The organism is Enterobacter cloacae complex sp. XAL002 (assembly GCF_049236805.1).
In the GTDB taxonomy this organism is placed as follows: domain Bacteria; phylum Pseudomonadota; class Gammaproteobacteria; order Enterobacterales; family Enterobacteriaceae; genus Enterobacter; species Enterobacter intestinihominis.
The window spans coordinates 1-57,671 of sequence record NZ_JBMKJN010000019.1 but is presented as its reverse complement, the minus strand read 5'-3'; the positions used below and the strand labels follow the sequence as shown (position 1 = coordinate 57,671).

Here is a 57,671-nt window from a genome sequence, read left to right as displayed (position 1 = left end):
CCAAAAAAAACCCCGGCATTGCCGGGGTATGATTCAGCGTTATTTTAGATGTTAACGCCGTGCTGGGAGGCAAGAGCCGCCAGGCCACCGGCAAAGCCCTGACCGACAGCTTTAAACTTCCACTCAGCGCCATGACGATACAGTTCACCGAAGACCATAGCGGTTTCGGTTGAGGCATCTTCAGACAGATCGAAACGGGCAATTTCCGTGCCGTTGTCGTTGTTGTAAACGCGCATGAAGCTGTTGCTCACCATGCCGAAGTTTTGTTTACGCGCTTCTGCATCATAGATGGTAACGGCAAACACCAGTTTTTTGATATCTGCTGAGACTTTGGTCAGATCGATTTTGACCTGCTCATCGTCGCCGTCGCCTTCACCGGTACGGTTGTCGCCCTGGTGCTCTACCGCGCCATCAGGGCTGGTTTTGTTATTGAAGAAAATGAAATGCGCATCTGACAACACTTTACCGTCTTCGCCTACTGCGAACACGGAAGCGTCCAGGTCAAAACCCTGACCATCGGTTACACGGGCATCCCAGCCTAGGCCAACCATAGCAACATTCATGGTTGGTGCTTCTTTGGTCAGAGATACATTGCCGCCTTTTACGAGAGAAACTGCCATTTTTAGCTCCTGCAAACAGTTGAATGAGGGCTGCATTAACAGCCCCGGGTAGAAAAGTTACTTTTTGATCAGGACGCGTTAATGCCGTACTGAGCACATACAGATGCCAGACCACCAGCATAACCCTGACCTACTGCGCGGAATTTCCACTCACCATTGTGGCGATACAGCTCGCCGAACAGCATGGCAGTCTCAGTGGACGCATCTTCGGTCAGATCGTAGCGAGCAACTTCAGTCTGGTTATCGTCATTAACCAGACGAATAAACGCACCGGATACCTGACCAAAGCTCTGGCGACGAGCCTGAGCATCGTGGATGGTCACAACGAAGATGATCTTGTCAACTTCAGACGGGACGGCGTCCAGTTTAATTTTCAGCGATTCATCATCACCATCGCCCTCACCGGTGCGGTTATCGCCGGTGTGCGTTACGGAACCGTCGGATGACGTCAGGTTGTTATAGAAGATGAAATCTGAATCGCCGCGCACTTTGCCGTTTGAGGCCAGCAGGAATGCTGAAGCATCCAGGTCAAAGTCCTGACCGTCTGTTGAACGCGCATCCCAGCCAAGGCCCACCAGGACGTTTTTCATTGACGGAGCTGCTTTACTTAGGGAGACGTTCCCGCCTTTGGAAAGAGAAACACTCATAAAATAACCTCTTCGATTAGTAATTGTTCAGGTTAACACTTAAGGGGATTAACTCCCCTTTTCCTCAGATTCAGGTTTGCCCGGGAACATGACGCTTGCGAGAATGCCCAGCGCCAGTACACCCAGTACAACATACAGGCTGGTTGTTGCCGCGATGCTGTAACCATGATGCCAGATGTGATCGGTCGCATTCAGGCCGAGTTTTGCCGCGATGAAGAACAGCAGCACGATAACGGCCTTCTCCAGATGAACCAGGTACTGTTTCAGTGCCTCAAGGACAAAGTACAGAGTACGCAGGCCCAGGATAGCAAACATCATGGCACTATAGACGATAAGCGGTTCACGACTGACGGCAATGATTGCCGGTACCGAGTCAAACGCGAACATTACGTCCGAGAGTTCAACCACAGCCACACACAGGAACAGCGGGGTCGCATACAGCGCCGCTTTTTTACCACGGCCAATGGTGACATCGCTGTTTTCTGGTTTCGCCAGTTCAGCATCCACTTCCTTCTGGTTAAGCAGGAAGGCATGCCCTCTGAGCTTCGGCCAGATAGGGAAGAAGCGTTTAACCATGCGGTAAGCCAGATGCTGGGAGTAATCCTCAATTTCATCATCGTCATCACCGCTTTTAAGCATCATGACCGCTGTCCAGGCAACGATAATAGCGAAGACAACTTCAACATACGGCCCCAGACTCAGCAGGCTCGTACCGATGGCGACAAAGATGCCCCTGAAGACAATGGCACCAATGATCCCCCAGTAGAGAACACGGTGGCGATAACGATCCGGAACGGCGAACCAGGAGAAGATGGCCATCATGACGAACAGGTTATCGACCGACAGCACTTTCTCCAGCGCATAACCCGTGACAAACAGACTGGCAACCTCAGCACCGTGGTGGATATAGAGGAAACCGGCAAATGCCATCGCAACCACAACCCAGAATACGGACCAGAGCGCCGCACTCTTCAGCGAAATAGGCTTGTCATCACGGTGCATAAACAGGTCAATAAAGATGGCACCGACTGAAAGCGCAATAAAAACAATGACCGTTTCAGTCGGGAAGCCGATGTGTGTGGAAACCATATTTTACCCTTAGGGATGTGGATCAGAGGCCAAATTCAGCCGGGTCGAAGCCCAACGCGATAGCGATCTCGCGGGAGGCCAGTTTCTCGTCCTGATCGAAGTTACCGTCACTTTTCGCAACGGCAATACCAACACGTAAGGCCAGCTGAGCGGCCTCAGGCTGATCTTTCAGCGCCAGGATGTATTTCATGGTTTCGCCCTTGCCGATTTCAACATCGAAATCGAAGCTTGAAACCAGTTTATTGAAGAACTCAATCACCTCATTGGTATCGAAGACCTTCAGCTCTTCTGAAGAGCGCAGAAAGCCCATCATTTTCTGCTTTTCTTCCGAACTTACGCCGTCACTCGATACGGCAATACGGGCACATACAGCAACGGTGCCCTGCATGAATTTTTTGTTTTTGAAACGGCCAACCTGGCGGGTCAGTTCGTCACGGCCTGAGTTAATGGCACCTTTAACTTTGTCGAAAAAGCTCATACCTGTTTCCTTTGTTGCTGTGTTATTTAGAACCGGCGCTCCAGCGAAATCCCCAGCCAAATGCCCGGTCCATTTCGTCCTGGCCTTTGAAGTACTGGTTAATTCGCTCGACTTTAATTGCGCCGTTTTCGTTTACGAGTCTGGCAATGGCGCACAATGTGCGACGGTTTTCACCTTCGGTCAGGCGGGTCTCAATGGGCGGTTGATCCGGCACATGAATGGTGACCACACCATCAGTCTTGTCCCAGCTGGGAACACCTTCATAAATAAAGGCGTAAATCAGCACTTCGCGGATATGCTTCCATTCACGTCCATTGATATGCAGCCACTCGCCGTCTGATACATCACCCGTCCGGTCATCGCCCTTGAGCTGAACATACGGTTCATCGCGATAATCACCGAATGCATTACCGAGCGCCTGAATGACCGATTTATACCCGTCCTGAAGCTCAACAAAGGCCCCCAGATCCAGGTCGATTCCTTTGGAGCCGAACATGCCTGCAAAGCCTGATTTGCCGCTGCCCCGGTGCCAGTTCAGGTTGATCCGGATTTCACCGAAGTTATCCCGTTTGGTCAGGCTGATTGCAGGCTTCTCTTTTGTCAGCGATACCTTGCTCAGGCTGATTTTTGTCTCAACTGGCGGAGGGGTTACAACCGGAGGAGTCGGGGCTGCGGGAGCCGGTTCGTCGGCAATATTTACGCCGAAATGCTCTGCCAGCGGTTTAAGTCCACCGTTGAACCCCTGCGCAACGAAGCGGAATTTCCAGTCATTATTACGACGGTAAAATTCACCCAGAATTAAGGCTGCTTCCTGACGGCCGCTCAGTTCGACACTGCCGCTAACCAGGCCGGTAGCCCCTTGCTCCACGTCGATGGAAAGATTACGAAGACCGGACACCGTCTGCCCACCGTCACAGGTCACGGTGAACGCAATTTTCTGGACATCAGGTTTCAGCCGGTTGAGCGCGACAGTAAAGGTTGAGTACTGGCCTTCACTGACCAGGCTGACGGTACCATCATCGTTACGTGGCTGACCATAAAACACCATGTCCGCATCACCCTGCACCTTCCCGTCGGCATACAGGCGAAACGCCGAAGCATCCACCTGGCCGCCCGAGGTGATCCGGACCCGCAACTCCTGGGCTGGAACGGGGGCATTGCCCCCCGGCGTCAGGTTCATTAGCGAATAACCGCTGAAACGATATCGGAGTGCATATCGTCAATTGTGCGGCCGCGACAGGCATGGCCAAGGGCGGTAAAGTCCCAGTTGCCGTTATTACGGCGCAGCGAAGAAATAACGATCCCGGTATGTGAGCCCTGCTCAGTCAGCTTGTAGCGAGCCAGCTCTTTGCCGGTTTGATCGACAACGCGGCAGAACGCGTTTTCGACGTCATTGAACGACTGACCACGGAAGCTGTTTACCGTAAACGCCAGGTATTCAACGTTTGCAGGCAGTCGGGAGAGGTTGACATTAATCACCTCATCGTCACCGTCACCTTCACCGGTCAGGTTATCGCCACTGTGCACAACAGCGCCGCAGGTGGATTCCAGTTTGCGGAACCAGATGGTGTCAATTGTTTTACCGGTGCTGTCCATTAATACGCAGCCAGCATCGAGATCGATTGAGTCGTTGCCTCCAAACAATCCTCCAAGAAGACCTTTTTTCTTAACCGGATCCCAACCGAGACCGAAATGAAGCTGGCTTAATGCAGATGATTCTTTGCTGAGTGATACCGTCTGGTTCTTAACTAATGAAACCATGTTTTATTCCTTAAAATGGTAATGACCGAGACAATCAAAGGTATATTTAGTAACTGACGAAGAAAATCATATCATGATGAAGTTCTCTGACAAGGGAAATTTTGGTAGTTTTCTGTAAAAACACAAAAAGAAATCCTTTTCAGGGTGTTAATTTTCTAAGTTTAATTTAAATATCAATGTGTTATCAGGAATCCAAAAAACCTGACGCACTCCATAACCACAGGAGTTATTAATCATATTATGATTGACATGTAGCTTAGACACTCATAGACTCACTTCTCAATCATAAATTTGCATGGCGTTCCGGATAATTAAAAAAAATGAACAAGAAAATTTGGTTTATGGAAGGTTTATCCTCCCAGCGAGATATTATTCAGGGGGTAAAATCATTTGCAAAAAAAAATAATTTTGCCATTACCGTTTTTGCCTCCCACCGTAACGAAAGAAATGAAATCCTTTCCGTTGCCGACTATTCTTTGACTGAACCTGAAGATCCTCAAAAACGTCTTCAGTTTATCCAGGAAACCATTCAGTCCTACGGCATCCACCATATTCATACTGGCCGTAACAGCCAGTGGTTTGAAGAACACCGTTCAGCCATTGAATCGACCGGTGCCACCCTTACTACCGGTGCAACGGGCGTCGACTGGTTAACTCTGGCTGACGAAAAAGTTACTTTTGCTCAGTTTATGGAGCAAAAGGGTCTCCCGGTCGTACCATCCTGGCGGGTGAATACGCTGGCAGAATTAAAAACACACCTCGCGGCCCCGCCGTTCACTGACAGCCCGGTATGCGTGAAGCCGGTGACGGGTATCTATGGCATGGGATTCTGGCGCTTTGATGACAGTGCTTCGCCTATGGCCGTCTTTAATCATCCCGAACATCGTCTGGTCAGTCCGCAACAGTATATTGCAGCAGCATCAGCTGCTGAGTCGTTTAAACCCCTTGTTTTGATGCCGTACCTGCCAGGCCCGGAATTTTCCGTCGATATCCTCGCGGATAAGGGCGAAATACTCGCAGCCGTGGGACGCCGTAAGGAAGGGGTTATCCAGTATCTGGTAAACGAAGGAAGCGCCTGGGAACTGGCGTGTGACTGCGCCAGGGTTATGAAGGCCGACGGGCTGGTGAATGTTCAGACGCGAAACGATGTGAATGGCAACCCGGTGCTGCTTGAAACCAACATGCGTCCGTCAGGGGGGGTGGGTTATACCCTTCACAGCGGGGTGAACCTTCCTGGGTTATTTGCTGCCTTTAAGCTCGGTCTGATGTCTGAAGATATGGTGCGCCAGAGCGCTAAAAACACCTTTTCTCCGGTTGCGGTGAGATCCATTACGGATGTAATTGCATACCCGGAATCACTCTCTAACCTTCTGAATTAAGGCGTATTTATGTCTGATATCCTCGAAGATATGATTTATCGCCGTACCCTCTCATGCGGTACGATTCAGGTAACCCGCGACCAGGGTGAAGTTTCGCTCGATGACCTGTTTGACATCGCTGAAAGACGTAACCCGAAACGCGCCTTTCTGTTTGTCAGCAAAGTACTCGGCAGGCACATTCCCGTGCCACCCTCAGTCATGCGGCAGGCCTACAGACAGCTTGCCAGCCAGTTCCCCTCGACACTGACAGGACCCGTACTGTTTATCGGTATGGCTGAAACCGCCGTTGGGCTTGGGGCCGGTGTATTTGATGAAGTGCGCCACCAGCATCCTGAATCTGTCTATCTGACCTCTACCCGTCACCCGGTTGATGGCACGTTGCTTTGCGAGTTCAAGGAAGAACACAGCCACGCCACCGATCATCTGATCTATCTGCCAGATGATGAAGAGAAAAGACGTCGTGTTACCAACGCACGAACGCTGGTTTTGATTGATGACGAGGCAACCACCGGTAATACCTTTATTAACCTGCTTTCAGCCCTGCGTAATACCGGCAAGCTTCAACATATTGAACAGGTTATAGCCGTTACGCTTACCGACTGGAGTGGCAAAGCCTTGTCCGAGCGCAGCACCTTACCAGTCACTTCGGTTTCTCTTGTAAGCGGTAAGTGGGGATGGACCCCATTACCTGATGCACCTGTCCCGGACATGCCGAAAGTCAACGTAACTTCACGAGGAGAATGGGACATCCAGGGAAAACAGTCCTGGGGCCGACTGGGGATGCTCGCACCTGCGGCCGATCTCGGCCATGAGGTCTCCGTCCACAAGGGGGAACGTATTCTGGTTCTCGGGACCGGGGAATTCGTCTGGGAGCCGTTCCTGCTTGCTGAACGGCTCGAAGCTGCCGGAGCACAGGCATTTTATGGATCGACCACCCGCTCCCCTATCGCCGTTGGTTATGCCATTGAGTCCGCCATTTCCTTTACGGATAACTACGGGCTGGGCATCCCCAATTTTGTCTATAACGTCGCCCACCAGCAGTTTGACCGCATTCTTGTGTGTACTGAGACACCCGCAGAAAGTATTGACACGCAGCTTCTTAAAGCGCTGGCTGAGGTTGCGGCCGTCGTGGAGATTGTTACCTATGAATAAACCCGTTGTTCTGAGCGACCTTGACGACACGCTCTTTCAGACCCGTCGTAAAATGGTGGACGAGCTGGCCCTGGAGCCATTCCGTACCGGTGCCGTTGATCGCACCCTGAATCCACGAAGCTTTATGACGGAAGAACAGTCCATGTTGGTGGACTGGCTCCTGGAGCAGGCTGAACTCATACCCGTTACCGCACGGGGAACTGAAGAAATCAGCCGCGTACGGATCCCTTTCCACTCCTGGGCAATCACCACTCACGGGGCCGTCATTCTCACGCCAGAAGGCAAACCCGACGAGGAGTGGAAGGCCCATATGCTCGGCCAGCTGGCTCCCTATCAGGAAAAGCTGACATCGATGCAGCGTCTGATCACTGAAATGATGGACGCAAAAGGGATCAATGCCTGGGCAAGGCTGAACTTCGAATACGGTGAAACGGCGGTTTATATGGTGATGAAGCACCGCGACAGCACCCGCCTTGACGAGCTCAATGCCATTGCAGATGAGATAGAAACGGTGTTTCCGACCGAGGGCTTCTACATCCACCGCAACAGTAATAACGTGGCCTGGCTTCCCACCGCGGTTGAGAAAGGGCTGGCAGTCAGATGGCTTCTTGAAAAACTTCGGGCTGAACGCGGAGTCTTCCCCGTAATTGGTCTGGGCGACAGCCTGAGCGATCATCGTTTTATGAAACTGTGCAGCTGGTTTGGCATCCCGCGTCAGAGTCAGTTTGCAGATGCCATTTCACAGCGAATTTTTGGAGAAAATTAAAATGCAGCCACATGACACATTTACCGGCTCATACCAGCCCGGTGACGTGGAATTTCTGCTAAAGCCGGTAGTCATTGAGATGACGCCGGTTGAGCAAAAAGAAGAGCTGATTCAGTCAGGGAAGAAACATTATTCGGACATGCTCAGTCAGGAGCCAGCGCCAACACAATGGCATCTTGATTTGTTTCACCGGGCGCTGGATCGGGGCGCAGAGAGACTTGCAAAAGAAGTCACACAGCTCGCTATTGCTCTGGCCGAACGCTTCGGTGATGAGCCCATTGTACTGGCCAGTCTCGTCAGAGCTGGCGTGCCGCTCGGCGTTATGCTGCACCAGGCCCTGCGTGACATGGGGAAAACCTCATGGCATTACGGTATCAGCATTATCCGGGATCGTGGAATTGACGGTGCAGCCCTCGACGTCATTGAAGAGCGCCATGGTACCAGCGGTATTGTCTTTGTTGACGGATGGACAGGTAAAGGCGCAATTACCGGAGAGCTTGTACGCGCACTGAAAGATCGCCCGGGCTATCCTGAGCAGCCGCGACTGGTTGTCCTGGCCGATCCCTGTGGCTGCTCCTGGCTTGCAGCCAGTGATGATGACTGGCTCATTCCTTTTGGCATCATGGGTGCGCCGGTATCAGGCCTGATCTCCCGGTCAGTATGGTCCTCTGAAGGATTACATGGGTGCATGGTTTGCGAGCATCTCAGTGAATTCGAATGCAGCCGGATGCTTGTCGATACCGTCGCCCATTTCCGTAAGAAGTTAACCCCGTCATCCCTCGCTACCCTGAGCTGGAATATGGAGTCAGCCCGGGTCTTATGGCAGACAAGTCGCGACGTTATCGCGTTCCTGGCCGATGAATTTAAAGTGGACAGCGTCAATCGTATTAAACCCGGTATTGCTGAAGCAACCCGGGCTGTATTACGTCGGGTACCGGACCATGTATTTGTGCGTTCTATTGACGACCCGGACGTTGCCTTGCTTGTAGGGCTTGCTCGTGAAAAGGGAATAGTTGTTACAGAAATGGGGGGAACCCTCGGCCAGTATCGGGCTGTAACCATTATCAAGAAGGTACTCTGATGAAAAATCGTCTTTCTCCCTGGAATCTGGGAGCCACGCTATACATGCCTGCAACACGGGAAGATATTGCTGATGCCGTCCTGCACGGGAAAATCCCGGGTTTGCGCTCTCTGGTGATTTGCCTGGAGGATGCTGTCAGTGAAGCAGACATCCCCATCGCCCTCAAAAATCTGGAGCACCTGCTGCACGAGCTCAGTAACAGCATGCGTAGCCTGGGTAAAAATGACTGGCCTCTGGTGTTCATTCGCCCTCGGCATGCCGAAATGGGCAGATGGTTAAAAGCGCATTATGATCTTTCCGCTGTCGATGGGTTTGTGTTGCCGAAATTTACCCTCAGTTCGTTAGCTGAATGGTGGGATATCATGGGCGGGACTCACCTGTGCATGATGCCAACGCTGGAAACAGAAGACGTCTTTGACGTGGTTCAGATGCGCGAGCTGGCCACTCGCCTGGTGGAACATCCCTGCCACGACCGCATTATTGCGCTTCGAATCGGCGGCAACGATCTTATGAACGTTGTGTCGCTTCGCCGCCCCCGGGACCTGACGCTGTATGACAGCCCGATGGGCTACGTCATCAAAATGCTCGTTTCAGTCTTCGGCCCGCGTGATTTTGCCCTGACCGCGCCCGTATGTGAGCATATTGACGATCATGCCGTTATGGCCAGAGAGCTGGCTCTTGATATGGCACATGGGCTTGTTGGGAAAACGGCCATTCACCCGGGTCAGATAGAGGTCATTCAAAACGCGCTGATGGTCACTCAGGGTGAGTATTCTGACGCTCTGCGGATCCTGAACTCTACCCAGGCCGTGTTTAAGTCGCAGGGAGCAATGTGTGAACCCGCCACACATCGCCGCTGGGCGGCTGGCATTCTGGACAGAGCTCGTTTTTATGGGTTACAGAACGAGCAAAGCGCTGATGGAATCAGATTACTTACCGTGACCCAGCATCATTAAGGAAATCATAATGGGGTTCAGGTTCAGAAAGTCGATCAACATTATTCCTGGCGTTCGCCTCAACCTGAGTAACGGTGCACCGAGCCTGAGTGTCGGGCCGAGAGGTGCTTCCGTTTCTTTTGGTAGCCGGGGGACCTATGCCAATCTGGGCTTGCCCGGTACCGGGCTGAGTTACCGTACCCGGCTTGACCGGGCCGCGCGTTCCGGAGGTGGAAACCGGACGGCAACCGACCCGGGGCTCAGACAGGCGCTTGAGCAGGAAGCCGCTGAACTCATGTCAGCGGTAACCGCAATCCGTAATATTCACGAGCTGACGCCGGATCCAAAAACAGGCATCAGCTGGGCAGAGCTGGAAGCAGTATACCTGCATAACAGAACGTCGCCTTTTCAGGTTCCGGCACCGGTGCGTCCAGAAAAGCCAGACTACCTTGCATTGCCGGAAAAGCCTGCCGAGAGCGAAGGCATTAGTTTTCTGGGTAAATGGTTTGAATCGGAATCAGCTAAAGCTGAGCGCCACGCCGAAAATCTTCGCCGGTGGCAGCAGGAGCTGATTGATGTGGAGCGTGAGAATACCCTTCGACAGCACCGGTACCAGCAACAACGGACGGCCTGGGCCGAACAGTATGCAAACTGGAAGTTTGAAGCAGAAGAACATGAAAAACGGCTCGCCACGGCTCAGGCAGATGCCCGGCAGCAGTTCCGGACAGACGCCGCGTTTTTCGAATCATACCTGGCGGGTGTGCTGGCAGAAACTGAATGGCCGCGTGAAACGATTGTTGCATTTGAAGTAAAGCCGGAGCTATCAGCAGTCCTGCTGGACGTTGATTTAGCTGAGATTGAAGATTTCCCTGATAAGATTTACGGCGTTAATGCCCGGGGCACGGAGCTGACGGAAAAAGCCATGACGCAAAAAGCCGTACGCGAAAACTATGCCCGCCACGTCCATGGCTGCTTGTTCCGCCTGGTCGGTATCGTTTTACATACGCTACCTTTCGACAACGTGATTGTGTCAGGCTTTACGCAACGGGTCAGTAAGCGGACCGGCTATCTGGAGGATGAGTATATCCTGTCCTGCAAATGCACTCGCAGCCAGATGTCGTCAGTAAATTTTGCAGGCATAGAACACATTGATCCGGTTGAAGCGTTAGGCGATCACCCGGTTATTCGAAAGATGAGCAGTACCTTCATTTTTCAGCCTATTGAACCACTAACCCTTTAAGCAGGCTAAATCTTACGATGCAATTAAATACCAGACAGGCCCGGATTTTTAAGCTTGCCAACTTACTGGGCACCGGCAAGCCCGTTTCCGCTGCCGACATTATAACCAGTCTGGAATGCTCAGAGCCGACATTAACCCGGGCCCTCAAAGAGCTACGCGAGTCATATTCTGCGGAGATCAAATACAGCAAGGCAGGTCATTCCTACCATCTCGTTAATCCGGGCCAGCTGGATAAAAAGACCCTTCGCCGGATGAATGAAGCGCTCGCACAGAATGCTGAACTGAAAACCGGTGAGTCTACAGGGAAGGTCGTACTCGATAAGGATAAAAAAACAGCCGTGTCCTTATCGCTACGCATGCGGATCTTAAGAAAAATTGACCGTCTGGCTGCGCTGAGTGGCTCGACCCGAAGTGAAGCGGTAGAGAAGCTGGCTCTGCACTCCGTTGACGAACTGATAAAAGAATACAGCGCTAAAAAGTCCTGACGCTAAATCTCAGACCGGGGTGAAAACCCCGGTTTTGTCATATTTTACCTCTGTATTGGCGTGACGTAGTTTTGATCTATTCTCCTCCCGCAATGCCAGCAGCGCCTTACTGACTACAAAACCTGGTGTCTTGACATCCTCTTGTGCTACACATCAATCTTTGGGCGTTTTACACTCCATTCATGCAGATCTGTGATGTATGATGAATTTCATACATAAGACAGTTTATTTGTCCGAGTTTTTTCAGAAATCTTATATTCCAGTCCGGTCTGAATTATTTTTCTGTTGATAAGAGGCCATTCACATGTCGGTAATTCTATGGTGGTTAACTTATTTCTTTAATGCCGCTTCTGAGTATTTAATCTCCACCCGACAGATGTCGTGCCGTTTTATCAAATCAACAAACCCTGGCCTCTTCCTGAAACTACTCTCCTCTTCCGATCTCTTAAGAAGGAATTACATTTGAGACGCTTACCCGTATATCTGCTACTCGACACGTCCGGCTCTATGCACGGAGAGCCTATCGAAGCGGTTAAAAATGGCGTTCAGACGCTGCTTACCACGCTGAAACAGGATCCGTATGCACTCGAAACGGCTCACGTGTCAGTGATCACCTTTGATTCTTCAGCCCGACAGGCAGTCCCCCTGACAGACCTCCTGAGTTTCCAGATGCCAGCACTAACAGCCAGCGGCACCACGTCTCTTGGCGAAGCGCTTTCCCTCACGGCCAGCTCCATTGCCAAAGAAGTACAGAAAACGACGGCTGACACTAAAGGTGACTGGCGTCCCCTTGTATTCCTGATGACGGATGGAAGTCCGAATGATGACTGGCGTAAAGGCCTGAATGACTTTAAAGCGGCCAGAACCGGCGTTGTTGTGGCATGTGCAGCCGGGCATGATGCCGATACCAGCGTCCTCAAAGAAATCACTGAAATCGTGGTTCAGCTCGATACAGCTGACAGTTCGACGATTAAAGCTTTCTTTAAATGGGTCAGTGCGAGCATTTCGGTAGGCAGTCAGAAAGTGGAGTCCAGCAAAAAAGAAGTGATCGGTCTTGAAGACCTGCCACCGCCGCCGCCAGAAGTAAATGTGGTCTTATAATTTTATTGATTAAGGGGATATCATGTCTGTCAGTCTGAGCAAAGGCCAGGGCGTAAGCCTGAAAAAAAATGAATACGATCTCTCGTCCGTTACTATCGGCCTCGGTTGGGATATTAATGAGGAAAAGAAAGGTTTTCTCGGCGGGATCTTTGGTAAAAAAGAAGAAGAATACGACCTTGATGTGATCGCTTTCCTGTGTAATTCAGCCGGAAAGGTGACCGATCTCGGCAATGTGGAAAATGGTAAACCAACGCTTGTGAATGGCGATATCATCTTTTTCAACAGCCTTCGCCATAAGTCAGGCAATATCTGGCTGACGGGCGATAACCGAACCGGAGCCGGTGACGGTGACGATGAGCAAATTATTGTGCGCCTGAATTCCCTTGACGCTCAGTACGAGAAAATTGTGTTCATCGTTCAGATCTACAATGGTGAAAAGCTCCAGCAGCACTTTGGTAAAGTTCAGAATGCCTTCATCCGGGCAGTAGATGCCCGTAATATTGAAATGGCACGATTCGATCTTTCTGGCGGACCCGCCTTCGCCAGCCAGCGCTCCATGGTCTTTGCCGAGCTGATACGCGAGGCTACAGGCTGGAAACTCAGGGCAATTGGTGAGCCTTCAGAATCAGATTCGTTTGTCTCGCACCTGAGGAATTACATGTGATGCGCCGCCTGCCTGTTTACCTTGTTATCGACACATCCGGCTCGATGCGCGGTGAGTCAATCCATTCCGTTAACGTTGGAATTCAGGCGATGCTTAGCGCTCTTCGCCAGGATCCCTACGCCCTCGAAAGCGTTCATATCTCCATTATCACCTATGACAATGAGGCGCGTGAGTTCATTCCTCTCACGCCGCTGGAAGACTTCCAGTTTTCTGACATCGTTGTGCCAAGCGCAGGCGGGACGTTCACCGGTGCTGCCCTTGAATGTCTGATGCAGTGTGTTGAACGGGATGTACGTCGCTCAGATGGTGATACCAAAGGAGACTGGCGTCCTCTGGTATTCCTGATGACTGATGGAACCCCTTCTGATGCCCTGGCGTACGGTGAAGCGGTAAAAGCGATTCGCGGCCGGGGATTCGGATCCATCATTGCCTGCGCCGTTGGTCCTAAAGCAGGCCATGAGCACTTAAAACAGCTCACCGATAAGGTTGTGTCTCTGGAGACGCTAGATTCAACCGCGTTTGCAGGTTTCTTTAAATGGGTATCGGCCAGCGTGTCTTCCGGCAGCACAAGCGCGGGGATTAATAACGGAACTGATACCCTTCCCCCTCCTCCACCAGAAATCCAGCTGGTGCTCTGACAGACAGAAAGGTGCTGTTTCCGGGCAGCACCTTTCTGTACAGCAACGTTTTCTGCTGGCCGTACCAGCCGTACGAGGAAAATTATGAGACGCCTTCCCGTGTTTTTTGTCCTGGACTGTTCAGAGTCCATGATTGGTGAAAACCTGAAAAAAATGACTGATGGTCTGCAAATGATCGTCGGAGATTTAAGAAAGGATCCACACGCACTTGAAACAGCCTGGGTCTCGGTAATCGCATTTGCCGGTGTAGCCCGTACGATTGTACCTCTTCACGAAATTGCCTCGTTCTACCCTCCCCGCCTTCCCGTTGGCGGCGGTACGAGCCTTGGAGCTGCATTGCGTGAGCTGACCGTGCAAATTGATACCCAGGTCAGAAAAACCACTCATGAGGCTAAAGGCGACTGGAAACCCGTCGTGTATCTCCTTACCGACGGACGTCCGACTGACGACACAACCGCAGAAGTGAAGCGCTGGAAGGATCACTACGCGAGTAAAGTGAATCTCATTGCCGTTGGCCTGGGGCCGTCAGCGGACCTGAATATCCTGCGGCAACTGACAGAGAATGTCATGCTGTTCACCGAATCTCAGGAAGGGGACTTTACCCGCTTCATCAAATGGATCACGGCCTCGGTTACGGCGCACAGCCGCAGCGTCGGGGACGACAAACAACCTGAGCTCAGCCAGACTGAATACATAGTCCGGCTGGCCAAGGACGAGCCAGTAAAAGCGTACGACGAAAACTGCGTTACGCTTACCGGCCGTTGCAGCAAGACCCGTCGTCCGTACCTGATGAAGTATGAACGGCCACCAGCAAGGGTTTCCGGGCTCGATTTCAGTCTGAACCTGAACAGCTTTAATATTGCCGGATGCTATCCCATCGATGAGGACTATTTTGCGTGGTCAGATGCCACCGCTACCGGTTTGCAGGTAAATACCAGCGAACTGCATGGCGTACCGGGTTGCCCCCACTGCGGTAATGCCAGTGCGTTTGCCCTGTGCTCATGCGGAAAGTTGCTGTGTATTGACGGCCCGGATGACGTGATCTGCCCGTGGTGTGAAACAGGCCTGTCATTCAGCAATGATGGCGGAAACACTAACTTCGACGTAAACAGAGGGAGAGGTTGATGTCGCAAAATGCTTTACTTGAAGAGAAGATTATCCGCTTAGTTCTGTCTGAGCTGGGCCACCCTGTTGAAGGTGAGCGGCTTTTACTTCTATCGCAGGACCCATCCCTTACCGAAGAAATTATGCGGCTTAAAGAGCGGATTGAGAGCCTTGCACAGGGTTTATCTGCGCGGGTTAGCGAAGGTGATAACGACGCAGAGATTGCCGCCTCGTCAGCATCCAGTCTTTCCGATCAGCAACAAACGGTCGTAAGTGTTGCTGATAACCCGGGCATTGACGCTACCGATACATCAGCACTGCAACCCCTGCCAGAAAATGAGCCTCATCCTCCGTTCTGGAAGCTGATGCCTTATTACGAATTTGATAAACCAGCACAGAGGGAAGACGAAAACCTGTCTTCCCTGGTATTAAAACCCGGGCAGATACCGACAGGCCAGCAGCGGGCCAGCTTAGCTGTGCCACCTGCCGTTCCCCCGAGAGCTAAAATAACGATCCCCAACGCCCGCGCAGGCGAACGTTTCTCTTCGCCGGTTGCTATCGTTCTGGGTGAGGGCCAGCAGGCTACTGTCAGGGACGTTGTCTTTCCCCGGAACATTGGCCTGTCTTTTGACAAAGAACAGGAGTTGCTGACAGGTACTCCCACCGAAAGCGGCGATATAGAGCTTTCAGTAATCTGGTCATGCACGTCGCACGACGAATGTGAAACAAAACAGCTATTTATAATCAATCCCGATCCGAGAAGCCTGTGGAAGGTGGTAGAGCCACCAGCAGACGCTCCCTACCCTAAGTCCCATCTGGACGCTGCTGGCCTGGTCAGGGGTGATATACGTATTGCTGCCGCCAGTCGCCGGGGACGCTCTCATGAGCATGCCGGAAGCTTCAGAGATGACGACTTCTACATCAACCACTGCCAGGAAACAGGATGGTCTGTCATGCTGGTCGCAGACGGAGCCGGTAGTGCGGTAAATTCCCGGGAAGGCTCCCGGATTGCAGTCAAAACGGCTGGCGATTACCTTTTAAATCAGCTCAGTGGTGTGAAAGGCGTCCATTTAAAGCAGCACATCACGGCGTGGGAAGGGAGCGATCAGCAGGCAACAATAAACGCCATGCTTCATCATTTTAAACAGGCAGCTACGCTCGCGGTCAACAGTATCCAGAACGAAGCCATTTGTGCAGAACAACCTGTGAAATCCTATTCAACAACCCTTCTGGCAACTGTAGCGCTACGAACTGATAACGAGCTGTTTGCGGCTGCATTCTGGCTTGGTGATGGTGCGATAGGTGCATACAGCCCTTCCGGTAAAGTCAGGATACTGGGAAATCCCGATAGCGGAGAATACGCAGGACAAACCCGTTTCCTTGACCAGAGCATTATCGCAGACCCCTCGTTTAGCGGCCGCATCAGCGTGGGTAAATGGAATGATGTATCTCACTTGATCCTCATGACAGACGGCGTCTCAGACCCTCTGTTTGAGACGGATAATGGGCTTCGCAGTGACGAAAAATGGACCCGTCTCGTTGATGAGCTCAACCCTGTCCTTACAGACGCCAGTATTGCGCCTGAGAGGTTAGGCGACTGGCTTAACTTTTTCTCCACAGGGAACCATGATGACCGCACTATTGCGGTGTTGTGGTAAGGGATACGCTTTTTCGGTGATCAATATGGCAAATATCGTTACGTGCAAAACAAAGGACGGCGAAACAGTCCAGTATGTTGACGAGGTAATTGGTTCGGGCTCGATGAAGGATGTTTACTTTTCGCCTGATAAATCATACGTCGTCGCTTTTTATCATAAACCGCAGAACGAGCAGGCCCGGGATCGGATTGATATGATCACCGGACGCTACAGGCAAAACATTTTTGGCCAGTCCGGAGGTGAATACTGGAAGGACCTGTTTTGCTGGCCGACCCATGTTGTTGAGCATGGGCATAAAATCGGCATCGTGGTTCCAACCTACAAAAGCTACTTTTTCTTTAAATACGGCTCTAAAAACGATGATTTTCTTGGCATAAAAGGTCGTGAAAAGGAAGGCAAATGGTTTGCCAGCGCCAGCAACCAGAACAAATTTCTCGACCCACGTGAACGAGGCAATACGCTTACCTATCTCAAGGTCTGTCTGCTGCTGACAAGAGCCGTCAGAAGGATGCATGCGGCAGGTCTCTGTCACAGCGATCTAAGCTATAAAAACGTGCTTATCGATCCAGAAATGGGACATGCCTGCATCATTGACGTAGACGGCCTGGTTGTCCCTGGAAAGTATCCTCCCGACGTGGTGGGCACCCCGGATTTTATCGCTCCGGAAGTGGTGAAAACCAGTCATCTTTCCAAAGAGGATCCGAACCGCGTATTGCCAAGCATTACTACTGACCGTCATGCGCTGTCGGTGCTTATCTACATGTATCTGTTCTTCCGTCATCCGCTACGTGGCGGAAAAATACATGACATGTCGGATGAAGTACGTGATGAGACCTTATCTATGGGTGAGAAGGCACTCTTCATTGAACATCCGACAGACAAAAGCAATGCAGTCAAAGTCAGTCAGCTATCGTCCTTTTCACTGCCCTGGGCTGACCCGGAGAAAATTCCTTACACCATCATGGGCCCTTATCTGACACCTTTGTTTGAGCGCGCCTTTATAGATGGCTTACACGATGCCACTAAACGCCCGACCGCCGATGAGTGGGAAAGCGCCCTGGTTAAAACAGTCGATCTGATACAGCCCTGCCAGAACAAGGCGTGTGAACAGAAATGGTACGTTTTCTCGGGTAAGACAAAGCCGGTTTGTCCCTACTGCGGTACGCCATACAAGGGTAAATTACCGGTTCTAAATTTATATTCTTCCCGAAAGGAAGGCAGTTATCGTCCTGACGACCACCGGTTGATGGTGTGGAGCGGGCAGTCAATCTATGCGTGGCATGTGAATCGCCTCATTGCGCCAAATGAGCGTACAACCGATTTGCAAAGGAAACGAGTTGGGTATTTTGTTTTCCATAACGATCAGTGGTGGTTAGTAAATGAAGGCATAAATGGGCTTATGTCATTACCGGATAAACGACAGATTGCCATTGGGGAAAAAATTGAACTGACGAATAACGCTCAGTTTGTTCTGTCAAAGGAGGAAGGCGGCAGGCTGGTCGTCGTTCAGTTAGTAGAAAACTAACGGACGCCCATAACGACTAAAACGTTCTGGCAGCATACTGAACCTGTTTAATGAATCACTATATTAAGCTGTGTCAAATTTAAGCTGCCAGAAAAACTGACTGTCTGTGCCGGATATGCGGTACACCTCCTGCGGCAAGGGTTTAATGCGCAAAGCCCAATTTATTTATAAGAGTGAATAGTTTTGTGGCTCTACCCTGCCGCTCTCCTTTCCTGTGTCATGGTTTTTAACATCTGAAATACTGACATTGTTAAGCCGGTGATTGTATAAGGCGATGCGGACAATCTCATGAAGATATTCAAGTTCGTTTTGTGTCAAGGACTGGCCTTCCTGGGTTTTTGAAATCATTTCCTGCCAGCAGATCAGTCTTTCGTAACTGACATGTTCGCTGTTTTCCAGGCAGTGCAACCTGAAATAGCGAAGGAACAAAGGAAATTCATCGGTCTTAGCGATGTCATAAGCCCGAACCGTTAACCTACACAGACATACAATCGTATCCTGCTGTAACCTGACTAACGCGTTATGACTGCCCGGAAGGATATCAGGCAATTTCATCTTACAGTCAGCAAGGCGCTGAAGAAGAGGCCCTTCCTCTGAAGGCTCCCGTCCCCGATACTCCTGAAGAGGTTCAGATTCAAGTTCATGCATTAATGGATGATATAGCCATTCCCGGGAACTGGTCTCATCAATGATCAGGCTTTCAATGCACTCACTGTATGTTGTTTTACGTCGCCCGAGCTGCACCTGACTGATTTCATATTCAATATCTGGAAGATCGATACGCAATGCGGCAACTCTTTCGGAAGGATGAAGGTGGTCAAAGGTTAACTTCGCAGAAATGCTACGATCCCTGTCCAGAAAGACGGCCACACATAAATCATTAACCTTTACGAACAGATCAGCTGTGCCTCCGAACATACTGCCGCTTCCAATAACCTCATTCAGTGAAACCGGCCCACCATCGTCGCCAGCGAGAAGATTTGGGAAACCAAGAACCTGGTGCTCGTTGATGACTTCAATAATTTTTCCCCGGATGGCTTCCATCAGACCATCACAGTCACCGGCTACAGCAGTACTGTGTGAGAAATGCCAAAGCTTGACCTCCCCCTGCTTTGCTAACAGATCAGTTTTGCAAGCGGGGCAGATGCAGTTACAGTCGATACCCCGGCTGACCTCTGTAATATCTAAAAAGAGTCCTGATTCTCTCTGGAGTCCAAATGGAATACCAAATGTGTAACTCTTACGCATGGCTGCACCCCGTTTTTGATAATTATTCAAACTATATCCGAAATAACGGAGGAGGATTTCTGTAAAACGAATTAAAAGAAATGATTTTTTAGTTTTCCAGATTAATGTTTGACAAGAATCAAATGAGAGCCTTACAAATATGGAGAGAGAAGTTTAGGTAAAGTAACTTTTATCACAACTTCTAAAATTAAGGAGAATATCGGATGTATTTAGCAGTGGGCTTGGCTTATGATTAAAGTCTTTCTCCGAACTTAATAAGAAAGTTAAAAAGACAGGCTATTACAGTGCCTTTAGCCCCGAAAGGGGCATAAACTATTTTCAAATCCAGACACAGTCTTTTTGTTGTGCCAATATCAATAATTACTCGCGAACAAAGGTCCACACACTCGCAGGAACTTTGTCATATAACTTTTTCATTGTCAGTTCAGCTTTACGATGATCATAAGCACCAGAAATTTCAAGAGAGGCGACACCCGAGTTTTTTTCACATAACCTTTCAAATACTTTTTCGAGCGTTTCGAACGAACTACACTTACGGAATTTCATTAAATAAGACTGCTTTGTGTCAGACATAATCAACCTTCTTTAGACAGGCCTCAACTGGCCAGGGATAATCTTAATATCATTTTTCACTTAAGCCTAACGATTTCACAACCTTTTTCGTTGTTTCCACCCTGTTCATAACCAGGTACATGAGTGCTAAAATGACTGTAAATAAAACCAGTGTATCCCGGTGAGCAGGATGAAGAATCAATCAGTGATCAGACAGTTTTCGGAAAGCGAATTGCATCAGCAGCTGGAAACGTTCGGCAACCATGATAAACAGCTTTCACGCTTGATCCGTTACTTTTCCCATCTGAGATACAACACAGCTAAAACCTATCTGCACTGGCTACGAGTATGGAACGAATGGTATCAGGCGAATGCCCGGTTGCATACAGACTGGCCAGTAAGTTCGCTCCCCGTGTCTGAGGAAGCTCTGCTGGCGTTTATGGGGCATCTTGAAGGCAAATTGTCACGAAGCAGCATAAACAGCTGTCTTCAGGCCTTAAACAGTATCCATAAAAAAGGGCTTAACCTGCCCGGGATTATTACGTCTGAAGCATGGTACATGCTGGAAGCCTTAAAACAATCGGAAGCCCGGAAGCGAAAGACGACTAAACAGGCAACTCCCTTTCTTATTGGCGATCTCAAGGCTCTGATAAAGTTACGCAGTACTACAAACTCAGTTCGTAAGCTTCGTGACCTGTGCCTGATCTGGACAGGCTTTGAAACACTGCTCCGTTCATCCGAAATTCGCCGTATACGTCTGAAAGATCTGTCTCTGGATAGTATGACCGGTGAATTTAACCTGACGGTATACCGTACAAAAACGAACATCAGTACACTTCTTACCTACCGGCTGACACGTCAGTTAACTAACTGCCTCTTGAGATTGATGAACCTTGTGAAAATGGATCAGCACAGTCATCCGGATGAATACCTTTTCCAGGCCGTAAATTTCCATGATACAGGCTATATGCCACCCGGCTGGAAGCTTCGGAGTAAAGGGAATGAGCTATCTGAGCTTCTTAAACGGCATAACCTGCCCTACCGTGCTAAACAAAGTCTTCTGAACGATGAAGATGAGGAAGACACTGTGGACGATGCCGGTATGCTCAGCAAAAATTCCCTTTTACGGGCATTTAAAGAAATGTGGAATGAGCTTTATCCAAATGAGACTAAAACCCGTTACTGGACAGGGCACAGCGTTCGTGTAGGCGGTGCGATACAGCTGGATATTGAAGGTTACTCGCTACCACAGATTATGGAAATGGGGAACTGGTCGAATGAAGAAATGGTTATGCGCTACATTCGCAATATTGAAGCTGGTAAAAAAGCCATGATCAAGCTTATGCGAAATGCCTTTGATGAATAGCGCCCTCACGGGCGCATAACTTTATTTTTTCTTGAACGGGTTAAGTCTGGTGAGATTAGAGAGTGCCCCTCCCGGAGGCAAAATTCCCGTCCTTTTATATTTGTACACGCCATTTAATTTCATTGTCTGGATTCCAAGATTAATAAGCGTGACAAGTTTAAGGGTATACAGGAGTGTAAATTGGGGAGCAACCTGAATAAAAACTAATAACAAGCCTGCACACATTACACGTAGCCATGCCGCGTACTCCATGCTCAGCGGACGCTTGAAATAGAATCTTTCGAGCAAATCAACTGTCTTATTACTGATCCACGCCGCCGCCACTGAGAGTAACAACACGATGCACACCATAATGCCCAGTTCCATTTTCACTCCCTTCTCTTTTAGTCTGTTTAAGTTGAGGCTTAGCCACAGTAGTTTTGTTTTTTGCTTTTTTCTTAGGTTTGGTATGGTGAAACAGAAAACAATCCACCATTACCCAACCATTTTTATATCGAGCCACCAGCATCTTCTGGCTGGGGTAATGAGCATGAAACAGCATTTTCACGTCCATGGTGCCCATCAACGACTGTTTGCGCTTTAGCTCATCCTCAGCCATCTGAAATTCTTGTAAGAATTCTGAAGACAGACGCTGACGCAGAATTCTTATGGCACTGGAGTTTTCATCATTCTTTGCCAGGTGCCCGAAGCGTACAAGTGCCTTGTGGGTTATCTGGATGGGTCCCAGATGAGAGCTGAGCTGTTCGTACTGCCAGAAGTAGGTCAAATCCACCTTAACCCAGCTGATGCTGTCCAGCAGAGCCTCGTTCATGATGGTTCCGGACATAGGTACCATTGTCAGCCTGGCCAGACGCATATGTATGTAGTCCGTAAGCAACCTCAGCGACTCAGGAACGTTTTTATTGAGTAGGAGATGCTGAAGCACCGGGGTTGCGGTCTGCCAACACAGATTGCGCCCGTCAGGCAGGAAAGCAAACTTTTGATCGTCAGGCGCAGAGTTCGAAGCGTTTTCCTTACGAAGCAAAAAATAATGGCCGCACAGCAGCTCTGCTCTTACCTGGTCCTCGTCAGGGTCATGTCGGGCTTTACTTAGATCAACGGTTAGCACAACGCGGTTAATCGCATCAGCGTGATATTTTTTTACCCAGACGCAGACACGATAGAGACGCTCATCGATTTTCTGGCTGGCTGTGGAAATCCATTGCATTGTTGTTCCTTAATTTTCGGGGCTGACAATGAAAATGCCCAGCTCAGCCCCCGGCACGAGTTCTGTATATTTCAGGCTCAGCTTCCGTTGGTTGGACGGACCCTGGCTGTTTTCAGGAGCCCAGTCAGAGAGCGTTTTTAATTGAGGTATGTTGCCTGCTGCGAAAATGGGCAAGGATGCTTTTACTACTGAATAATCAGTCTCAGCATATTTATTCCCGTTTCGTTCCTGCCCTTCAGGCCTAAATGCAAAAATGTGAGCAATCGGAACAGGGAAAGAGTTAGTTCGACAAAGGCGATAAGATTCGCCCTGCTTCAGTGGGTGAAATTCAAGACGGTGTAAAGCCTTATCGATATTAGACACGACATTCAAATTGGTAGTTGCTACATTTTTTACTTCTGAGGCTCTCCTGCGCTCCAACAAACTCACAAGTTGCTCTGCTGTTTTAACTTCCTGGTTTCGGTTTAGCCGCCATGAAAAAGTAACTTTTTTAAGCTGGGACTTGATGAAAAGGATATTTCTTGTTGAGTGCATAGCGACAAGGCCCGGGAGCTTCTTGTGCACTTTATCAAAACGGACATTCTTTTTATTATCGATACGCCTCATTGCCGCAGCAAAATCATTTTTTGCTTCGTTTATAGAAGTGATCAAGCTTTCGAGAAGATCTGCTCTTTCGGGGACAATGATTAGACCCGGGTATTTAGTGGTTACTTTGGTGGAATCATGACTTAATGACTCTATGTCATCCACACAGATGTCAGTAAGTGCCTGAATAATTTCCTCAACCGAAGCATCGTCTTTAATACTAACCCTGATGGGTTTAACCTGCTTCAAGCGCTCTTCTGTTCTAGATACGGTGGAGACAGTCATCAGGTTTGCCATCATCGGGGGGGTGTTCGAAAGAAAACACTTGAGCGAGTCGATGCGTTCCAGAATCTGGTCACGAAAATAGGGCAAATCGTCATAACTCATACGTTTCTCCAGGCTCATGTTATTTCCAATCAATTTTGCTGCCCAGGCTGACCTTGCAGAACATAAATGTCATGTAAACCTCTAAAGAAGTCATTTTGAAACAGCTTTCACAGCATGCGATTTATGTTCGATAGGGCTCATGAACAAAGGATGATAATGGAGACGCCATGGATAGTGGATAGTCTTACCCACCTGGGTGATCCGATTGAGGCGAAAACGACCATTTATACAGTCAACTGACCAAAGCCCGGGAGAAACTAACCTCTTCCAGCGGTAAAAAGAGAAACCTGCAACACAGAGGTCATGCTCCAGGAAATGTTGAGTTTCGACGACGCGAACTTTTATCAAAAACCCCAGCATTGGCGAAAACCAGATCAACAACCATGTTGGCGGCAGGATGACTTTGTTCAGGAGATGATCTGTCATAAGCAAGGCAGATAACATCAGAAAACTGATAGTCAACCACAGGGCCATCCAACCGGCCCATACGCGGCTCTGACAGGGTTTCCATTCGAGAAGAAAAAGTTTTTTATGCATTCTGCCCCGCCTAATTTTAATGTATTGCCGAAGTATGCTGCATCATGATGGTGGTGCGGGGAAAGATTTCAAACTTCCACAATTCTGAAGCCGTGTTCCAACCATGAAAGATCCCGTCTCCACAGCGAGTGTTAAAAGCAAGAATTTCATCCCTGACCTGGTAAGCGAGCACTTCTGGCATATCAATAAACTCAGGTAAGGAAAGAAGAATTCCATGGATAACTTCTCCGGTTAACTTACTCATAACCTCTTCCTCAGACAGGGCAGCGTCCGGGAACAAACACAACGGAAGTGAAAAACAACATAGGTCAAGACCAATAGCAGCCCTTCCTGCGTCGTAGCCTTCTTCATTAACGACAAAACGAAAGAATTTTTCTGTCTCACCCCGTAATGATGACGGTCCTTCAGACGGAACTTCAATACCACTGAAGACTTTATCGGTCCAGTTGGTAAAAGGACTGGTGAAAACCCAACAAATTAAGGATAACGCCAGCTCTTCCTTAAACATACGTTCAGTGCCGGTAGTTCTGGAAAGTTGCTTTTGAGTACTCATGTTTTACCTGTTGCATGAAATTATTGATGTTATATAAACACAACCGGCATTTTATCTAATAGGTTTGAAAACACTAAAAATCGCAAATGCTGGTACCTTTCTGTTTTAAGAGATTTTCAAGGTAAAGTGAGGCTAGATCAATTGGCTGGTTCTCTTCAAGACAGGCTCGCACAAGATCTTCAATAGAGACCGAATCAACCCCCCTTCCCTGTAAAATTTCTTTAGCAGATGCCAGCGTTTTATGAACGCTTCGACTTAGTTGTAATCTGACTTGTGTGCGGGTATCAAAAAGACAATCTTCTGTGACACTTTGTGAAACGGTTCTACTCATTGAAAAATCACTCCATTTCTGGGATCGAATGAAAATTAACAGCTATAGATGTATCAGGTTTCCCATTTTCTACGATACTCAACCACGTACGCGCTGAGATTTGTTGTTCACAGACGAGTATGTAACCTGTTCCCTGTTGATGATGTAGCTCAAGAGCTTTTAGGATAGGCTCTGAATGAGGTCCGAGAGCATCACGCGTGTGAATAAGCGTTTGCTCTGGCAATACGTTGCTAAGCATAGACAGCAGAACATTACGCTCATCCTCATTATCCGACAAAACAAGAATTATACGAAAACCCGTTTTTATACGAAATCTGATTTCTGAAACTAACTTTCTTAATCTTAATTTATATATGACCAGGCGGAATCGAGTCATCAGTAAAGAGACCACTGTGAAGATAACGATTACTGCGCCATATTTTGACCTGTAGAACCACCAGTTAAGGCCTCCAGCAACTATCAGGATTAACATTAAAATTAAACTCCCATAGAAAAAAAGTGCTGGGTAGCGAGTTGTCTTTCCTTCAATTAGTGCTGAGGCAAATATCAAAATGGATATTCCGTAAATTACCCAGTCAAAAATACTTTCTCCAATCATTCTTTAGTGAACATCCTTAAAAGTGGAAATGTAGGTTTATGGGTTTATGCATTTTCCTGATGGCCTTGACAACCAAGGATTTCACAGAAATTGTCACAGTGTGAAGCTGTAACAAAGCGCTCTCCACGTTCGAATCGCTCAACCAAATCCTTTCTTACTTCACTTCCAGGTTTCTGGAAGATGTACTCAAACTGGAGATCCTCGGCCGTTGAAAGTAGTCGTTCTATGCTGAAATCAACATGGTAAAAGCAAAACTGATTATCAACCGGGGGAAAGTTGCTTTTGGTACTGTTCTCGTTTTTGGATTTTAGTTCATTCATGAGCTCTCCTTGGTTGAGAACAGTATACAAATCTCTTTAGGGATTTTTTTTCGTTAATAGCACTTTTTTGAGTTTAAAGAGTATGTTCATACCAGAGCATTAGAGGCTACGAAAAGGATAATGGAATTAGAAAGATAGATTTTAAGTGGTGATGTAAGGTGGGATAGGTAGAAGAGGAGTAGACGCTTGTAAGCGAGGCAAAAAAAAGGCACGGAAACCGTGCCATAAGAGTATGTGAGAAAAAATCAAAATCAGGGAAAGAATCAAGCAGCTTGTGAAACTGAATCTCCAACTGCAAGATTTAAATTTCTTAGGTTATCGAAAACTTCAGATACTAAGTCATTACGGTCGTGGATTTTAATCCGCCCACCGGTTAACTCTGAAACATAAACGGTATGGCAGAGGTCAGTAACCACTTCGCCGTATTCATCAACGACTTCCAAAGATGCAATCATCGGAATATAAGAAGCCGCAGCATAGCTCTCATAAATACTTATTATGGAGTCATTGTTGCGTCGAGAAATTACCCTACCAGAAGGTAAAGCCTCATCTTCCATATAGCAATCAGATAGGTCCTCACAGAAGTCATTTTCTTTAAGTGAAATATTAAGGGTCAATTCACTGTTGATAGAGCGTGAATAAGAATATTCACTCAGTTTATAGCAAGCCAAACTTATATCACTAAAAGTTTCATAAGCTTTATAGAGGCTCGATGTTATAGACTCAGATACAAATGTTATTAGTCCAATAAAATGAGTATCCCAGAACTGTTGCAAAGCAAAACGGGCAATCATAACCTGACCATCAACCTGCATCAGTCTGTTATATTCATCCCGGTCATAACCTTTCGACTGAGAAACATCATTAGACATGCTAAGAACTTCACTACAAACATCATCATATTCAAAACGGCTAGTTGCAAAGTGTTTTCCTGAAATCTCAAGGTACTGACCAGAGACTGCGTCAAACACCTCAAGAAAGTAACAGAGTCGAGATTTTAAAGATTCTCTGTTTAAAGCTTCTATTTCATTCTCAGAGATACTATCGACATATAAATCAACAGCATTCTTGAGTTCAATAGCTTTGATATTACAGGTAAAAGAAAGCTCGTCACTTTGACAATGGCAAACACTTAATACTATATCCGCCTCATCAAAATCTATGCCAAGATAGCTCAGAACTGCTCGGACATAGTTTTTATCATCAGATGAATGTGTCATATACACTACCTCAAATTTGAGAGGAAGTGCCCCAGAAGGGAAGCGACTTCCCCACTGGGTTAGATAAAAGTTTGGTTAAGCTAAAAGAAGATGCCAGCGACAGATTTTACATTGTCATAGACAAGTGTCTTCAGCCAACCAAAGTTACTTTTTTGGACTGAAGCAAAAGGATCATTGAGACGCGTTACGAAAATCGTCAAAAGCTTCAGTTATTAGTAATGTGCGATCAGTTACTCTGTATCGGTCATTACTTTCGAGAGATACGTAAGTTGAATGCGAAGAATCACAGACAACACGCCCTCTTTTATTGATCAATCTTACTTCCATCATCACCGGCACATTGATAATTGAAGCAACATCGGTATAGAGGGATATGAGGGCATCATTGTCACAATATAACGCCCCGTTCCCATCAAATGTATCGTTAAACTTAATATATATATCTGGCATATTTGCCGGATAATCATCAGTATTGAAATCAATGCATAACTTTAAGTCATCATTAATACGGCGATTAATCTTATGCTGCCCAACACGTACAAAGCCATGTTCAACAGCTTTGATAATCCTTAAAGTTTCATTAAGACAATCTGTAATTCTTTTCTCGACAAATGAGATAAAGTCACCAAAGTCGGAATGAAAAAACTGTTTAAGTGCAAATTTCGCAACTAACACTTTCCCATCCACCTTCATTTTATCGAGATAAAGATTTCTTATAGCATCAGTAGAAGAATTAGCTTTAGATAACTCTTCACAGTCATTAATAATCATTGAAACAATATCAATAACTTTAACTGGGCTTAAAGTATTACTATATCCGCGAATATCAAACGTAAAAAATCCGAAATTCTTAAATACTCCAAGAAAATAAATTATTTTTTGTTTCAAAAGAATAGAATCGGAGTAAGATGCGTTGTGCTTTATTAGTTCAGATATGTAGAGATCCAACATACAATTTAAATTATCGATATCTACATCGTAATCAAAGGTTACTTTGTCGAACGAAGTATCAGATAATTGAACGGTTATATCGTCAGCGGGAACATTAAGGCCTAAATTTTGATAAAGAAAGGCACTAACAAATTCCACGTGGTCAGATTCTTTAAACATTTACACTACCTCATGACTAAAAAGGAAGTGCTTCCCACCGGGAAGCAAGTTCCCGGATGGGTTAGATTAATTATAAAAGAGTTCTTCAGAAGGTACATGCATTTCTGGTTTGAACTGTTTTAAGGAGTTGTTTATAGCTTTTCGATATAACCCTGAAGAGTGTGGCTTAAACATTTGATATTCCGTAACGAGCAGAGGAGACGTAAAGCATCCTAAGTTCACTAGTGAAATATTTGATGTTTCTTCACAAACATCTAATTCAGCGTATATCCGCCTCTTCATTACCCTGCCTGCTAAATAGCGACGAACATGATTTATAAACTTGTCCGCATCTGATATAGAATTAACTATATAATCAGATGTGACTATCTGATTAGATACAGTTTCAGGTATAGCTTCGGCTATTATTTTTACGTTCATTTCATAATCAACACTATGGAAGCAAGCAAGAATTTGTGGCTTCGCGCTTTCTAAAATCTTTTCAAGAACAGAAAAAATCAGAGAGAACTCGTTTAAAATTCGCTTTTGTATAAGTCCATGTAGATGTTTTATGAAAGGAGAACCGTGTTCAACAAGGCCTAGTATAAGATCCTTAGAGGCCAAATCTGAGCGGTAATAAACGTATTCTAGATTATCCCGGTTAAATCCTTTGATAAGCAAATCAGGCTGCTCTGAGACCAGTCGTAAATGAGTTGAAGCTATAGAAACTTCAAAACGAAAGTTCGCGAGATTTACAGGGCCTGCTTTTAATGTAGCCGCTTCGGAAAAATAAATGAAAAGAGGATGCAAATCATCGTTACCACAGTAAAGATGGTCTGCGCCCTTAAGATATTTCACCAAATGAGGTAGAAAAGATATTACTGGAATATCAGCCACAAATCGAATATGCCGAAATGGTTTTGAATCCAAATATATATTTTCCACTACAGCGCCAACAAAACCCATTTTAACAAGAATAGATTCAACTAACTTTTGTATCGCATTCATTTAAATACCCTCTTAATAGAGGGATTTCTCCCAAAGGGAGAAATCCCTATGGGAGAAAATAATTTTAATTAATAATTGTAGCGAAGCGCATGTTCTTTTTCACTAAGATGGTTTTCATATTCCGACTTACCAGAACTTAAACACTCTTTGAAAAAGACCTTTGAAAAATTCTTCAAGTCACTTCGGTTGTTAATTTCTTTGTCAGACATCAACTTAGCTGAGTGTGAGGTATCCACAGGCCCCAACCACCATTCATATTTAATATAAACACAATTGGTTTTTGTATGTCCATTTAGAAATCGTTTTGCATTTCTAAGTATTTTTCTACAACCGTTAAGGTCTGAAAGTAAGATATCTGGAGCAATGAGCTCTTCCAGAATATGACCAGGTAAGCCTTTCCTAAAAAGCTCAACATCGTAACTACAATACCAGTCACGATAATTAAAAGCTTTAATAAGTCTTTCAGGTGTATCCAAAGATATCTTATTCAGGATTTTTAATGCAAAGCATACAGCATCTTTTAACAACTCGTGCACCTCAACATTGATAAATGAGAAAAACGAGCTTAATTCTTTCTCTAAGGAATTATACAACTTACCGTAAATATCCTGAGAAAAAAGATACTGCAATCTTTCTTTATTATAAGTGCAATTCGAAATTGAATAGACTTCTCCTCTTTCGATTTTGCACCCTTCCCTTAAAACTATAGGAAACCTCAAATGGTTAACAATGAAAGAATGATTCTTTCTTTGCTTCAAAGCATCTAATTGAAATTTCGTAATTTCCTCCAGATTTGCATCTTCAAAACCTGGAAAGGGAATATCACAGAAACAAGAACTATATGCTTTTGCTGATTCATACATAAACTCCAGTGAAACATCAGCATCAAAAGACATACCAGAGAACATGCCCTGCCCATTGTCTAAAAATGTAATGTTTTTAACCTGTATTTTTTTATGTTGAACAACCAAAAAGGCATTAATGATTTTTTCGATAATTTTCATGTGATCCTCTCTCAATAAAAAAGGGATCACTCCCATATGGGGTGTGATCCCCACATGGATATAATTTAATTAAAAATCTGTAAGACCTAAATCTTTATTTCTACCACAAACTGTAGAAGATATAAGACGTTTTACTCGCTTTCGAGCACTTCGGCCTGACGTATCTTTCAAGTACATCGGTAATGACAATGATGAGATTTGATTACTTCGCTTATGATGGCAGACTATATAGCCCTGCCTCCACCCCGAACGCACAAACTCACGGATGCGGTTAATATATGCCGAAGCTTGAGATTTTGTACTTATCGATTCAGAACACTTTAAGTTCTGTTCGATAGAGTAAAGCTCAGCCGCCATTAATTTCACCTCATACAGGTCATCCCCATAACTTATAGTTTTCAACAGCTCTTCCTTTTCCCGAATGAAAAATACTTGCTGCATTCCAAGGATCAGGTCATAGGCCTCTCGAAAGAGGTCGATAAGCTTATTACGAACATAAATCATAAACTCCTCAAAGTGCTGAAGCCAGAAATAAGCCGCATTACTTATTTGTGAATTGTGAGAACAAACAAGCCCTTTAGCAAGCTCGACCTCTTCCTCCCGAAAAGTAAAGTTACTTTTCTTAAACCGACTTTGTTCAAAAATGCTTTGATGCATTTCTATCCATACAGAAACAAAACCGAGGGATTCAAATTCTTCGTTTAACAAATGTAAACTTTCGAAGATTTTCTGAATTTCGATCCCGATGTCATATGACAGTGGACATTCTTTTATAGAATAAACATAACCGGGTAGGAAGTGAGATAAATGCTCAGTTCGCAAATATAAACTGAATTTAAGTTCTGTCAGTGGTTGTTTCAAAGATAATTTAGATGATTCGCTTATATTTACTGGTTCAACACCATTTCTAATCAAAATAGCTTTTACCAGGTCCGTAGCTAACTTCATACAGCCTCCAGTCGTTATTGAGGCCTCCCTGATGCAGGTTGGCCATCAGGGAAAATATGTAAATCAATTAGCAACCAATCAGACCGTTGCCATTACATTGTCAATGTATCTGACAAGGGATGGGCGGTCGTCCTGTAAGGCAAAACGGCGAAGGTCATCAAGATTATACGCAGGAAGATAATCAGCGTAACCTCGAATACGAAGGTCCTCAACCACAACTTTTATATACTCAAATCGTCCAAGATTTCCTTTTAATGGGGGTTTTCCTGGACTAGACAGCATATCGTCTGCTTGCTCCCATGTGATTTCTTTAGCTTCACCACTATGTAGATCAAGATGGACATATATGAATGACTTATAATCTCCACGGCAACGAAGATAATATTTCGGATAGAAATATTTGTCACAACGCAACAAACACGTTCCTGAAGGACGAACTACGTACAACAGGTTTCTGTCATTTTCTAATATGCCATGTTTCAAAATCGTTATATCTATCTCATTATCATGCAGCAAATAGCATGACGATGGTTCATTGACGATGCGCGATTTTATAACAGCAGCAAATTTATTAAAAACTTCGTTAGTTTGAAAATTCATTAAAATGCTCTCCGATGTAAAACGACGAGCATCACCATAACGGTAATACTCCCGTTATGGGTTTTAATAGTTTATGGAATAACCATGTCATACAACCGACCATAGCCAGTAGTACCGCACATTTATTTAACTGAGCAAGCATCTCAGCCGTGAAAAGACCTTAAAGGCAGGTAATTATCACGAAGGAAAGCGGTTATCTTATCAATACAATTTAAAAAATAATATTGATAAGATAACCCCCCCCGCAAAATGCGGGGGAGTTATCGTTGTTACAGCTGATTAAGACATTCAGGAGCCCAGTGAATCGGGAATCCATCCTGCCCTGTTAACTGGAGAACATCGTTCCAGTCGATACCCTTTTTCCCATCAGGAATATCTTGTGCTGGTTCGAAGACTTCAATTGTCAGCTTTGATGCGGGATATCGTTTAGCCAAAAACTCAACCATGCGGCTTTGAAGTCGCTGAGCAGCTTCGATACCGGCACGAGTGCCTTGTGAGTTAGCAATATCCTTATCCGCCCAGATATAAAAGTTTATATATTTTACATCCGGCGGAGGCAGTAAAAAATCAGGAACAGTAACGTTTTCAAGGCACCATGCGGAGCTGGCTGCCCAGCATGGTGTTGAAGTCGCTTCTACAACAGAAAGCGCATTCTCGATCCCTTCAGCCACTCCCAGTGTCCAGGTCGAACTACCTGAATCATAGTGAGGGTCAAACAACTGAATTGAGCCACCTGTCATATCGGCAGGAGGCTTCATCATCAGCTTTGGATTTTCTACAGGTGCCTTATCACCGTTTTTGTCTACGTATGTTCTATGGATAGTCAGAGGCCGACCTCGGGTGTCACGATAGATTGCAATCATTCCCGGATAGATAATCGATTTCTGCTTATCTTTATCCCAATAGTAGATCCGGTTATTAAAGCCTAAATCCTTTGGTAAGTGACTCAGTAAGCGGGAGATCCCACGATTACGGAGGTACAAAGCAACAGGAGTATTAGGCTTTATTTCACCGGTATAGTGATACATCACATCAAGTTTTCGCATTCGCTTTGCCACTTCCTCTCGGTCAAGAGTTTCTGTGGCACGAACTGCTGATTTATAGCGTCGTTCATTTTCAATGTCGGCGTCAGTTAACGGAGCATGCAGATCCATCCCGAAAAAATCTGAGAGAATCTTTTTGCAAGTCTGCGTTTTACTTAATTCATAATATTTCGCCAGAACATCAATTCCGTCGCAAAACTCATTTACCGGAAAGTCATTATGGATCGCACATCCGGTATAAAGGTCTTTTTGTCGGAAACGAAACTTCGATTTCCCTGCGCCAGTAAACGGGCAAGGAACCTGGCTCGGGGCTTTTGCACAAGCGTCTTTGAAAGCAGGTATTCTTTCGAATATATACTTCCAGCCAGACACTTCAGCAATTCGAGCATGAACGAGTTTAATAAAGTGTTCAGATACTTCCTGTGGTTTACGACGAAGAGCCGGGGATGCATAAGTCATGATGATCTCTCTTATCTGGCATTGTGAGTTTCTCAATGCCTTCTGCGGTGCAGAAGACAGGGAGAAACCCACAACGCAGAATTTAAGAAAGAGGGCCCGGGGGCCCTCAACATTTATGCTTCAGTCGTGAAGCCATTATTCTCAAGACGCTGTATGTAGTTATCTACAAGTAACGCAGCCTGCTGGCTATTACCCTCCGCTATAGTGACTTCGCGGAAGATTCTTTCCTGAGGGCTATCATTGCTTATAACTTCACCAACACGTCCGAAAATACGGACTTTATGCATCGCACCGACTTTTTCATGTTCTACACGGTAAGTTTTTATCTGAGTCATATTTTGCTCCTTATTCCTTCATGGAGCAAAAAGACCCACCGGGGCCTTTTTGCCCCGATTGGGTAGAGTTTATTAAGAAAGTATTTGATGAACTAGCTTACTGACTTCAATAGACAATAAAGAAGTATCATCAACTGTTACGAAAGTGTCCGTTTCAAAACCAATTATTTCATCAGTCTTAATACCAACACCAACGATTTCTATTCCATTACATTTAGCCTTTTCCATAACTTCGACGATAGTAAATTCCGATTTATTCGGATAACCATCAGTTATAAGAAAAATTATTTTCCTATCGAATTGGCTGTCAAGTAACAGATCAACAGCTGCCATTAAAGCAGATCCCGTAGGGGTATAATAACCCTTACATCCAAGAGTGAATTTCGATAGAGATTCCTCAACGCTTTGATCAAACGTTTTGATAATCTCAAATTCACTTTCCTTGAAGGGAAAAACTATATTGGAGACATGCATTTTTGACAAACTTTCAGCGGCCATCGATAAAGCAAGATCTGACTTAATGGCATGAATATATCTTTCATCATTAGCCATTGACGCTGAAATATCACGAACTAATACGAGGCCAACATGCCCTCTATTTTTAGATTCGCTTTGAGCTCTGAAGACATCACGAACTCCCATTTGTGACAGAATTAATCGATTTCCATCGAAGGTAATTCCACGCTCATGAGTTTTGTTTCGGCCACGCATTTTAACCTGCTGTAAAACAGACAAGTCGCTACCGATTGAATGACTCAGAGACAAAGCCTCATTGTAAACATTCAAATCGATAAGGAGATCAGGGATATCCCATTCAGAAGCACCGAATTCGGCTTTCACGTCATCGGATACTTTTGATGCAATACCTTCAATCTCTTTAGCCAAAGCATCGTGATAATCTTCGCTATCCTCATCACTGCTAAGAAAGGCATCCAACAAATCTGCCAGTATCTCCCATTGAGCCGATGAAAAGTTACTTTCATCTTCAACGTTAGTCGAACTGGCTTCATCTGATTCACTCTCGGAAGGGTTAATCGCATCAGTATCGTCTTCAATAATGTTATCACCCGTGGGATTGCCACCGGTGGGTTCATTATTTCCCTCGTTATCTTCAGCAAGTTCTGAAGGCTCAGAACATCCCTCTTGAGCAAGATCAGCGTTATCGGAAGTATCTGCCTGACCTTCACTATCGTCCTCAGAATCATCCTCACGACTATCAGTCGACGTAAGCGATTTATCTTCTGATTCGGTATCGGTATCGGTCTCGGATTCATCATATGCCTCCTGCTCCTCCTGCTCTGTCTGCTGCTGTTGTTCCTTTGCCTCATCCCGCAGTCTCTCTAAAAGAGCCAGGGTCTTACGAGCAAGGGATTCACAGCCCTGAGTATTTTCACAACCAAGAGCATCATGAAAAATTTCCTCAACATCAGAAATTACTGGAGAAAGTATCTTTTGGGCATAGTCAAAAAACGGATCGAGGGTTTCTTTGTGACCTACCTGCTGAAGGACTTTTACTCGCAATGAGTTAAGCAGATACCACTCAATAAATAGGACAGGATTTTCCGGACGAGAAGATATATCAGGAGTCATCCTTCCGGCTTTAACCATCAGTGCGTAAGTGGCTGCAAGCCGCCGCTTTGCATCCGGATAATCGTTACCAACCTTCTCTTCCATCTGTACATCATCGAACAGATTTATAAGCCCGGTAAGACGTTTTGCCCTGCTATAAGCTTTACGTTTCTCAGCGAGGCTCTCAAACTCTGCATTCATTCCGTCATCGAAGCGTGTAAACCCTTCAGATGACATGAGAACACTATTAAAGGCGTCACTGTAAACCTCACTGACGGTATAGCGACCATGACCAGCTTCATGACAGGTAAAACCTTCAATCAGACTGACAAAGTCATCATCGCTATAATCGCCGTTTGGTAAAACACAAACTTTATTGACAGGATCAAAATACGGTCCTTTGGTATTGTCGTCTATTACAACTCTTACATCGCCTAAGCCGCTAATGACTTTTGCTATATTCTGTAAACGCTTAATATGGCGCGGCGATGATTTAAGATCTAATTTCATAGAATACCTCTTTATAAAAAGGGGTACTCACCCAGATGGTGAAGTACCCATCTGGGGTTTTTAATAAAGCAAACAGTTACCAGCCTTTGAGCTCGATATCAAAACCATTTTCAGCATTGTCTTCCTGTTGCGAAACTGATTTCTCAGGTTCAGCTACAGAATCAGTGTTTGAAAACGTGCTGTTTTTTATATCGTTCTCTACGACAGGTTCAACCTGAAACACATTTGTTGAATCTAAAATAGCTTCAATACCTGTGTTCTGTAGCGCGTTCGGTTCTGTTTGTGAGCTTTGATTAAATGATCTGGTAATAGATTCCAACCAGTCAGTAACCTTTTGCTCTCCTGAAATAATACGCTTTAACATTGAAGCATCACTCATGAAATAAAACCACTGCTGTAACACCGCAACGTCGCGAGGTTCAGAAATGGCACCTTTAGGTAAATTATTCATTATGTGTTTTATAGCTTCTGCAAGTACTGCCGCCTCTTTATGTATAAACATGAAGCTAATGATCTTATTTTGCATTTGCTTCAGTCGGTCAATAGTACTTGAGCGCAAATTATTATTTTTACTAATTTTTTCATAAACCCTCATTGCTTCTTCTGCCAGATCTGTTATCAATTGTTCCTGATAGTAGTCCTGGGTTTCATCACCTTCAACGCTAATAGGCGTAAAAGGAATAAAGTGAGCAATATTAAATCTAAAGGATTTTATGAAATCATCTTTAGTTAATTTCAACTGATCAATCAAAGAAGACATTCTTGGGCTTCTATTTTTTTCAGCCTCAATATGCATCTCATAATTGTCTACAACGTTTTGAATACCTGCCTGAAACTCTCGTTCAATCTCTTGGGCCCCTTCCAGAAACTCTTCCATACTGGAAACTGGTAAAATCCACATATTGCTATAGCGGATGCACAAGCGTGAGCAAAGGGTTGATATTCTGCTGGTAATCGTACTTTTGAAGCTAAGGGCTTTTATGTCAATCCAACGTACTTCGCTTTTAGATACGCTTTTTTGATCCGTAATATCATCTCCATCATAAGACAAATCGATTTTATCGGTTCGACGCGATCCTTGACAGCCACTTATTTCAATTTTTGTTATAACTGCACCTTCCAGTAAATCTGGATATGATTTTGCAAAATTCTCAGAGATTTGTTTTGCAGATACTTTGTTAAGCATTGAAGTATTTAAAGTCATGGGTTTCTCCAAAAAAAAGGGGAAACCCTCCCCAACGGGAAAGATTTCCCGATAGGGTTGATATTAAAGCTTCTCTGGTGCAATTAAAAGAATACCGGGAAACTCAGCGGCAACATCATCATTGCCCATTGCTCCCTGATACATATAACCTTTTAATTCCATTTCTTTAATTAGACCTTCCATATTTATTTTACCATCATGATAAAACAATAAAGAATAGTCGTTATTCAGTTGCATAAGTCCAGTAAAATTAGTTCCTTTTTTTGCTATAGCAATGGTAGCAGCACCATCCGTACTTAAAAACGCACTAAATTCAAGATGGGATAACTCTGAGATACAAATATCAGAGGTTTCATAACAAATCCCATCTAACTCGACTTTTTTGCTGTGAAATACTCCAGCGATTTATCCTTGTCTTCGCCAAGAGAAAGATCTATAGCTTGAAGAACAAGATCGACCACATGTAAAGGTAAAGCAGAAGCAAAAGCTATTTTGAAAGTGTCAAGAAGACTAAAGGTTTTTAACGTCATCGACGTGCCAACCCAAGCTACTAATTGACGAATATCCATCACACTGTCTTCTGTACCAGAGTCATTTACTGCAATCGCTACTCTTACGAACTTCTCAATGACCTGAAAAGGCAAAGAGCTATATCGTTTAGTAAGCACATTGGTTAAAGCAACTTTGTCGGGCTTCTCCATTTCAACTATCAAGAACCGCTTTATAAAAGCTGCATCTTGACGTTGAGAAGAAACGAACCGGCGAGCGCCTCCACTCATGTTTGTGTTTGCAGTACCAATAAATCGCGTGTAGCCATTAGCAGTTATAACCTCACCACCATTAGCACTGAGTGACCAGGGCTTACGTTCAATGGGCATGTGAAGTTTTGCTGCCGTATCAGGATCGATTTTGTCCACTTCATCCAGAAGAATGAGGTGACCATTACGAAATCCCGTTACCAAATCGCTGTGTACAAAACCTGTATTACCACCATTAAGACTGCGCTCACCTTCAAGCTCATCAACTCGAATATTGCTGTTGATCTGCTTAATTGTCAGCGGCCAATTCATCATGTGGCTAATGTACATTACCATTTCAGTCTTGCCAGAACCGGACTCACCTTTAAGACACACACTTAAATCTATATCCGGACTGATAAGCAGTTTAACCACTTGTTCAAGTATTCGGGGATTTGGTATGTAGTCTTTGTTCAGCGGAGCTCGATACGAGGTTTTAGTTTTGAAAACAGGCACAGCCATCTTTGGATCCATTTCTGGAATACCAAAAAGGTCCTTTGCTAGAACTAAAAGATACTCACCTTTATCCACATAATGTTTTAACTTTATAACATCCGGGGAAAGAAGAGCTTCTAATTTTTCATAAGCATCAGAAGATGTTTCATTTAACTTCATAGCGGCATTAGACATTTTTAACTCCGGTAAAATGCAAACACCGCCCTCTGGCAGATGTTTGCCAGTGGCATTTTATTTGAGATTCATTTGGCAAATAGTTGCCATCAGTTTCCTGATTTGAGGCACATTATAACCAAGATGATTTCCCACTATTTCAAAAGCTTCAGACATGATCCATTCAAAATGATTTTCGAATATTGGATTTATTTCTAACTTGCCAAAAGCGTTTCGTTTAGTTAACAGATCACATGAAACAAGCTCGTCAAACAACTCTAATGTGGATTTAAAAGCTTTTATGTAAACATCCATAATTTCCCTGTCAGTCCATTTAACAGCCAGTTTTTTTTCTGACATTAAATAATCCTGATCAAAGAAGATGTCCCAGCCCATATCGTCATTGCAATCATGCAAAATGATTTCATCATCATTCCTGCATTCAGCTAATTTCGTGTTTTCACTAATCGAACGATGCGAATGATAATAGAGCCATGATTTTAATTCCGCTCTAAATTCACATGCATCAAGTCCATGAGATAAACAAGTGTATTCAAATGATTTTGACATATACCACCGTGTTTCAGCTTCTAAAAGTGGATTCACTGTGATATTACCATTGTCATCTTTGAAGAATAACTTTCTCCTCAACACTAGTTCTTTAATGATTTCCAAAGACTCTTCCATAGCGGATAGAAAAACAACATACACATCCTCAGGGGTCCATTCTATTACCAGACCACCCAAATCTGGGTTATATTCTTCAACCGAATATAGATAATCTGTTTCTGCTGCAAAATTAATTGTATGCAAAATCTGATTTTTAAGTAATTTGGATTTTTCATAAAGGTGATTTTCACGCCTTTCAGAATCATAATTTATCTCAGAAATGTTACTTTCATCTGATTTAAAGTTTAATCCGGACGTGTATGCATCATTTAAATGCTCTTTGGGTGAATCAACTATTTGCGTTATTTCATCTTCATCTATATCGAATATAGAAAAAAAACTAAGTTGATTACTACTTATTGCAGTAGCCCTAAATTTTTGTTTCATGGGGACTCCAAAAGGAGAAATCCCATGAAGGGATTTCTCCCCTTTAGGGTGGGTTTAATGTCAGATCTGATTAAAGCTACTTTGTCCAAAACCTTTTAGAGGTTTAGGTATGTGAGCCAACTTACTTGTTGCTACCACTCTCATGTAGTCAAGAGGATGTTCTCTCCCTTCAATCATAATAGTATCGACAACAATATAACCGGAGACCATCAACTCATCACCCTGATTTATACCAGTGAAACAGGTTGAATACATTTCAGGCGACACCTTGATTTGAACTGAAAATTCTCTCTCAGTGATTTCACCATCAACTTCTGTCTTCATCCTATTTTTGAGCTTTATTAACAAACCTATACTCTGGTCAGTCATTTTTTTCTCCACAGCACTGATAACTATCCCGGACACTTTTACTTCATTGATATATTCAAGATATGACATTTTCCGCTCCTCGATTTGTTCAAAGAGAAGCCCCGTTAGGGTTCCCCCTTAACAGGATTAAATAAATTTATTAGTTACATACATGAACGTGCAGACTACCAAACAGGCAATTCCGGCAATATGTAACCAATTTCTTGTTGGTTTAGTTGGTGCAATCGCTAAAGAGTTCTCCAACTTCTCTGTTACAAGACGTCGATTCTCTGCTTTAGCCGCATCATCTAAATATTGAGTTTCACGCTTAGCGAGAGTCTCAATTTTCGATTTTATTGCATGGTCCCATCCTTTAGTTTCAAAAACGCTTAACTCACTAAAGGTGTGCGTCATGAGATCTTCTGGGAAACCCAGTTTTTTCATTAACGGACGAATGGTATCATACATTTTTTCTACATTTTCGTAGTGGGCCTTTACTGCGACATCAAAACGCTTACGTAAAGTTAATTTTTCACGTTTGCAAATGATGTCCGAAACCCAATTTATTAACTGCTCATTTTTGAGTTCACTGGCTTTTTCAAGTGAGTAATCCAGATTATCCACGTCAAGAAATGAATTTAATCCGTATTTTTCAAACTCCTCAACAAGATATTTATCCAGTTCAGTTAAGCTTTTAAAAAGTGGTACATCTGGGGAAGCTTTAAGAAGCTTATAAGCTCCTTCGAAATCAATTTTCTTGACCACGAGCTCCACAACATCCACATGATAATAGCTTGAATAAGCAGAAAGCTTTTCGGCCAACAAAGACACAGGCTTAAGAGACTTAAGTTCAATGATATTTGGGCCGTCCTCATTCAAAATAACAATCAGTTCATTATCACGTTCTGTATATTTCATCAGAACTTCTAAGAGCTGTTTGTTTAGCGCCTTATCCATCTCTGGAATAATTTCACTAAAGGTTTGATGAAGGGCTTTACTGCGAGCTTTATTTTTAGACATTTGGGGTCACCTATATATAGTAAGAAGGAAGAAACAAATTTTTGTTTCAACACGAAGGCAAAGCCTGTCATTCATCTCCCGTAAGCTATGAACCGCCTGATTTATACTATCTGGCATTAGAAGTACGCAACAAAAATAGCCCCAGGAGGAGCTAAATTAGTTACGGTTTGGTAAATTCAGATTGCCTTTTGCAGGCATGGGAAGTGCACCAGCGACAAAGGTGACATTTTGCCGGTGGTGTCTTACAGCTTGTTTAAGCTGGCCGCTTTTCACGGCTAAATCAACGCTTAACGCGAAAGTAACTTTAAGCAAAGTTACTCAAATTTGGGAGCTGATATTTAAGCTCATTGTTTTTATACTATAGCTTTAAGCATAAGTAAATGCCCATATCGAATTATTCTGTATAAAGTGGAGAAATTCGAATATTAGCTGCTTCTTTTATCTTTTCTTCACTGCATTCTCTTAAAAAGAAAGAAGGATCACCATACCACATTACAAAAAGTTGCTTTTCTGCACGCGTAAATCCAACATAAAGCAAACGTCTTTCTTCTTCTATTGCCTCCTCCCCAACTGATCTTTTACTTGGTATCTGATCCGCATTACAACTCATTATTATTACTTTATTCCACTCAAGACCCTTTGAACCATGCAAGGTTGATAGGACTACTTTCTCTGGGCTGTATTCCTCGTCCTTCTTCCTAGGGCCTAATGACATTGCAGCAGCACGATTTATCATATTCATCCAACCAGTCTTTTCTGCCCACTGTTTACAAGTGTCTAAAGCAATTTTTGTTAAGGTTGCTGTACCTTTATTACTCCTCATCTTGATTGACGACGATTCCATCCATTTCGTAAGGTTGGCGAAACGTTTTGCTATCTCAACTTTATCAGAACTTTCCTGGGTAAAGCGCACGAAGTTTGAATGTAATGTTTTTGTTTCGAGAGAACTGTCCTCCGGGATGGCAAGGTCGCCAAAAGTAACTTTTCTTCCTCTCATACTCAATGCCACTTCATCCAAAACTGATTCCTGTTCTCCAAACAATGCCAATACTCTCTTCATTAAGCGAGGATCATTTGATTGTCGGAAAAAGGCCATAAGGCTTAACACATCGCTTGTTTCTTTTTCATCCCAGAATGATTTACCTCCGTAACGAATTACTGGCTGTTCGATCAAACTTTCTAGCTCATCCAAGTGAGCATTATTGCGGCTTAGAATTGCCCATCCATGTGGATCCTGATTTATAAGGCTTAAAATACCCTGTATCTGTTCCTCCATATCTACATATGAACGAAAAGTGACCTTTCCCCCTCCCTTTTTTGCCGAGCGTAACTCTTTGGCATAACGGTAAACATTCTTTCCTATCAGTGCTCCGGCCACCTCTAAAATTTCAGGTTCACACCTAAAGCATGTGTTTAAGTAAAATATGTTAGGTCTGAAGTGTTTTTCAAACTGTTGAAATATTTTGACTCCTCCTGAGGATCTGAAGGAGTAGATGGCCTGATCATCGTCTCCAACTATACTCGTATAGACTCCAGCTCTTGTATGCAATGCTATCCATGAGAATTGTATAGAGTCAGTATCCTGAACTTCGTCTACTATCAAATGTGTCAAATCTAACGTGCGCATTTTTCCCGAATGCATTTGACCGACAACAAATTTTGAAAGAGCATTGAGGTCCGCCACATGGTCTTTCTGGCATAACGCCTGATAGGTATTAAACAAATGGATCTGTTGTCTGTTATGCCGAACTGAAATCACATCCGTATCCATTTCTCTGCCGATAGCATCAATAACGAATTCAGCTTCAGCAAACTTCATCGTTACACCGGATTCTTTCAAAGCCCGGTGAATGACAGATCTCTGTGCTGGCCCTATCAACATCTTTCCCGGCCAGCGAATCATGTCCAGTTGCTTCTTAACGAGTCCGTGAAAAGTATCCACCAGCACCCGGTCAAGATCCTTCTTGCTCAATCGCTTTTGTAACTTTGCTGCAAGTGCGTTTGTTGCAGCGCGAGTAAAGGTCACCATCCCGATTCTTGCATATGGATACTTTTTGAGAATCGATATAACCGCTTCTATCATGGTGAACGATTTGCCTGATCCAGGCGCTGCTATCACCATATTGTTTGCGCTAGCATTCTCGATAACAGGTCTTTGCTCTTCTGTTGGCTTACCCATTTCAACCTCATTACTTCGTTTTAATAATTATACATTTTTATAAAAGCGCTTTTCTTGTGTACTGCTGGTTCTACTGGAAATCACTTTTTTTCCTTTTTTATGCAATCAGGTTGTTTGTGAAACGCGTGACTATGGAATAATGGTTCCATCTCCAAAAGACATTACAAAAAGGGCTTTAAATGAAACTTTTACGTTTAGTATCTCTGGTCTCTTCTGTCGTCATTGGTTTTTCCCTATCGGGTTGTGCCGGTGACACCGGCACTACGCCAGGCACCGCTCTGAATGCGTACAGTCACGGCCAGTACTGGCATGCTAATGCAAATGATTCTGTCGCCAAGAATGCCTATTCGTTTGCTGGTTTCGACGTTAATTTTAAGGAGCAAGAGGTTACTCCTGGAGGGGATGCCGACAACTTTCTTTCTAAGTATCTCATCAATAGTTCGATGGGCTACGTAACAGGCGGTCTAAAAGGTTTTGGGATCATGAGCCTCAGCTCTTTGTACAGTTCTTCTGACGCCGAATACATCCAGGTCAATCAATACCTAGTGTTCGTCCCCAATCCAAAAAAATTGCCTTACAATGATGAAAGTTTGGTACGTGAGGGAGCTAAGTATGTTTTTGAGCATACAAAAGCAACTCAGGCCTCATTTGGATACAACCCTGAAAAACAGAAAGCAGCTCTGGCCACATGTAAAATTGATATGGCAGTCGTCAATAAATGGAGTACCTGTGATCTGCCCTCTAAGCCTGATGCTGATGTTTTCCCTACAGATTCAATGTACAGCTTTCAGGCGATTCGCCCCGCAACAGGAACCGAAATTCCTGAGCTAAACCTTCCCGCTGGTGATTACGCTGTAATTCGTTATGTGTTCATCCCATTTAAAGGAAACGAAACAAGCGCTGATTTTTCGGGTATCATTTTCCGTTCTGATAGCCCAAATACAACAACTCCAGGGGGTGTTGCAGCCTCCATCAACGGAAAAGATTATTACCTCTTTACCGGTGAATACGGTAAAAAAGGCTTCCCAGAAAAAACATTGAAAGCCAAGTAATTAAAAAAGGGGCCTAACGGCCCCTTCTTCAATATTTCGGCAACTGCTTGCCCGTAACCGGATCCAGCGTAGTTGAACCTACCTCACATATGGCCGGTCGAGGTAAATAGCTACAATCTACATTTTCCTCTTTTATAGCCTGAGCATTTTCTTGTCTGGCCTTTATCATATTTTCTTCACCGCCCATTGCTTCCTTGGTACGTTCTGATGGAAGTTGATAGTTCTCATTCTGGAATGGTAAGTTTTCCACAATTGATTCTTCGGAGAATTTTGAATATTGATCAGGAACTTCTCCTACCTGAACTGCATCATTAATCCACTCCGTCAGATCAATTTTATCGAAATCCAGTTGCTGTATTTGCTTTATTGATAGCCCCACGCAATTAGAGGCGACAGGGTCTATTCCTAATTGCGGATAAGCTTGTTGCATAATAACGCGTGACAACATGGAATTATAACAGCACATGTCTGTTGCTTTTTTAACGCATTTCTTTGTGAAACCAACATTCAGATATTTGACGCATCGTTCCGTATCTAATGTAAAACAGGATTTTTGATTCTTATGAATAGAAGCTTCCATCTCTTTCTGGTCGCATGCTACCAACATTTCTAAAAGCATTTTAGTGACCTGATAGGCTGTATAAATCCAACCGATCACGTTTAATGCAAGCATAAAGTTTTGAACCGCAGCCGAGAAGACAACCTCTCCTCCGGTAGTAGCAACGTTCTTAAAGACAAAGTCACGAACTGTATCTGGTAGCAATTCGTAGGCTTTCTTCATTGCCATCTGCTTAAGCTGACCTATACCGAAGCTGGACATTGTTTCCTGTGCCAACTGGCCAGCACCTCCTGCCCCTCCAGAAGTTGCGGAAGACCCAACTGCCCTGCTTAGATTACCAGCGACGTTTTCATATACGCTCGTTAAGGAGCTCGTGACGTTGTTCCACATTTGCCCTACTGTTTTACCAGCTGATGCAGTCCACTCTCCGACCGCATTAGACATAGAAGCCCATGTACCTGTATCACCGCCGGTCCATTTTATTAGCTGAGCATTAACTCTGGTCCAGTTTGTGTTTCTGATCATAGATCCGGCAAGCATGATACCTTCAAGTGCTCCTGCGGTTCCCTGTGGTGCTTCGCAGCAGTCCGTCTTTGCCAGGCCATTTACAAAGCCTACTGAACGACCACACCATTCAGGTTTTCCTTCAAAGACGGAACATGAATTGGCATCGTTAGGGTCTTCGCATTTGGCTTCGCCCTGCATGTACTGAACCATGTTTGAATAAGCCGCAACTTTTCCAAAATCGTTGTTCTCTTCCTTTGGCCCAGTTTCGCATGTTCCACCTGAACATGGGATCATGCCAACACAGGCATTTGTAGAAGATTCAACCTCCCGAACTACATCCTTCCCTCTGTCACAGGTGTATTTCTGTTCATACATGTAGCAACTGTTAGTGCCCTCATCGAACCAACCCTCTGCACATGTTTGTTTATCGAGTACACATGCTGCATCATTTTTATAAGCACTACATGCATCAGGCATACTCTTTATTTCTTCATAGTTGTAACAGAGGTCCTTTCCATTAGCGTCTTTCATAATTTTTCCACTAGCGTCATAAGAGCAAATTTTGTCTTTGGCCAATGGATCACAAAAGTAGCCTTCAAGGTTTGTCTTCCAGGTAAGAAATCCTTTATCACCTTCATACAGAGGCTTTGCCAATGAAAGCACGCTTTCCGGAAGCCGTTTTGTGCCAACATCCATATCTTTAAACCGATCGAAACGGCAGAATGTATTCGGAGCTTGTACAGCATCGTAACAACCAGCTGGTTCCTGGACGTGCTTATCTTCGAGCTTCATATTTTCAAAAGTCAGCTCAACCTCAAAATACCCTTCACCCTTCCCACCAACCCATACTCTGGATGCCATTGTCACTTCTCGATCAGGCTCCTCATACACCGATTTTCTGACCTTATCAGTCACATCGTAAACCTTGTCGAGTTTCCACGATTTTTTTAACTCCCAAGATCCCTTAGGAGCCGGATAGTCACTTTCTCGATATGCACCATCTATGTGAGCAAAAATCTGCGTGCCATCAAGTGTTACCCGCATGTGGTCATCCCACTCCGCGTTAACAATCTTTGCTGAGGCCAATTTTGCATCCGGATGGAATTTTAATGTCAGTTCGTTATCATATACCCCGTCACTCCAGTAGTTGTCATCACGGCGACCAAACCATATACGCACACAATTATCGCCGCACATCGACATGTCTCCGTTTCCGCCTGAAATGTAAACAGGGACTGAAAAATCACGGGTTATCGTGCAGCTGCTGAAGTTATCTTGCTTAGGCGAGTTACAGTAGAACTCTTTGTAATCAGGATAGTGTGTGGTTACTGTTTTTTTAGAGGTCTCAACATTACAGTTCTGAAGCCAGTTTCCAGTACCAGCAACAGCATTTGTTATCTCATTTCTCCCCGCAGTAAACATGGGATCGTTAGGCTTTATAGATGATGCCGGGTTGTCCTTGTTAGCATTTACGAGGGTGCGGTAGGCAACGCCATCATAACTTTGAGCATCAAATAACTGGCTTTTCCGATTCTTTATATCGTTTACAAAGCCATCCTCATCCCCATAACGATCTGCGGCATTGAACTTAATATCGCTGTGCTTTTGCTCTGAGCTGAAAATCTCTCCGGTATTTGTTTTGGTTCCAGGAGTAGTATTGGGATTACTGCTTATACCAATGTTGCCATTAGCATCCCGAGAGAGCAGCTTTGCCCCTTCCTTGGTATAGTTTGAATTGATTGTCCCTCCAGACATACTCGGCAGTTGTACGGCGCTACCAATGGACTTTCCATCGGATGCGGCATTTTTCATGACACTTTCATTTGAGTTCCCTGCCCCATACTTTCCGAGATTAAGATTAGCGGATTCGGCTTTACCCACGTATTTCTCGGTGATCTTCCCACTGACATTCTCGCCTGAATCCGCATTCTTGTACTTCTCAACAATGTCCTGAGCACTGGTTGTCGCATTGCGATTTGCGTTAGGATTAGCAAGATTAAAGTTACTTTCGAGCTGGTCAAATATAGCGTCTGCCGCATAAATACGAGGAGTCATTACCATATTTATGAGAGAGATATAAAAAGCCCAACTCATAGTATTGGCAATCATTGATGCAATAATAGTTGAAGCTATCGTTTTTCTAAGTTTCATTATTTTTACCCTTAGAAATCAAGCGCCTGGTATATATCTGACGCAACAGTCATTGTAACGCCACAACATATAGACATAATTATCATTGCCTATTTTTTTGCGCCCACCTTTAAGGGTTGACCAGTCATGTACCGAATCACCAAGACGATGACAGCAATCCGGCCCTTTCGCCTCAGGAGTTGGGAAAAGCATTGAAAGCCGATACTGGGAACGAGGTGTAAAGTATTCCCACGTTTTCTCACACATTGCGTCTGCTCCCATCGTTCGCATCAGCATTCCCTGGCGATGTAGTTTAGTCAGAAGACGCTGGGTTATCAGTGAACTCGTCCTTACAGCGTCATCATTTGCGTAAATGTGGCCGGTTAATGGATAAAGGTTGCCATCGCATCCGGCACAAAAGTATGCAGCGAGATTATCCTTTCCTGCTGTTACTGCTACACAGTCAGCAGCGCACACCATTGAGGCAATTGGGTTTGCAAAAACTACTGCCTCTGGATTCAGGACGAGTGTAAGCAGATCACTTTCCCACATAGGGTCCACTTCGCTTATATAGGTCAGGCTGGCATCTATATAGGGTTCAGCAGTGCACTCGCCAATAATCAGTAATTTGAGCATTGTCATGATTGGGAACTCCCAAAGATGAACATCGTAAAATCCGGCTTCAGTTGCTGTCATTGGCTGATTTGTGTTGCTTTTACCAATATCAAACTGCGATTTTTGAAGCATCGTGCCTTCAAGAAAGGGGCTGCACCAGGGGCTCTTTACAACTTCTACAATCTTCACCGGCTGAAAGAAGCTCAATTGCCAACCTATTTCCGGTACGCCGTTCTGATCTGTGCAGTAGCAACCCGGACGTGAAGGAGCAGCGCCTTCTGGAGCTGCCCCTATGCCCATTATCCTCATGGGAAAAATGCAGCTCCAACAGATATTCTTAATCAAGCCCTGCCACACTCCAGCTGACTGACACATAGCCCCAGGGACTCCAGCATCTGCTGCCATAGCCATACCCGGTATAGAAAGCGAAAGCATAACTGCTACAATGAACTCTAAAAGTAACTTTTTGAATTTTTTCACCATCATGCTCACTTGGATGTAATAAATGTTGCAACACTTTCGATATAGTCGACGGCTTTGGTAAAATAACTTCTCATCTGGTCCGGATAATTTAGCGTCAGCCATGTTGCAAAGAGAGCGCCTATAATAAATCCGAGTTTCATCTTATTTTTCCTCTGAAAGATTTGGGGCTCCGATACCACGGACTTCTGCCTCGCTAAACAGGGTGATCCGGAATTTATCTTGGTCAGTAGTTATAAGCGCAGGTGTGTTTTTAATCTGAAAGCGTGAGATGATCTGTTCGTTAACTTTAAACACCTTACCGTTAAATTTTTCACGTAAATCATTTAGGTGATCCCATCCATTATCTTTTTGGATACGGGTAAACATTGGCATTACTTTTCCACTACCCAGACGTTGTCGATACTGCTGCTCAGCCCATACCAGCTGGCCCGGATTGAGTGGATCGAAAATTATCATCGTCAGGTTTTGAGGAAATCTCGAAAGTGGATTAATCAACTCACCGGCGGAAGCTATTACACGGCCCTGCTTATCTTTTACGTCCTGAGTGACCCTCACTGTAGGGTCAATTAAAAATTCTTTGTGTTCCTGGGCAGGAGGGAGGTCGACCATCCATTGATTTTTCCATGTGTCAGAAACGGCCCTTTTTTTTGCACCTTCCCAGTCATATTTTTGTGCACGTTCTTCCAGTTCTTTAATGATGCTCTTTTCTTCAACGGGATAAGTGGTACCAGCAACCGGGAAAATATCCTGATCGGGTTTTTTAGCAAGTTCTCGCTGAAAAAACTCAACGTTGAAGGAGCCTACCATTTTTGCAAAACGAGCTTGCTCCCTAGAAATAATTGTCGGTACTTGAGTTACTTGATACTGACTGAAGCTATCAGGATCAATTGTAATCAAAGGAGATTCAAATTTTCCTTTGACAATCATTTGGTTTATTGCTGCCTGTGTCTCTGGTAGCCGAGTAGTTCCTTTCTTTAGACCATTGAAAACTACACGAGCTTTATGCTCTGAGGCCGTACGTAGAAGGTCTTCCAGTACATAATCCGGCAAGCTAAATGAAGCAAAGATCGTTATTCCATTTTCAGTTGATAGTGCTTCTTCACGTGTGCTATCCATTTTTCTTTCGAAGTCAGCAGCTGTGATGCCCGAGGAACCAAACAATTTTTCGATATTTTTAGATTGTCCTCGCATGACTTCCGGCTTATTTTCCACAGCTTTCAGAGCCGCTTCATTAAGGCTGGCGTTTTCTTGAATTTCATCACGTCTTCTAATTATATCGTTGACAGCTTCAGAGTTATTACTTTGGGCCCTGATAGCCTGGGTATGGTCTATAACTGCTTGAACACTATCCGCATTCATACCGGGGACGTAACCACGGTTTATTTGCTTGCTCAGGTCCTGGTTTTTTTGGAGTGCTTCAGCTTGCGCTATGTACTTCTGCACATCTGGTGATTTTAGCGTAGCATCAAGGCTAAGAGCCCCATCTGGCTGCTGTGCACCTTTAGCCTGTGCCCCAAGCCCTTTTGCTTGCTGAGCGATTAGGTCAGCATCATGTTGATACTCAGTGCTTGCATTTGTATTACTTAAAACTGCACATAACGCAAGTCCAGGAAGTATTGGTAAATATTTTTTATTTACATTAAAAGATCGCATATGTTTTCCCAATTACTGAATTCAGCTTTACTGTTCCCCAAAAACGGGAATCCCATGAGTGATCGGTTTGCCCAATTAGGAAAACTTCGCCTTCAGGAATTATCAATTCTTTTTCAATCAAAATGGACGGAATATTGTATTTCTTCGAAATACGACGTGCATTAGCTTCAAAAAATTTGTCCCCGTTATAAACCCCATCCATTGTTACTTTAAGTTTGTCACCGCCCACACCGGCAACAATTTTTATGACTCGTTCATTTTCTGGGATAAAACGTACCGATTTCGGCATGTTAAATGCTATGAGTTCACCAGTTTTAATACTTTTATCCGAATGATCAATCATATAAAAATCAGCAGGCAGGCACCCATTCAATAAACCGTATCCAAATGTATAACGGGTGAAAAAGACACACATAACGAGAATCAGCAATAAAATATTAAGGGGGACATACCAATCCAGTATAAGCAGCCCTCTCTTTTTAGGTATGTAGTCGCTCATATTTTTCTCACTGGCACTGAAGAATATTTTTACTAGGCAGATGCACCTCTATCCAAGTAATTATTATCCATGTTTTTCAACGCTCGGAAGTCTGCAAACCAACCTAATATTCACCTATAAGAATGTTAATTCCTCAGCATGTATACGCAGCTTTGTTAGCGGCCATGAAAGATGCCTTTGGAGCAAAGTTACTTTCCGACATTAATTTTTCAAAGGTCCAATTATTGGGTATAAAAAAGCCGGGACATAATGTCCCGGCTTTATATTTAAAAATTAACTACTCACTGCTTGGTATTGATACAGTGTTTTCAGACTTACTTGCCTCTTCAGCCGGTCCGAAAACTGTCACGTGCTGTGTTGCAAAGTCTCCACTATCATCATAAGCAATTACTTTTATGTCCTGCTTACCACGGTTAAGGTTTTTAGAAAGTGTAGCCGTACTACCGAAAACGTTCCTTAATTCGCCGTTGATGAACCATTCATATCTAACCATTTTTCCATCAGTATCATCACATTTATTGGTAAAGCTCCAGCTTAGGTTGGTTTCCGTGTAGCTCAATGTACAATTAGGCACTGCGTTTTTAACGACATCAAACTCAACAGATGCTGAACCTCTCTGTCCAAGTTTACTAACAACATCAATTGTAATCTCGTATTTCTTTTCTTTTAAACCCGAGATCAGTTGAGCCCAATAATTTTTGCCGCTGGGTATTACTTCACCGTTCACCTTGTATGTGACCGTATCTATCGAGTCCGCCGAATGAGATAGCTTGATGTTTGACCTTAAGGTTACATCGAGTGGAGCTCTCATATATTTGTTAGAGAACTTGGGTGTCATCTCAACGTTCATTGGCGTTTGTTCATCGACAACAAAGGTATTTTCGATACGCTGTTCATTGTTTCGGTTATCTTTGAAAACAACCATCAATGTATATTTGCCAGGATTTTCAATTGTAAATTCTTTGGTGTCACCTTCATCTTTAGTGATTACCAGATTCTCTTTGTCGTAGATCCATTCACGGGAATAAGTAACACCAGGATAGTCTCCATCCTTAATACCGCTCAACGCAACGCGTAGGGTGGTCGGTGCCATGTCGTATTTAAGTTTGGAGCTTATTTTCATCTCGGGAAATTTATAAACCCACGATTTGACAGAAACTCTACGGGTAGAAACCGTATTCTCCTTATTGTCCGCTAACCATGCACTGTATTCAAAAGCAGCATATCCCTGTTTATCCAACATTTGCTCAGTAAGGGTAACAGACAGTGAAGAGCCCTTAAATGTCTGGCCATCCGGTGTTTTCCATTCTTCAACTACGTTATTACCATTCTGGTACTTACTGTTAGGGTTCGTGAACTTACCTTCCAAAGTAACTTTTTGACCAACCTCTACCTTTGAAACCCCCGTTACCGAGACAGAAAGGCGCTTGGGTTTTGCGGCTGCCAACCGAGCAGACGTTTCCTTCCATGAAGACTCCTCTGCCAGTTCATCGGAATCAAGGTAACGCATCCGGGCATAAATCGTAGACGGTAGGGTATCAGCTGAAGCCACAGTGTAAGTTGTATCTCCCTGCACCCAGTTGACTTTATCCTCTGACCAGAGAACCTCAGCGGTGCCTGCTGGTATAGGTTCATCGTTATCAAGCAGGGTTACAGGTATATCTGAGCCCTGAAGAATGTCTGTAACATCTATACTGAGCTTAGGCTGCTTGTAGGTAACTACCGTTAAGGCATCTGTGTAGGAAATCTTGGATGTGAATTTATTAGTCATTTTTGCCCTATAAAGCCACTTTCCTACTTCTGTCTTTTTGATACTTACACTTCTCTTTCCGGTCATGTCGGAAAGCATGGTCCAGGTTTGACCATTATCAGAGGACTGCTGCCATTCGGTGGGGGCGAGTGCATCAGAGTTAGCCGTACTGGCAGATTTGAAGCTTACCAGAGTACTAAGTGGGATCCTTCCGATAATAAGGCTTTTCGACAGGTTACCCTCCAGTTCCTCACCTTTATAGATTCGAATGCCTACAGCACTGGTCTCACGTTTCATTTCAAAATCAGAGAATGGCGATCTGACCTTAGCCACACCAACCAGACGCATATTACCCAGATCCATATTTTCAATTTTAATCTTGGTTTCGACAATGCCCGCATCATTGACCGGCAATGCTTCAGTCAGCGCAGTTCTTTCGTATGTAGTTTTATAACGGCCTGTTTCTGGATCTTTGCCGTATACACTTTTTTGAGAGTATATCGTGACGTCCCATTCTCCCATTGTTTTACGGTCAAATGCACTTTTACGTGTGGAGTTGTTATAACGCCCCACTGTTACCTTTAAGGGCACTTCAAGAGATGTGGCTGTTTTTTTGTCATCCACTTCCATCGATGCTCGAATATTGAAATCAGGCACCGTATATACGTTGAGGGTGTCTGTAGTTCTTAATTCTGGATCCTTTGAGTATTCTACAGCTATGTCAAAGACGTTCTTTGTCCACAATGGTGCAGCAGCAACCTTGACCCTTTGTACAAAGGTCGTTGCATCGTTGTTTGAGGAACGATTTTTAAATGACGTTTTGACAGCCTCAGAGCCGTTTTGAGAGACGATCATCGTAACGTCAGCTGGTACCACCTTCGCTAATATTCGAGCGGCCTCCCCCCCGGTCGTATAAGCCAGAGCAGTGTTCGGATTGATGCCTGCTATGACTTTATTCTTTTTGTAAGAGATGATCGGGTTGTATGGTAATTGTGTGGTCAGAGTACGGCGATTCCTTGCGGAAACCGCTTTAGAGCCCTTCCCGTTAATCATATAGACTTGATAGTCGAGCAGATTCTCACCTGTTTTATTAAAGAATCCAGTTAGACCCGGGGTACGTCCTTTAAAATAGAACTCCAACCCATCAGGGACATTGTTCCACTGAGGGTAGCATGCTGTAACATCTGATTTTTCCCCATACCAGGCGAGGTAAGCATTCGCATTTTCCTCTGTGGTAAACAGAGTGCATTTATCACCAGCTGTTTGACTAAGCAGGTCCGTATACTGACGTACGCGCGAGTAAAGAGTTACGTTTTTTTCCAGATTCTTAAGAGTGAATCCAGTAGGTTGATAAGTGAACACGGTACTGAAATTTACGTTTTTTCCATAAAGGTTTTCAGCCACCACAGTAATCTCGTGATCCGAATTAACTGCTAAATCGTCTCCAACCGGCAGGTAGTAAATACCTTTATAATTTGTAGGTGTTAACGAAACTACTTTGTTGTCTATTGTTACTGATTTTATGTCAGCAACCCCAGCCTGCCCCTGGAAAGCTGCAACGATAATCTCGTTCAGGAAGTATACGGGTGCTCGTTTAGTTAATACCTGCCCATCTTTGAGAACCATAAGCGTTGGGTTATCAGACAGCATCAGTTTGCTTTCAGGCTCAGTGTACGTAGAAGAGTTTTTGCTCGTATTTTCTACTGTAAAAGTCGCTGCGTAGGACCCGTTTATAAGATCCGTTAAGTCAAAGATATAGAGGTACTCATCACCGACTTTTTGAGGTCCACTTACCGGCTGTAAAGTTCTACGTAAAGGGGTTGCCCAGGACTGTTTGAAATCAATCTCAGTGCCATCATCTAAAGTCACTTTAGTCGTCGGCTTAAACACGCCATCCGGAGTCATAGTGAGCGACATAGCTGTTGGGAGCCACCATTCACCTTCTGTTTCTTGCTGGGGTACCTTAACGGCCACAGCAACGGTTTTGGCTCCGGTATAGATGTCCTGGCCACCTACTTTGATTGTTTTAGCCTCATCGGTAAAATTCCAAAGTGTATGGTCTACTACAGGAGGCCGATAATCCCAGTTAACAACAAGCTTTTTGGATTCAGGAGGTGCGAAATAATTATTCTTAGAGTTTGCTGTAATTGTGATATCACGTGAACCCAAAAGTTCATCTGTATCACTGGCCTTAATGCTTCCAACTTCAATGGTACAGGAAGTTCCGCCAATAGGTACTTCACAGGCGGAGCCTGAACCTATTGAGATGTATTGAATATAATTGCGGGGTTCAACAGAAACAGCGATATCTTTGATCGCTTCATCCTTTAAATACGATTTGAAAGAAAAGCCGTCATAGACTAATCCGTTCAGGGATGATTTAAGACCGGTGATAGTTGGTTTTACCGGTGCCACACTTTTGATTGAATATTCACCTTTTACTATTTCAACTTTTTTCCGTTCAGAACCAGAGAAGTAAGAAATCTTGTAAGGTAGTTTTAAATCACCGGTGGTGTTGGGAACGCCTGAAAGAGTGAAGCCGTTAGAAGTTAATCCCAAGGTATTGGGTAACCACTCGAAAAAACAAACGAGGTTATCAACAGAGGAAGTCGCTCGATCATCAACCGTTACATTACAGGCTGTGCCTGCACCTGAGGCAGTGATAGTGTTAGAATTAACGTATGCAACAAAGTCGCCCGGCCCCGGGTCAAAGGATACGGCTGGCAAATCAGCCTGTAGCTTTCCTGAAATCATAATCGCTTCAGCATAGACCGCTTTAATCGGAGCAATTAAAGAAAACAACAGGGCTAAACCTAAACCTGATTTTCTCATGACGAATACCTGTTTTTCTGAGCAAAATTAAACTCACTTTACGATGAAAAACAGAAATATCCGTTCGTATAACATTTAAAAAAACCTGTATTTTTCCGTATATTCCGTATGTTAATGCGCTATTTTGAATTCTTGGCTTCAGATAAGCGAAGCGCGGTAATTATAGACTCGGAGCTTACCCAGGGCGTTTTTTGAGCAAGATATCCAAGTATGTAGAGGCCAATTTTAACGCAATCCATTTGTGAGACGGGGACCATGTGCATGAAGGGTTTTAAGCCATCTTTATCGACTGGAACTATCCCTGCGGATAACAACAAACCGCCCCTCTCGTTTGGGGTAACGCTTATATTTTTGTATACGACGTGGCCATGATGTGAGGTTTTCCTCTTATCAATCTTTAAAGTATGCATGATTCTAAGAAATACAGATGCCATCTGCATAACTTCATTCGTCGACAATTTTAGAAGTACAGAACGGTTTGAGCCCCAGTCATAATCTTTTTTTGCGTTCCTTGGAGCGACGTGCAATGTAAGATAATAATTATCAATCTCATTTGAAAAAGGTGAAGGTTTTGATGAGCTAACATCTTCATTGTTCATCTCAATGACAAGGGCTGCATCCTGACCAAATGCTTTAACATTATGGTTTTTAAGAGCGAAGTCTGAAGTTGCCATATAAAAAGTCACTTTTGATAAAACCACATACCGCCTAATGATTCATCATCGGCAAGATGCTTGAAATTTGATAGTGTAAATCCTGTTTTGGTTTCAGAAATCACCAGGCTGTAAGATGCCGTATGTACAAGGCGAGAATTGTTTAGATCAAGATCATCACAAAAACCAGGGCTTTTGACGGGGTCAGCCTTTTCAACAAAAGTTACTTTTGAAGCGATGCCGTTGATCACGATTTTCTCGTTATCAGCAATTTTAATGTTTAAAGAAGGCGAGCTTTTATCACATGGCAGGAAGAGTGATGTCTTTTTAAATGTGTTTCCAGTGAAGTCCAAAAGGTCAGGTTTAACCGGAACATTGTTTAGGATTTTATAAACTCCAGCAAATGCACATAACACAACAAAACCAGATAAAACATATCTAATCTTAGACTTCATCCCCCAGTTCCTCTCCTAAAAGTTTTAACGCGCTTACGCACATAAGCCTCAACTGATACAGTAAGTTATCAGCGGTTATTCCACCAACGAAGGTAACTGTACGTCGTATTGATGCTCCGCCAGGCTCGCACTGGATATGGCCAATACCAGAATCACGGAGGAAGTCATTTTCTGCACTTACAAGGTCTGACTCTACAGGTGGAATGATAACTTCAATGAGTATTGTATCAACTGGGGCCCACTCCCAATCGAACTTAAGAGAGGAAATTGGGGATATAGAAACAAGAAGCTCATCAATATTAAAAATTACGGGTTTTATTCCCATAACCTCAGACTGAATGAAGTGGCTTTCTACCATAACTACCGGAAACTCTGAAATAGTCAGAACTCCGATTAACTGGTCTCGGCGTAAACCATGTATTAGTGAGTTGCGAGATAGCATTCGATCAGCCTTTATTATAATAATCAATCATTTGGGACAAGGACAAAAGGGATTACAGAAACGAAGATTCTACATGAACATCGTTGTCAGTGACCTTAGGTCCATCGGGTATAAGGGTATCAAAAAATCCTTACATAACCATTAAACCACAAAGACTTTTTACGTAAAATAATAATTAAGTACCAGATTTATTAAGATAATTCTTAGGTTTTTTACAAATTTAGGAAAAATCCGCACTTCCTGTAACAGCATCCAAATTAACCTAAAATACCGTTTCATTAACAGTAATTTTACAGATTCAGCTGAAGCCTGAGTTTATTATAACAAAAAAAAGGCCAGCAAGTATGCTGGCTTTCCTGGTAAGACAAGTTGAACTCAGAAGTCGATTGTACTGTCTCTCACCTATCTTGCGGCTTTGTTGAATAAATCGAACTTTTGCTGAGTTGAAGGATCAGATCACGCATCTTCCCGACAACGCAGACCGTTCCGTGGCAAAGCAAAAGTTCAAAATCACCAACTGGCCCACCTACAATAAAGCCCTCATCAACCGTGGCTCCATAACTTTCTGGCTGGATGATGAAGCTATTCAGGCCTGGTATGAGTCAGCAACACCTTCTTCACGAGGCAGACCTCAGCGCTATTCTGACCTTGCCATCACGACTGTGCTGGTCATTAAACGCGTATTCAGGCTGACCCTGCGCGCTGCGCAGGGCTTTATTGATTCCATTTTTTCTCTGATGAACGTTCCGCTACGCTGCCCGGATTACAGCTGTGTCAGCAGGCGGGCAAAGTCGGTTAATGTCAGTTTCAAAACGCCCACCCGGGGTGAAATCGCACACCTGGTAATTGATTCCACCGGGCTGAAGGTCTTCGGTGAAGGCGAGTGGAAAGTCAAAAAGCATGGCCAGGAACGCCGTCGTATATGGCGAAAGTTGCATCTGGCAGTTGACAGCAACACACATGAAATCATCTGTGCAGACCTGTCGCTGAACAACGTTACGGACTCAGAGGCCTTCCCCGGGTTAATCCGGCAAAC

55 protein-coding genes are annotated in these 57,671 nt (G+C 44.5%); 16 read left to right on the top strand and 39 right to left on the bottom strand.

The annotated features are described in order from the left end of the window. Positions 1-44: 44 nt before the first annotated feature. From ACOT0L_RS17475 to ACOT0L_RS17450, 6 genes are all read right to left on the bottom strand, one after another. Positions 45-620, bottom strand: a complete 576-nt coding sequence (locus ACOT0L_RS17475) for a TerD family protein (protein ID WP_000301247.1) — start codon at positions 618-620, stop codon at positions 45-47. A 68-nt stretch (positions 621-688) separates the two neighbouring features. Continuing rightward, positions 689-1,267 carry a tellurium resistance membrane protein TerD gene (terD, locus tag ACOT0L_RS17470; RefSeq protein ID WP_000116680.1) on the bottom strand — a complete coding sequence of 193 codons (579 nt, stop codon included), beginning with the start codon at positions 1,265-1,267 and terminating at the stop codon, positions 689-691. A gap of 48 nt (positions 1,268-1,315) precedes the next feature. Continuing rightward, on the bottom strand, positions 1,316-2,356 hold the full coding sequence (terC, locus tag ACOT0L_RS17465) for a tellurium resistance membrane protein TerC (protein WP_000255079.1): 1,041 nt from the start codon (positions 2,354-2,356) through the stop codon (positions 1,316-1,318). A gap of 22 nt (positions 2,357-2,378) precedes the next feature. After that, positions 2,379-2,834 (bottom strand): tellurite resistance TerB family protein, encoded by a 456-nt coding sequence (locus tag ACOT0L_RS17460; protein ID WP_000007449.1) that lies wholly within the window; start codon positions 2,832-2,834, stop codon positions 2,379-2,381. 22 nt (positions 2,835-2,856) lie between these two features. Beyond that, entirely contained in the window at positions 2,857-4,014 is a 1,158-nt protein-coding gene (locus ACOT0L_RS17455; RefSeq protein ID WP_001054786.1) for a TerD family protein, read from the bottom strand. Further along, positions 4,014-4,595 (bottom strand): tellurium resistance-associated protein TerZ, encoded by a 582-nt coding sequence (locus ACOT0L_RS17450; RefSeq protein WP_000254137.1) that lies wholly within the window; start codon positions 4,593-4,595, stop codon positions 4,014-4,016. The genes ACOT0L_RS17455 and ACOT0L_RS17450 overlap by 1 nt, the downstream gene beginning before the upstream one ends. 320 nt (positions 4,596-4,915) lie before the next feature. Here ACOT0L_RS17450 and ACOT0L_RS17445 point away from each other — a divergent pair, with 320 nt between their 5' ends. From ACOT0L_RS17445 to ACOT0L_RS17385, 13 genes are all read left to right on the top strand, one after another. Beyond that, positions 4,916-5,974, top strand: a complete 1,059-nt coding sequence (locus tag ACOT0L_RS17445; protein WP_012695441.1) for an ATP-grasp domain-containing protein — start codon at positions 4,916-4,918, stop codon at positions 5,972-5,974. Between the two features lie 9 nt (positions 5,975-5,983). Further along, positions 5,984-7,126, top strand: a complete 1,143-nt coding sequence (locus ACOT0L_RS17440) for a phosphoribosyltransferase domain-containing protein (protein ID WP_001280115.1) — start codon at positions 5,984-5,986, stop codon at positions 7,124-7,126. Continuing rightward, positions 7,119-7,892: a hypothetical protein gene (locus ACOT0L_RS17435; protein ID WP_001040058.1), complete on the top strand. Its 774-nt coding sequence runs from the start codon at positions 7,119-7,121 to the stop codon at positions 7,890-7,892. The genes ACOT0L_RS17440 and ACOT0L_RS17435 overlap by 8 nt, the downstream gene beginning before the upstream one ends. Before the next feature lies 1 nt (position 7,893). Next, entirely contained in the window at positions 7,894-8,973 is a 1,080-nt protein-coding gene (locus ACOT0L_RS17430; protein WP_001585166.1) for a cysteine protease StiP family protein, read from the top strand. Beyond that, entirely contained in the window at positions 8,973-9,929 is a 957-nt protein-coding gene (locus ACOT0L_RS17425; protein ID WP_011152965.1) for an HpcH/HpaI aldolase/citrate lyase family protein, read from the top strand. The genes ACOT0L_RS17430 and ACOT0L_RS17425 overlap by 1 nt, the downstream gene beginning before the upstream one ends. 10 nt (positions 9,930-9,939) lie before the next feature. Continuing rightward, positions 9,940-11,148 (top strand): DUF4236 domain-containing protein, encoded by a 1,209-nt coding sequence (locus ACOT0L_RS17420; protein WP_011152964.1) that lies wholly within the window; start codon positions 9,940-9,942, stop codon positions 11,146-11,148. Between the two features lie 17 nt (positions 11,149-11,165). After that, positions 11,166-11,633, top strand: a complete 468-nt coding sequence (terW, locus tag ACOT0L_RS17415; protein ID WP_001176767.1) for a tellurium resistance protein TerW — start codon at positions 11,166-11,168, stop codon at positions 11,631-11,633. A 462-nt stretch (positions 11,634-12,095) separates the two neighbouring features. After that, on the top strand, positions 12,096-12,734 hold the full coding sequence (locus ACOT0L_RS17410) for a vWA domain-containing protein (protein WP_001253657.1): 639 nt from the start codon (positions 12,096-12,098) through the stop codon (positions 12,732-12,734). 22 nt (positions 12,735-12,756) lie between these two features. Beyond that, entirely contained in the window at positions 12,757-13,398 is a 642-nt protein-coding gene (locus tag ACOT0L_RS17405) for a TerD family protein (RefSeq protein WP_000116681.1), read from the top strand. After that, complete coding sequence (locus ACOT0L_RS17400) at positions 13,398-14,036, top strand: vWA domain-containing protein (RefSeq protein WP_001253658.1); 639 nt, start codon at positions 13,398-13,400, stop codon at positions 14,034-14,036. Before ACOT0L_RS17405 ends, ACOT0L_RS17400 begins: the two co-directional genes overlap by 1 nt. A gap of 84 nt (positions 14,037-14,120) precedes the next feature. Beyond that, positions 14,121-15,161 carry a TerY-C metal binding domain-containing protein gene (locus tag ACOT0L_RS17395; RefSeq protein ID WP_001253656.1) on the top strand — a complete coding sequence of 347 codons (1,041 nt, stop codon included), beginning with the start codon at positions 14,121-14,123 and terminating at the stop codon, positions 15,159-15,161. Further along, complete coding sequence (locus ACOT0L_RS17390) at positions 15,161-16,798, top strand: PP2C family serine/threonine-protein phosphatase (RefSeq protein WP_000081059.1); 1,638 nt, start codon at positions 15,161-15,163, stop codon at positions 16,796-16,798. The genes ACOT0L_RS17395 and ACOT0L_RS17390 overlap by 1 nt, the downstream gene beginning before the upstream one ends. Before the next feature lie 25 nt (positions 16,799-16,823). Next, positions 16,824-18,323 carry a helix-hairpin-helix domain-containing protein gene (locus tag ACOT0L_RS17385; RefSeq protein WP_001284318.1) on the top strand — a complete coding sequence of 500 codons (1,500 nt, stop codon included), beginning with the start codon at positions 16,824-16,826 and terminating at the stop codon, positions 18,321-18,323. A gap of 165 nt (positions 18,324-18,488) precedes the next feature. On the opposite strand, the gene ACOT0L_RS17380 is transcribed toward ACOT0L_RS17385, so the two are convergent. Both ACOT0L_RS17380 and ACOT0L_RS17375 read right to left on the bottom strand, forming a co-directional pair. Further along, the gene (locus ACOT0L_RS17380; RefSeq protein ID WP_276191847.1) at positions 18,489-19,571 is read right to left on the bottom strand and encodes a hypothetical protein; all 1,083 of its coding nucleotides are present in this window, start codon (positions 19,569-19,571) and stop codon (positions 18,489-18,491) included. A 360-nt stretch (positions 19,572-19,931) separates the two neighbouring features. Next, entirely contained in the window at positions 19,932-20,144 is a 213-nt protein-coding gene (locus ACOT0L_RS17375; RefSeq protein ID WP_001285422.1) for an Hha/YmoA family nucleoid-associated regulatory protein, read from the bottom strand. Between the two features lie 169 nt (positions 20,145-20,313). On the opposite strand from ACOT0L_RS17375, the gene ACOT0L_RS17370 reads away from it, so the two are divergent. Beyond that, the gene (locus tag ACOT0L_RS17370) at positions 20,314-21,489 is read left to right on the top strand and encodes a tyrosine-type recombinase/integrase (RefSeq protein ID WP_000795949.1); all 1,176 of its coding nucleotides are present in this window, start codon (positions 20,314-20,316) and stop codon (positions 21,487-21,489) included. A 301-nt stretch (positions 21,490-21,790) separates the two neighbouring features. Here the strand turns inward: ACOT0L_RS17370 and ACOT0L_RS17365 are convergent, their stop codons facing one another. The 23 genes from ACOT0L_RS17365 to trhI all read right to left on the bottom strand — a co-directional run bounded on the left by ACOT0L_RS17365 (position 21,791) and on the right by trhI (position 43,005). Next, positions 21,791-22,696, bottom strand: coding sequence for a hypothetical protein (locus ACOT0L_RS17365; protein ID WP_001198595.1), 906 nt, complete (start codon positions 22,694-22,696; stop codon positions 21,791-21,793). 9 nt (positions 22,697-22,705) lie between these two features. Beyond that, on the bottom strand, positions 22,706-23,668 hold the full coding sequence (locus ACOT0L_RS17360; protein WP_000119428.1) for a DNA replication terminus site-binding protein: 963 nt from the start codon (positions 23,666-23,668) through the stop codon (positions 22,706-22,708). A gap of 90 nt (positions 23,669-23,758) precedes the next feature. Then, complete coding sequence (locus ACOT0L_RS17355) at positions 23,759-24,205, bottom strand: hypothetical protein (RefSeq protein WP_000549069.1); 447 nt, start codon at positions 24,203-24,205, stop codon at positions 23,759-23,761. 16 nt (positions 24,206-24,221) lie between these two features. After that, positions 24,222-24,758, bottom strand: a complete 537-nt coding sequence (locus ACOT0L_RS17350) for a hypothetical protein (RefSeq protein ID WP_000107167.1) — start codon at positions 24,756-24,758, stop codon at positions 24,222-24,224. Positions 24,759-24,831: 73 nt separating this feature from the next. After that, a complete protein-coding gene (locus ACOT0L_RS17345; protein WP_001371933.1) occupies positions 24,832-25,089 on the bottom strand; it encodes a hypothetical protein in 258 nt (85 codons plus the stop codon). 7 nt (positions 25,090-25,096) lie between these two features. Further along, a complete protein-coding gene (locus tag ACOT0L_RS17340) occupies positions 25,097-25,687 on the bottom strand; it encodes a hypothetical protein (RefSeq protein ID WP_000578891.1) in 591 nt (196 codons plus the stop codon). Between the two features lie 44 nt (positions 25,688-25,731). Beyond that, positions 25,732-26,007 (bottom strand): hypothetical protein, encoded by a 276-nt coding sequence (locus ACOT0L_RS17335; protein ID WP_001004200.1) that lies wholly within the window; start codon positions 26,005-26,007, stop codon positions 25,732-25,734. Between the two features lie 263 nt (positions 26,008-26,270). Continuing rightward, positions 26,271-27,227 carry a hypothetical protein gene (locus tag ACOT0L_RS17330; RefSeq protein WP_000149830.1) on the bottom strand — a complete coding sequence of 319 codons (957 nt, stop codon included), beginning with the start codon at positions 27,225-27,227 and terminating at the stop codon, positions 26,271-26,273. Between the two features lie 171 nt (positions 27,228-27,398). Continuing rightward, a complete protein-coding gene (locus ACOT0L_RS17325) occupies positions 27,399-28,337 on the bottom strand; it encodes a hypothetical protein (protein WP_000472041.1) in 939 nt (312 codons plus the stop codon). A gap of 66 nt (positions 28,338-28,403) precedes the next feature. After that, entirely contained in the window at positions 28,404-29,324 is a 921-nt protein-coding gene (locus ACOT0L_RS17320) for a hypothetical protein (RefSeq protein ID WP_000991697.1), read from the bottom strand. Between the two features lie 68 nt (positions 29,325-29,392). Next, a complete protein-coding gene (locus ACOT0L_RS17315) occupies positions 29,393-30,328 on the bottom strand; it encodes a hypothetical protein (protein WP_000691119.1) in 936 nt (311 codons plus the stop codon). Between the two features lie 69 nt (positions 30,329-30,397). Next, positions 30,398-31,276 (bottom strand): hypothetical protein, encoded by an 879-nt coding sequence (locus ACOT0L_RS17310; protein WP_000762003.1) that lies wholly within the window; start codon positions 31,274-31,276, stop codon positions 30,398-30,400. Positions 31,277-31,354: 78 nt separating this feature from the next. Then, positions 31,355-31,876, bottom strand: coding sequence for a hypothetical protein (locus tag ACOT0L_RS17305; protein ID WP_001011130.1), 522 nt, complete (start codon positions 31,874-31,876; stop codon positions 31,355-31,357). A gap of 269 nt (positions 31,877-32,145) precedes the next feature. Beyond that, positions 32,146-33,378 carry a DUF7146 domain-containing protein gene (locus tag ACOT0L_RS17300; protein ID WP_000220379.1) on the bottom strand — a complete coding sequence of 411 codons (1,233 nt, stop codon included), beginning with the start codon at positions 33,376-33,378 and terminating at the stop codon, positions 32,146-32,148. Positions 33,379-33,491: 113 nt separating this feature from the next. Continuing rightward, complete coding sequence (locus tag ACOT0L_RS17295; protein ID WP_000192120.1) at positions 33,492-33,713, bottom strand: hypothetical protein; 222 nt, start codon at positions 33,711-33,713, stop codon at positions 33,492-33,494. 72 nt (positions 33,714-33,785) lie between these two features. Beyond that, on the bottom strand, positions 33,786-35,792 hold the full coding sequence (locus ACOT0L_RS17290; protein ID WP_000762700.1) for a VWA domain-containing protein: 2,007 nt from the start codon (positions 35,790-35,792) through the stop codon (positions 33,786-33,788). 76 nt (positions 35,793-35,868) lie between these two features. Then, positions 35,869-36,996, bottom strand: a complete 1,128-nt coding sequence (locus ACOT0L_RS17285; protein ID WP_000174396.1) for a DUF3150 domain-containing protein — start codon at positions 36,994-36,996, stop codon at positions 35,869-35,871. 63 nt (positions 36,997-37,059) lie between these two features. Continuing rightward, on the bottom strand, positions 37,060-37,233 hold the full coding sequence (locus ACOT0L_RS17280) for a hypothetical protein (RefSeq protein ID WP_001176645.1): 174 nt from the start codon (positions 37,231-37,233) through the stop codon (positions 37,060-37,062). A 131-nt stretch (positions 37,234-37,364) separates the two neighbouring features. Continuing rightward, the gene (locus ACOT0L_RS17275) at positions 37,365-38,423 is read right to left on the bottom strand and encodes an ATP-binding protein (RefSeq protein WP_000063335.1); all 1,059 of its coding nucleotides are present in this window, start codon (positions 38,421-38,423) and stop codon (positions 37,365-37,367) included. Positions 38,424-38,480: 57 nt separating this feature from the next. Beyond that, a complete protein-coding gene (locus ACOT0L_RS17270; protein ID WP_000810361.1) occupies positions 38,481-39,458 on the bottom strand; it encodes a hypothetical protein in 978 nt (325 codons plus the stop codon). Positions 39,459-39,518: 60 nt separating this feature from the next. Then, positions 39,519-39,896: a hypothetical protein gene (locus ACOT0L_RS17265; protein ID WP_000120822.1), complete on the bottom strand. Its 378-nt coding sequence runs from the start codon at positions 39,894-39,896 to the stop codon at positions 39,519-39,521. Positions 39,897-39,953: 57 nt separating this feature from the next. Then, positions 39,954-40,826 carry a hypothetical protein gene (locus ACOT0L_RS17260; RefSeq protein WP_000041927.1) on the bottom strand — a complete coding sequence of 291 codons (873 nt, stop codon included), beginning with the start codon at positions 40,824-40,826 and terminating at the stop codon, positions 39,954-39,956. A 394-nt stretch (positions 40,827-41,220) separates the two neighbouring features. Continuing rightward, the gene (gene trhI, locus ACOT0L_RS17255; RefSeq protein ID WP_000517885.1) at positions 41,221-43,005 is read right to left on the bottom strand and encodes an IncHI-type conjugal transfer helicase TrhI; all 1,785 of its coding nucleotides are present in this window, start codon (positions 43,003-43,005) and stop codon (positions 41,221-41,223) included. Between the two features lie 179 nt (positions 43,006-43,184). Between trhI and ACOT0L_RS17250 the strand changes: the two genes are divergently transcribed. Beyond that, positions 43,185-44,057, top strand: a complete 873-nt coding sequence (locus ACOT0L_RS17250) for a hypothetical protein (RefSeq protein WP_000771834.1) — start codon at positions 43,185-43,187, stop codon at positions 44,055-44,057. Positions 44,058-44,085: 28 nt separating this feature from the next. On the opposite strand, the gene trhN is transcribed toward ACOT0L_RS17250, so the two are convergent. From trhN to hdtA, 8 genes are all read right to left on the bottom strand, one after another. Next, the gene (gene trhN, locus ACOT0L_RS17245; protein ID WP_000776701.1) at positions 44,086-47,274 is read right to left on the bottom strand and encodes an IncHI-type conjugal transfer protein TrhN; all 3,189 of its coding nucleotides are present in this window, start codon (positions 47,272-47,274) and stop codon (positions 44,086-44,088) included. An 18-nt stretch (positions 47,275-47,292) separates the two neighbouring features. Beyond that, positions 47,293-48,348 (bottom strand): IncHI-type conjugal transfer protein TrhU, encoded by a 1,056-nt coding sequence (gene trhU, locus ACOT0L_RS17240; RefSeq protein ID WP_181231580.1) that lies wholly within the window; start codon positions 48,346-48,348, stop codon positions 47,293-47,295. 144 nt (positions 48,349-48,492) lie between these two features. Beyond that, entirely contained in the window at positions 48,493-50,004 is a 1,512-nt protein-coding gene (locus ACOT0L_RS17235) for a TrbC family F-type conjugative pilus assembly protein (RefSeq protein WP_001256132.1), read from the bottom strand. Beyond that, positions 49,991-50,503, bottom strand: coding sequence for an IncHI-type conjugal transfer protein TrhF (gene trhF, locus ACOT0L_RS17230; protein ID WP_001286760.1), 513 nt, complete (start codon positions 50,501-50,503; stop codon positions 49,991-49,993). The genes ACOT0L_RS17235 and trhF overlap by 14 nt, the downstream gene beginning before the upstream one ends. A 277-nt stretch (positions 50,504-50,780) precedes the next feature. Continuing rightward, positions 50,781-55,085, bottom strand: coding sequence for an IncHI-type conjugal transfer protein RSP (rsp, locus tag ACOT0L_RS17225; protein ID WP_001232109.1), 4,305 nt, complete (start codon positions 55,083-55,085; stop codon positions 50,781-50,783). A 119-nt stretch (positions 55,086-55,204) separates the two neighbouring features. Then, entirely contained in the window at positions 55,205-55,759 is a 555-nt protein-coding gene (locus tag ACOT0L_RS17220) for a plasmid transfer protein (protein ID WP_000235773.1), read from the bottom strand. 8 nt (positions 55,760-55,767) lie between these two features. Then, positions 55,768-56,193 (bottom strand): hypothetical protein, encoded by a 426-nt coding sequence (locus ACOT0L_RS17215; protein ID WP_000836981.1) that lies wholly within the window; start codon positions 56,191-56,193, stop codon positions 55,768-55,770. Further along, on the bottom strand, positions 56,183-56,635 hold the full coding sequence (hdtA, locus tag ACOT0L_RS17210) for a H transfer determinant A (protein ID WP_000952689.1): 453 nt from the start codon (positions 56,633-56,635) through the stop codon (positions 56,183-56,185). The genes ACOT0L_RS17215 and hdtA overlap by 11 nt, the downstream gene beginning before the upstream one ends. 443 nt (positions 56,636-57,078) lie before the next feature. Here hdtA and ACOT0L_RS17205 point away from each other — a divergent pair. Beyond that, positions 57,079-57,671 (top strand): IS5 family transposase (locus ACOT0L_RS17205; protein WP_191153311.1); only part of this gene is annotated, 593 nt, incomplete at its 3' end.

Excerpts from the sequence above, each read along its gene's own strand:
- ACOT0L_RS17475 (WP_000301247.1), bottom strand. The coding sequence starts at position 620 with ATGGCAGTTTCTCTCGTAAAAGGCGGCAATGTATCTCTGACCAAAGAA.
- terD (WP_000116680.1), bottom strand. The coding sequence starts at position 1,267 with ATGAGTGTTTCTCTTTCCAAAGGCGGGAACGTCTCCCTAAGTAAAGCA.
- terC (WP_000255079.1), bottom strand. The coding sequence starts at position 2,356 with ATGGTTTCCACACACATCGGCTTCCCGACTGAAACGGTCATTGTTTTT.
- ACOT0L_RS17460 (WP_000007449.1), bottom strand. The coding sequence starts at position 2,834 with ATGAGCTTTTTCGACAAAGTTAAAGGTGCCATTAACTCAGGCCGTGAC.
- ACOT0L_RS17455 (WP_001054786.1), bottom strand. The coding sequence starts at position 4,014 with ATGAACCTGACGCCGGGGGGCAATGCCCCCGTTCCAGCCCAGGAGTTG.
- ACOT0L_RS17450 (WP_000254137.1), bottom strand. The coding sequence starts at position 4,595 with ATGGTTTCATTAGTTAAGAACCAGACGGTATCACTCAGCAAAGAATCA.
- ACOT0L_RS17445 (WP_012695441.1), top strand. The coding sequence starts at position 4,916 with ATGAACAAGAAAATTTGGTTTATGGAAGGTTTATCCTCCCAGCGAGAT.
- ACOT0L_RS17440 (WP_001280115.1), top strand. The coding sequence starts at position 5,984 with ATGTCTGATATCCTCGAAGATATGATTTATCGCCGTACCCTCTCATGC.
- ACOT0L_RS17435 (WP_001040058.1), top strand. The coding sequence starts at position 7,119 with ATGAATAAACCCGTTGTTCTGAGCGACCTTGACGACACGCTCTTTCAG.
- ACOT0L_RS17430 (WP_001585166.1), top strand. The coding sequence starts at position 7,894 with ATGCAGCCACATGACACATTTACCGGCTCATACCAGCCCGGTGACGTG.
- ACOT0L_RS17425 (WP_011152965.1), top strand. The coding sequence starts at position 8,973 with ATGAAAAATCGTCTTTCTCCCTGGAATCTGGGAGCCACGCTATACATG.
- ACOT0L_RS17420 (WP_011152964.1), top strand. The coding sequence starts at position 9,940 with ATGGGGTTCAGGTTCAGAAAGTCGATCAACATTATTCCTGGCGTTCGC.
- terW (WP_001176767.1), top strand. The coding sequence starts at position 11,166 with ATGCAATTAAATACCAGACAGGCCCGGATTTTTAAGCTTGCCAACTTA.
- ACOT0L_RS17405 (WP_000116681.1), top strand. The coding sequence starts at position 12,757 with ATGTCTGTCAGTCTGAGCAAAGGCCAGGGCGTAAGCCTGAAAAAAAAT.
- ACOT0L_RS17400 (WP_001253658.1), top strand. The coding sequence starts at position 13,398 with ATGCGCCGCCTGCCTGTTTACCTTGTTATCGACACATCCGGCTCGATG.
- ACOT0L_RS17395 (WP_001253656.1), top strand. The coding sequence starts at position 14,121 with ATGAGACGCCTTCCCGTGTTTTTTGTCCTGGACTGTTCAGAGTCCATG.
- ACOT0L_RS17390 (WP_000081059.1), top strand. The coding sequence starts at position 15,161 with ATGTCGCAAAATGCTTTACTTGAAGAGAAGATTATCCGCTTAGTTCTG.
- ACOT0L_RS17385 (WP_001284318.1), top strand. The coding sequence starts at position 16,824 with ATGGCAAATATCGTTACGTGCAAAACAAAGGACGGCGAAACAGTCCAG.
- ACOT0L_RS17380 (WP_276191847.1), bottom strand. The coding sequence starts at position 19,571 with ATGCGTAAGAGTTACACATTTGGTATTCCATTTGGACTCCAGAGAGAA.
- ACOT0L_RS17375 (WP_001285422.1), bottom strand. The coding sequence starts at position 20,144 with ATGTCTGACACAAAGCAGTCTTATTTAATGAAATTCCGTAAGTGTAGT.
- ACOT0L_RS17370 (WP_000795949.1), top strand. The coding sequence starts at position 20,314 with ATGAAGAATCAATCAGTGATCAGACAGTTTTCGGAAAGCGAATTGCAT.
- ACOT0L_RS17365 (WP_001198595.1), bottom strand. The coding sequence starts at position 22,696 with ATGCAATGGATTTCCACAGCCAGCCAGAAAATCGATGAGCGTCTCTAT.
- ACOT0L_RS17360 (WP_000119428.1), bottom strand. The coding sequence starts at position 23,668 with ATGAGTTATGACGATTTGCCCTATTTTCGTGACCAGATTCTGGAACGC.
- ACOT0L_RS17355 (WP_000549069.1), bottom strand. The coding sequence starts at position 24,205 with ATGCATAAAAAACTTTTTCTTCTCGAATGGAAACCCTGTCAGAGCCGC.
- ACOT0L_RS17350 (WP_000107167.1), bottom strand. The coding sequence starts at position 24,758 with ATGAGTACTCAAAAGCAACTTTCCAGAACTACCGGCACTGAACGTATG.
- ACOT0L_RS17345 (WP_001371933.1), bottom strand. The coding sequence starts at position 25,089 with ATGAGTAGAACCGTTTCACAAAGTGTCACAGAAGATTGTCTTTTTGAT.
- ACOT0L_RS17340 (WP_000578891.1), bottom strand. The coding sequence starts at position 25,687 with ATGATTGGAGAAAGTATTTTTGACTGGGTAATTTACGGAATATCCATT.
- ACOT0L_RS17335 (WP_001004200.1), bottom strand. The coding sequence starts at position 26,007 with ATGAATGAACTAAAATCCAAAAACGAGAACAGTACCAAAAGCAACTTT.
- ACOT0L_RS17330 (WP_000149830.1), bottom strand. The coding sequence starts at position 27,227 with ATGACACATTCATCTGATGATAAAAACTATGTCCGAGCAGTTCTGAGC.
- ACOT0L_RS17325 (WP_000472041.1), bottom strand. The coding sequence starts at position 28,337 with ATGTTTAAAGAATCTGACCACGTGGAATTTGTTAGTGCCTTTCTTTAT.
- ACOT0L_RS17320 (WP_000991697.1), bottom strand. The coding sequence starts at position 29,324 with ATGAATGCGATACAAAAGTTAGTTGAATCTATTCTTGTTAAAATGGGT.
- ACOT0L_RS17315 (WP_000691119.1), bottom strand. The coding sequence starts at position 30,328 with ATGAAAATTATCGAAAAAATCATTAATGCCTTTTTGGTTGTTCAACAT.
- ACOT0L_RS17310 (WP_000762003.1), bottom strand. The coding sequence starts at position 31,276 with ATGAAGTTAGCTACGGACCTGGTAAAAGCTATTTTGATTAGAAATGGT.
- ACOT0L_RS17305 (WP_001011130.1), bottom strand. The coding sequence starts at position 31,876 with ATGAATTTTCAAACTAACGAAGTTTTTAATAAATTTGCTGCTGTTATA.
- ACOT0L_RS17300 (WP_000220379.1), bottom strand. The coding sequence starts at position 33,378 with ATGACTTATGCATCCCCGGCTCTTCGTCGTAAACCACAGGAAGTATCT.
- ACOT0L_RS17295 (WP_000192120.1), bottom strand. The coding sequence starts at position 33,713 with ATGACTCAGATAAAAACTTACCGTGTAGAACATGAAAAAGTCGGTGCG.
- ACOT0L_RS17290 (WP_000762700.1), bottom strand. The coding sequence starts at position 35,792 with ATGAAATTAGATCTTAAATCATCGCCGCGCCATATTAAGCGTTTACAG.
- ACOT0L_RS17285 (WP_000174396.1), bottom strand. The coding sequence starts at position 36,996 with ATGACTTTAAATACTTCAATGCTTAACAAAGTATCTGCAAAACAAATC.
- ACOT0L_RS17280 (WP_001176645.1), bottom strand. The coding sequence starts at position 37,233 with ATGCAACTGAATAACGACTATTCTTTATTGTTTTATCATGATGGTAAA.
- ACOT0L_RS17275 (WP_000063335.1), bottom strand. The coding sequence starts at position 38,423 with ATGTCTAATGCCGCTATGAAGTTAAATGAAACATCTTCTGATGCTTAT.
- ACOT0L_RS17270 (WP_000810361.1), bottom strand. The coding sequence starts at position 39,458 with ATGAAACAAAAATTTAGGGCTACTGCAATAAGTAGTAATCAACTTAGT.
- ACOT0L_RS17265 (WP_000120822.1), bottom strand. The coding sequence starts at position 39,896 with ATGTCATATCTTGAATATATCAATGAAGTAAAAGTGTCCGGGATAGTT.
- ACOT0L_RS17260 (WP_000041927.1), bottom strand. The coding sequence starts at position 40,826 with ATGTCTAAAAATAAAGCTCGCAGTAAAGCCCTTCATCAAACCTTTAGT.
- trhI (WP_000517885.1), bottom strand. The coding sequence starts at position 43,005 with ATGGGTAAGCCAACAGAAGAGCAAAGACCTGTTATCGAGAATGCTAGC.
- ACOT0L_RS17250 (WP_000771834.1), top strand. The coding sequence starts at position 43,185 with ATGAAACTTTTACGTTTAGTATCTCTGGTCTCTTCTGTCGTCATTGGT.
- trhN (WP_000776701.1), bottom strand. The coding sequence starts at position 47,274 with ATGAAACTTAGAAAAACGATAGCTTCAACTATTATTGCATCAATGATT.
- ACOT0L_RS17235 (WP_001256132.1), bottom strand. The coding sequence starts at position 50,004 with ATGCGATCTTTTAATGTAAATAAAAAATATTTACCAATACTTCCTGGA.
- trhF (WP_001286760.1), bottom strand. The coding sequence starts at position 50,503 with ATGAGCGACTACATACCTAAAAAGAGAGGGCTGCTTATACTGGATTGG.
- rsp (WP_001232109.1), bottom strand. The coding sequence starts at position 55,085 with ATGAGAAAATCAGGTTTAGGTTTAGCCCTGTTGTTTTCTTTAATTGCT.
- ACOT0L_RS17220 (WP_000235773.1), bottom strand. The coding sequence starts at position 55,759 with ATGGCAACTTCAGACTTCGCTCTTAAAAACCATAATGTTAAAGCATTT.
- ACOT0L_RS17215 (WP_000836981.1), bottom strand. The coding sequence starts at position 56,193 with ATGAAGTCTAAGATTAGATATGTTTTATCTGGTTTTGTTGTGTTATGT.
- hdtA (WP_000952689.1), bottom strand. The coding sequence starts at position 56,635 with ATGCTATCTCGCAACTCACTAATACATGGTTTACGCCGAGACCAGTTA.